Origin of the sequence: Halobacillus kuroshimensis DSM 18393 (assembly GCF_000425705.1) — a bacterium.
Lineage (GTDB): Bacteria > Bacillota > Bacilli > Bacillales > Halobacillaceae > Halobacillus > Halobacillus kuroshimensis.
In genome coordinates this window covers 507,497-563,506 of the sequence record NZ_AUDY01000008.1, presented here as the reverse complement: position 1 = coordinate 563,506, position 56,010 = coordinate 507,497, and the positions used below count along the sequence as shown (strand labels likewise).

Here is a 56,010-nt window from a genome sequence, read left to right as displayed (position 1 = left end):
ATCATACATCCCGCAGGTAACCATAAAGGTTTTACAGATACGGGCAAGATGCTTCGGAATGATCCGGCGACCCGAGGAAATGTCCCGTCCCTCATTGGCGAGCAGAGCCCCGATCCGTGCAAGCTGACAGACGTTGACTTCAATCGCACACTGTTTTGTATAAGCATCGAGCGTTTCCTCTACACTGCCGGTCACGATCTGGTGCTGCTTCATATAAAACAACAGGGAACGGTTCAAAAAGGCCGTTTCGAATTCTGAACTTGCCACTTCTTCGTTGTAGCGGATGCTGTGATCATCAGTTAAATCATGAACAAAGCTCAAAAGACGACCAACTTTTTCGTCAGGTGTCGCCCCGTGAATCATGTTGGTCACAGCAAGCGCCCCGGCATTGATCATCGGATTCAGCGGCTTGGATGGGATCTGCTCCAGTCTGTAAATGGAGTGGAACGGATCACCAGTCGGCTCCATCCCCACTCTGTCGAACACATACTCTTCCCCATTATCCATTAGAGCCAGGGCCAGGGAGATGACTTTCGATATGCTTTGAAGCGTAAAACGGACTTCCGTCTGTCCCGCTTCTACCGTGTCCCCATCCAAGTAATGGATGGCAACGGCCAGGTCTTCAGGATTTTGTCTGCCCAGTGCAGGTATATAATCGGCCACCTGGCCATCGTAGGCGTAGGGACGAACATTATCAAGCCATTCATTTAATACTTGTTCAGAAATATCTTTAATCAAAGAAAAGAGCCTCCTTTAATGAAATCGAATTCATTATCTGCTATGATTTTGGATGGATGATTCTTACTATTTTGAAAGGTGGCTTCAGCCATGATTGTTCAACTAACTGGAAAAGTAAAATTCCCGATTACTTTAGACCCCACCGTATGGATTTTTGATGACCGCAAATTAACATTTACTGAAGCATTTGAAGGGGAATCCCCGGAAGTGTCCCCTGAGGAGGAGGATGAACTGAAACGGAAATCCCTCCGCTTCGACAGAGAAGTTTACCAGCAGAAACTGAATCCACCTGTAAATAAAAGCATCAACCGGTACGAAAAGCAGAGAATTATAAACGGCACTTTCCTAATGCCCCTTCTACCTTTCCTGCAAACCAGTGAGCCTTCCGCGGATTCAGAAAAAGCGGCGCTCGTTTCCGATCAGGGAGAAGAAATCATCCATGCCGATGATTTGAAAGATGCCCTTCTTTTATTTGCAGAAAACGGAAAACCTTTACAGACTCAGGGGCCTGTTCATTTATATTTCGGAGATGGTTCGAACCGCGACACTCCTGTCAAAGGAATTAAAAAAATCGTATTTCAGTAAAGACGAAGGACGGCTGCCTCCAGCTGTCCTTTTTGTATATTATCTCTCCTCAGACACAGACTATAAGTAAAAAAAGTGGTGGTTTCCTTTGAAGAAGTTTCTATTGATAGCTGCTTTCCTACTCCTTAGTGCCTGTCAGCAGGGTGAAAATGAACAATCTCTCCTGGAAGAAAAGCAGAGCGATCCAAAGTACAAATACGTATCTGATTCTGATCCCATCGAGAAAAAGACGCTGACAAGCGAAGAAGCAGCCGAACATTTAGCAGAGCTCGCTGTACAAGTTCCGGATGTCCATGATGCCACAGCCGTCGTTCTCGGTGATTATGTAGCAGTCGGCATCGATGTAGACAAAAACCTGGACCGGTCCAGAGTCGGTGTTATTAAATATTCAGTTGCTGAGGCGCTGAAAAATGATCCTTACGGAAAGCAGGCCGCCGTATTTGCGGATGCTGATATCGTCGAACGCCTCAGAGGGATCGGGGACAAAGCCTCTCAGGGTCACCCGGTCCACGCCTTGACCGATGAACTAAGCCAGATTATTGCCCGATACATGCCGGAAGGCCCTATCAATGAAGAACCGGGATCCAATGACAACCAGGACTCCATTCCGGAAAAAGAACAGGAAAAACTGGATCAAGTAGAGAAGGAACAATCGCATTCCAATTAGTACAGAAAAACAGCTAAATCCTAAAAAGGATTTAGCTGTTGCTTTTTTCCAGAATTTCTCTTTCCTTTTCTGTCAGTTCATTATAGTACTGAACGCCAAACTGGGATCCCTCATTTACCATTTTAGAGTTTTCCAGATCAGCGGTTTCCGGTTTACCCGCTTCCTCAATCGGCATATCGTCACCTTTTTTCAGGCGGTTTTGAAGTGAACCTGCTTTATCCTTTACTTTCTGTCTGTTGTCACCGTCTTTTAGAAAATAGGCAGCTACCCCTCCGGCAACGGCGCCTGCTGCTGTAACCATCCAGCGTTTTCTCACTATCATCATCCTTTCCATGACTTCTGTAATTACAGTTCCCAAACCAAGTTCCGTTAAAACGTGGAAACTCCATCTATTTCTAAATTTTCACATGTGTTACACTAGAGGAAACCGTATTAAGAAAATAGAGGTGAGTATATGCGTGTCCAATGCGTGATTTGTGATCATATTGAAAAAATAGACAGCTACTGTCTTCAGGCGAAACGGTTAAGAAACCGGAGGATCAACACGTATATGTGTCAGCCATGTCATGAGCGTATAGCTGAGAATACGAAAAAAAGACTGGCCACCGGTGATTTCAAATTCCATCGCGAGCGTAAAAGAGAAAAACATTTAAGTTAATGATAAAAAACCCGGCTTCTCAATGAAGCCGGGTTTTCCCGTTTTACGATTCTCCCTGCTGCCTGGCCGAGCGCTCCCTGTGAAGCCTCACCCTGTAAATACCAAGGATCAATGCGGCTACAAGCAGACTTTCTGGTACAGGCAGATTCAGTCCCAGAATCAACGTCAACACGAACGTACCGATAATAAGAACGGCATAAACAACAATGGTCTTCAGCAAAGGGAGTTTCCTTGCAAATCCCAGTTTGAATGTAATAACTGCTAAAATGACAGTCGTTAAGTATAACAGCATAAATGAACGAAACAACATCGTTACTTCGCTTTCATCATTTAAATTCACTTCGCTTCCAAGCCCGCGGAAGAAGAAGTCGGCCACCGGCCATAAATCCGTCGGTACTGGAAGCGTCGATGTATCCTGCATGATGTTCCTCCTCATGAGATCCTGTCCTTTTTTCTATATTACTAGAAACGAGACAGAGTTGCTACCCGTGAAACCATTTTCATCCGCGTTAAAATCCGATATACTGGTATCGAATAGAGGTGATTTTAGACCATGATGAACAATGCACTGCTTGCTGTTCTTGTTATTTTATCTTTCGTTTTTGTCGGATTTGCCATCGGCCAGAAATTGTTCTGGCTGGCCGGACTCCTCTTCCTCTCCGGATTTGCTCTTATGAGCGTCGGTCTCCGCCGCAAAAGAAAACGGGATGAAATTCATGCTGATTAATTCATCCGCACACAAAACAAGCGACCTTTTCCCAAGGTCGCTTGTGTTCTATCTTTTCAGCTGTACATAATCGTTGATGATTTCTTCATGAATGTTGGACCGGCAGGCAAGCACGGTTGTTTTATTTAATAGATCCAGATCTTCTTTATCTGCACGGGTAACGATTCCACCTACTTCGCGGACGAGGATACTACCTGCTGCATAATCCCAGGGCATGAGGGTCATCGTTAAATATCCATCGAGAATACCTTCAGCGACGAATGCAAGTTCAAGAGCGGCAGACCCGTAAGAACGCGTGCTTCTAAGCGTCTTCACCAGTTCTTCCACCCCTTTATGTTCTATAAATGGGTTTTCAGGAATGAGCCAGGTTGTATTCAAAGCGAGAATCGACTGCTTTAATGGACGTTCTTTACTAAGCTGTGGAAGCTGCGCATCGTTTTTCCATGCCCCTTCCCCTCGTTTCGCTGTGTAAAGAGTCCCTTCCATGACGTTATAAATAAAGCCGATTTCCCCTATACCATCTACGTAAATGCCGATGGATATAGCAAAATTGCGTTTTTGGTGGACGAAGTTCATCGTGCCGTCAATAGGGTCCACAATCCAGACGGTCCCTCCGAGGTCTTCCAGTTCATCCCCAAAACCTTCTTCTCCAAGCAGATAATGATCCGGGTAGGCACTTTTAATTTTCTCTGCGAAAAATTGTTCCGTCTGCTGATCCATTTCTGTTACAAGGTCATTCGGATTGGATTTCGTTTCAATGGAACGGGGGGCATCAATGTTTGATTTGATCCGCTCGCCCGCTTCCAGTATCCATGCTTTAGCTTGATCGAACACTTCATTCTTTGTCTGTTGATCCATAGCATCGTACCCCTTTTATCAGTCTCACCTTTAATCGTACCAAATGCAGACAACAAATGCATGTTTGATCCTCTTCCAACACAAATCTTTCAAGCTGCCTCAATTGGTAGAGGGAGGCTTGCGGTACAGGATTCATCCCTTTACAGGGAACAAAAAAAACAGGCAACTTTATCGCTGCCTGGTTCTAGATCGACCATTCAATCAATTGTTTACGAAGTTCAATCAGGCGCCTTTTTGTCTTTGACATCTGCTCGGCGTCTCCTGCAATCATGGCATCATGCAGGGTGACCAGTTCATAATCAATCTCCATACGGATTACCGGGAGCTTCTCTTCAGCTTCTCTCTTACGCAACGCTTCCATAACATGTTTCATTGCCAATCCCTCCCTTTTAAATCCTTACCATATATATATGTGGCTTTAACGACAGAAGTTTCAATTAGATTACTTATATGTAACCCATTTTTCACAGCTTCAAACCAGTCAAACACATCCCTTAGTAACTTTGTCGAATTGTGTTAAACTATTATGGAAGAAATGGTAGGAGATGATAGTTTGACGACTTTTACAGGCTTTAAACAAGAAGACTTTGACGTATTTTCCATTCCCGGACTGGAAAATCGAATGGAAGCTCTGCGGGAAAGGATCTCCCCTAAGCTTGAAGCGGCAGCGCAAGAACTTTCAGCGGATGTTACAGCTATGACAGGCGATGAAATGTTTGTCCACGTCGCCAGGCATGCCCGTCGCAAAACCAATCCGCCAAACGATACGTGGGCCGCTCTCGCCTCCAGTAAACGCGGCTATAAAAAACTCCCCCACTTCCAGATCGGCTTGTGGGAAACTCACGTATTTGTATGGTTTGCCGTCATTTATGAAAGTCCAATCAAAGTAGACTTCGCTTCCAAGCTGGAAGAGAATAAAGAGGATATCCTTTCGCACATCCCTGAGGATTATGTGTGGTCTGTCGATCATACGAAGCCTGAAGCGGCCCCTCACAGTGATGTGGATGACGAAGCATTTTCCAAAATGACGGAACGGTTGAAAACAGTCAAGAAAGCCGAAATCCTATGTGGACGTCAGCTTCAGCGTGGAGATGACCGATTGAAGGATCCTGAGGCCTTCATTGAATTCTGCCGCGAGACATTCCAGACGCTGGAGCCTTTATATCGTTTTACGAAACAACTGGAAGAAAAGTAAGAGACACACGTCAGACGTGTGTCTCTTTTTTCTTCACATTTTCAATCGGGCACCCTCTGAGAGACTGCGTGCCTGCTTTACGGTACGGTAACAGGAATATCCGGATTCTTTCTCAAACTGCCCGCAGAGTGTTTTCTCTTCACTCTTCGATGGCACAATCTGTTTAAACCGCGTATAAGCCAGCAGCAGGTCGTCCCGCTTCACTCCCTGCTCATACGCTTGCTCAACGATGCTGTAGAAATTCACAACATCGATGATCTCTTCCTTTGACCAGTGGATTTCATCAATTGGATAAGTATAACTCATCTTTTTTCCTCCTTCATCAGGACCAGCGGGTGCGGATGTCCTCCGCTTCTTTGATCACCCGGGCAAAGAGCTCTTCTACCGTTGGAACATCATGGATGCGGGAGGCAATCTGTCCGGCCCATCCAAAGCCTTGACCGGCCTGTCCTTTATATATGAATGTTTTATTCGCATCCCCGCTGATATAGGAGCGGAGACCGTCATAGCCGGCATTTTCCTGCTCCAATTCTAAAATACGAGTTGTCCAGTCATTTTTCAAGGCCCGGGCCGGAGCTTTTAAACTTCTTTTGATGACGGTTGTTGACGTTTCATCTGCTTTAATCAAGGCGTCCTGGTAGGCGGGGTGCGCATGGGTGCACTCTTTTGTAGCAATGAAACGTGTGCCCATTTCCACTCCTTCCGCACCAAGGGACAACGCAGCCATTAATCCCCGGCCGTCGCCAATTCCCCCGGAAGCAATAACCGGAATATCGACGGCATCGACAACCTGTGGAGTAAGGACGAGCGTCCCCACATCATCACGCCCGAGGTGACCACCACCTTCATGACCGACCACCATCACAGCATCCGCCCCAAGCTCCTGAGCTTTAACCGCCTGCCTCCGCGCAGCAACAAGGACGAGCGTTTTAATGCCGGTTCCTTTAAGCGCTTCCAAAACACCCTGCGGGTTTCCTCCAGTAACAGAAACCACGGGCACATGCTCATCAACGGCTGTCTGCACCATTTTTTCAAAAGGGCGCCCGTGCTGGCCGATCGCAAAATTGACTCCGAACGGGCGGTTGGTTTTTTCCCGGACCATTTTAATTTCTCTTTTTAAGTGTTCGGGTCCATCCATGCTCATAGCTGTCAGCTGACCAAGCCCGCCTGCGTTCGAAACAGCGGCGGCCAGATTCGAATAGGCCAGATAGGCCAGCCCTCCCTGTATCACCGGGTATGTAATATCCAAAAGTTCCGTCACTCGTGTATTCCATTTCATTTGCTCCACCTCCATACTTCTATTTTAGCACGATTGGAAAAAGGAGACATAAAAGACTGGCGCAAGGTTCTGGACTCTGCTATAATTCATTTGCTTTTCTATTATAAAGAGGTGTTCCCATACATGAATCAACATGAAACCCCCCTGTTTACAGGGTTGAAAAAACACCGGGAGCGCAATCCCGTACAATTTCACATCCCCGGTCATAAAGGCGGACGTGGAATGGACGAGGAATTCCGTTCCTTTATCGGTGAAAATGCATTATCCATTGATTTAATTAATATACAGCCATTGGATGATCTCCATCATCCCCAAGGCATGATCAAAGAGGCACAGGAGCTTGCAGCAGAGGCTTTTGGCGCGGACTACACGTTCTTTTCTGTTCAGGGGACCTCAGGCGCCATTATGACGATGATTCTTAGTGTCTGCCAGCCGGGCGATAAAATCATTGTTCCAAGAAACGTCCACAAATCGGTAACCACTGCGATCATTTTCTCAGGGGCCAAGCCCGTTTTTATCCATCCGGAACTGGATGAACGATTCGGTATTTCCCACGGGATTACGACAGACGCCGTAAAGAAGGCCTGTGAAGCACATCCGGATGCTAAAGGCCTGCTTGTTATCAATCCGACGTATTTCGGTGTATCGGCTGATTTAAAAGGGATTGTGGATATTGCCCACAGCTTTGATATACCCGTCCTTGTGGATGAGGCACACGGTGTCCATATTCACTTCCATGAACGTCTGCCTATGTCTGCCATGGAGGCCGGGGCGGATATGGCTTCCACCAGCGTCCACAAGCTGGGCGGATCATTAACGCAGAGCTCTGTTTTGAATATCAGGGAAGGGCTTGTTTCTCATGAGCGTGTACAGGCTGTATTGTCGATGCTTCATACCACATCGACCTCCTATATTCTGCTGGCCTCCCTGGATACAGCAAGACGTCATCTTGCCATTCATGGACATCAACTGATGGAAAATGCTATTCTGCTGGCCGATCGAGCACGTGAAAAGCTCAATCAAATTCCAGCCATTTTCTGTCCAGGTGCCGATATTTTATCGTCCAGCGCAACGGTCGACTATGACCCGACCAAACTGATTATTTCAGTTAAAAATCTCGGCATGACCGGTTACGATGTTGAAGTGTGGCTGAGGGAGAATTACAGCATTGAGGTGGAACTTTCCGACCTTTACAATATTCTTTGTATCATCACTCCAGGCGACAGCCTGCAGGAAGTCGAAAAACTTGTACAGGCGCTGCATCATTTAACAGACCTTTGCCGGACCGAGGCAGAAGTGACACCCGTTTCTGTAAAAGTTCCCGACATCCCTGTTCTTGCGCTCTCTCCTAGAGAGGCATTCTACTCCACCACCGAGACCGTTCCTTTAAAAAAAGCCGCAGGCAGAATCAGTGCCGAATTTGTAATGGTCTACCCTCCGGGTATCCCTATTTTCATTCCGGGAGAAATCATTACCGCCGATAACATTGATTACATTTATGAAAACGTGGAGGCAGGACTCCCTGTCCAGGGACCTGTTGATGATACCTTAGAAACAATCCGGGTCATCCGTGAACAGAGAGCCTTCAAATAAACCTAAAAAAAGCCGGACGCTTCATAGCGTCCGGCTTTTTCATGTTTATTTCTCGGTATCCGTGCATGTCGGGCATGTGCTGTATAAAGTAGAAACCTTCTCGTTTTCGTAATGCTCAATCACCTTTTGACAGTCTTGACATACGATTGTTCCCATTCATATCCACCCCTTCATTTGTAATCGTTTTCAGTGTAGTTTTATTTTAATATGGCTTATTGTGAAAATCAACCCTTTTAGTATAACTTTTTAAAATATATGTCATACTAATAAGTCACCTACCTACCATTATATGATCCTGTTCTTTTAAAAAGAATAAAGAAACAGGAAGCCGCCCGGCTTCCTGTTTTAATCATGGTTAATGTCCTTATTTAAGGTGTTTGAATAAGCGCTGGATCAAGCAGGGTATACCCTTTATCCCTCAATCCATCTACAATATCCCCGAGAGCCTTATTCGTCCAGTCACGATCGTGCATCAGTAAGTTTGCGCCATTGGCCAGCAATGGTGTATCAACCATTATATCAGCGAGTGATGACGCATTTTGGTATTCCTGTTCCCAATCATAGCCATACGTCCAGTTCATCAACAGCATGCCCTCTTCCTTTACGAGCTCCTTGACAAAGTCTGTATTCGATCCAAATGGCGAACGGTAAAACACCGGCCGTTCCCCGGTAATTTCTTCAATCTGGTCACTTACAGTCAGGATTTCCTCACGCTGTTCTTCCTCGGACATTGTTTTTAGATCCTTATGAGAATAAGTATGGTTTCCAATCGGGAAGCCCATGTCATGAATGGCCTTCACCCATTGTTTTCTCTTTTCTGCCAGTTCTTCGTCAGGAGTGTCTAAAAAGTGTCCATTTACAAAGAAAATGGCGGGCGCGCCTTTCTCTTTCAATGTTTCGGCCATCTCCATGGCATGTGCATCAGGAATGTCATCAATCGTTAATAAGGCCACCTTCGGATCAGCATCTGCAATCGGCTGGAATGACCAGTTGTCTGTCATCTCATATTGTGCCTCTTTCTGCACGAAAGCTTCCTGCGCATCCTCTTCCTCTTCTGATGATTGTTCCGTTTCCTCTTTTTCCTTTTCCCCTTCTCCAGGGTTTTCCAACGACTCCGTACTGTCCTTTTCCTGCTGCTCAGCAGCCGGTTCATCTGACGCTGTCTGATCTTCTTCTGACCCTGAAGTACCTTCGTTACCGCCACAGGCAGCCAGGAATACAAGCAAAAGCAGGAACACACTAAACCATCGTTTCATTTTTGACCCTCCACTGTTATGTATTTCCACTTTTATCATTATAATAGATTATCCGACATTTTTTCTATCGTTTTTGGGTAATTTATTATATAATAGTAAACCGTGGTCAGAAGACACGACATATGGGTGATGGTTATGCTTCATACATTGAAAAATTTTAAGATTTTGGGAAGCCGAACGTTGAAAACGGGAATCTCTGTCTTTTTGACTGCATTAATATGCGGTTTTTTTAATTTGCCGATCATCTTTGCTGTTATTACAGCCATCGTGACAATCGAGCATACGGCAGCAGATTCCATTAAGAAGGCAGCGGTCCGGTTTCCTGCATCAGCAATCGGGGCTTTACTTGCAACCGCCTTTTATGGGTTGTTCGGTAAAGGTGCGCTGACGTTCGCGCTGGTCGCCATGGCTACGATTGCCGTCTGCCACAAATTAAAGCTTGATGATGGGATTTTGGTGGCAACGATCACAGCTACAGCTATGATTCCCGATTTTCAGGACCAATATTTTGTTTCGTTTTTCACAAGATTGGGTACTACATCCATTGGGATCATCATATCGACATTTGTGAATTTTTTCCTGCTTCCACCCAACTATTCCCCCACGATTTACAAAAACATCAATGGTCTGTATAATCAAGCTGGTCTGCTCTTAAGGCGTATAATCGAGAATGTAACGGCAGATTCTAAAGAGAAATCCCGTGGGATCCAGCGGTCATACCGACAACTCACAGCCCAGCTGGAAAAAACGAACCAGTTGTCCCGGTATCAGCGTGAAGAGTGGAAGTACCATCGTCATACCGATGAAGAGATGGTTTCTTTTCAGCTTTCACAGCGAAAGCTTGCTGCTTTTCAGCAGATTGCCTATCATTTGGGGAACCTGCAGTATGTCCAGACTAAAGCCTCTGATTTTACAGAAAGCGAAAAAGATCTGCTTCTCGAACTGACGGATGAATATGTCAATGTACTGCTTGACCCGGCTCATTCGATCAGGGAGAAACAATTCAATATGGTGCATCAATTGGATGAAGCATTTTGGAAATGGAAAGAAGAACATGTCGTGAAACAGACCGGGTACAGGCATCACTTACCCCCTCAAACCATTTTAATCTACGAAATGCTTTGTTTTCACGACGTCCTGGAAGAATTGCAAAATTTGTCAGAAAAACAGATGCATGTCGTGAAAAGGTGCTACTTTTAGACCTGATTTTTATGAGGGGAATCAAACATAATACTTATTAGGAGGGATTTTCTTCATGAATCAAGTGACGAAAGTGTTTTATATCTCAGTTGTCGCTGCAATATTATTCATTGGATGGGGTGTTATTCCTGAATCCACCCTTCCCACGTGGAACTTAAGCAACGTTACATCTACAATTCAGGGATTTCTAACCGATAAATTCGGATGGTTTTATCTATTATCTGCTACAGGCTTCTTAATCTTTGCCATCTTCCTCGTCTTTTCTAAATTCGGAAAGCTGAAGCTTGGTAAGCCTGACGACGAGCCGGAATACCCATACATTACATGGTTTGCGATGCTGTTTAGTGCAGGTATGGGGATTGGTCTTGTATTCTGGGGAGCTGCGGAACCACTTTCCCATTTCCACACGCCGCCACTTCCAGGACAGGATCCTATGAGTGAAGAAGCGGCCCAGGCTGCAATGAAATATGCCTTCTTCCACTGGGGGCTCCACCCTTGGGCCATTTATGCTGTACTTGCTCTTGCCCTTGCATACTTCAAGTTCAGAAAAGATGCTCCTGGTGTTATCAGTGCGGCTCTTACACCGGTTTTAGGTGAAAAGAGAGTAAAAGGTCCAATCGGTACAATCGTGGACTTTATCGCTGTATTTGCCACAATCTTTGGTGTCGCTACATCACTCGGTCTTGGTGCCCTGCAGATTTCAAGTGGTCTTGCTTTTGTCATCGATGGACTTGAGGACACCTTTACGCTGCAGCTGATCATCATTTGTGCTGTTACCGTATTGTTCATGGTTTCTGCTATGACAGGGTTGAACAAGGGTATTAAATACCTGAGTAATACGAACATCGTACTAGCAATTACATTAATGGTTTTCCTACTGTTTGCAGGTCCTACGAACTTTATCATGGATTATTTCACGACGACATTCGGTTCTTATGTCCGTGACCTTCCTTATATGAGTTTCCGTCTGACACCGTTTGCCGAGGATAATTCCTGGGTTCAAGGCTGGACGATCTTCTACTGGGCATGGTGGATTTCATGGGCACCATTCGTAGGTACATTCATTGCTCGTGTATCCCGCGGCCGTACCATCCGTGAATTCATTCTTGGTGTCCTGCTCGTTCCAACGATCTTCGGTGCCCTTTGGTTCTCCGTATTCGGCGGAACAGCGATCTCTCTGGAATTCTTTGACGGCGTTGATATCATCTCTGACGTTAATGAACTCGGTACAGAAGTTGCTCTATTCTCCATGCTTGAGCACATTCCGCTTGGAGCTGTTATGAGTGTCATCGGACTGCTGTTAATCAGCACCTTCTTTATCACTTCTGCCGACTCTGCAACCTTCGTTCTTGGTATGCAGACGACAAATGGAAGCCTGAACCCTAAAAACCAGGTGAAATTCACTTGGGGAATCATTCAGGCAGGAGCTGCTGCTGTACTGCTGTGGCAGGGTGGTCTGGGAGCCCTTCAAACAGCTGCGATTATCGCAGCCTTCCCGTTCACATTCATTTTAATTCTCATCTGTTTCTCCCTATTAAAAACGTTCCAGGAAGAAGCGAAGAAAGTCGACCTTAAGAAAAAACGATAAGTTCAACAAAAATGCCCGGGTAAACCACCCGGGCATTTTTATATCCAATATCTTTCTTTATGATTACCTCCCCTTTTTTAACATCTCTTTTCATTATAAAACACCAGGCTTTCATTCCTGTGACAAATCCATAACAACCCGGGTTCCAGCCTCTTCATCTGTTAAACTGAACATGAACTCAGATAAGGGAGAGAAGCTGCATGCAAACGAACAAACTAATGATCTTCACTGTCCTTCTCCTATTAATGGGCTGTATCGGTCAGTCTGAAGAAGTCCAGGTTCTTTCTACATCTCCTGATGATTATGATTTGTACCTCTATACGAATCCGGATCAGGAGGAAAAGGCTGAAAACTACATGACCGCCCTTTTAAATTGGAAATTAGAGCATCAGGATCACAACCGTCTGCAATTCAAACAAACGACCACGGATTCCCACAATGTCGAAGACATTGAAGGGGCTTCTCTCCCTATGCTCGTTGTCAAAAAGGAAGGCCGTACAATTACCCGGCTTTCCGGTATTGAAACCGAAAATCGAATTTCATCCACCCTGGAGGAGGCACTCGTGCTCTCAGGAACATAAACAAACAACATACATCCAAACGAAAAGAAGCAGCCGCTCTCGACGGGCTGCTTCTTTTCGTTTGGGGACGCTGACCCACCGTTTATGTGGAAATAAAAAAAACTGCCGGACAAGAGTCCGGCAGTTTTACTTTAATCATTACTTTGTAATGTGAATCGGTTGACCGATAGCAACTTCAGCAGCTTCCATCGTAATCTCACCAAGTGTAGGGTGAGCGTGGATTGTAAGAGCCAAGTCTTCAGCAGTCATTCCAGCTTCAATGGCAAGGCCAAGCTCAGCGATCATATCACTGGCATTCGGACCAGCAATTTGAGCACCGATAACAAGATCATCATCTTTACGTGTAACAAGTTTCAAGAAACCGTCACTGTCGTTAAGAGAAAGCGCACGACCATTAGCTGCAAACGGGAATTTAGAAGCTTTCACTTCGTAACCAGCGTCTTTAGCTTCCTGCTCTGTATAACCAACAGAAGCAAGCTCTGGATCAGAGAATACTACAGCAGGGATGCCGTGGTAATCGATCTGTGTTTTCTCACCAGCGATAGCTTCAGCAGCCACTTTCGCTTCGTAGGAAGCTTTGTGAGCAAGTGGAGGCCCTGCTACGATATCACCAATGGCATAAACGTTTTCTAGGTTTGTACGGCATTGGTTGTCGATTTCAATCAGACCTTTATCCGTCATGTTCAAGCCAAGATCTTCAAGACCGATTTCATCTGTGTTCGGACGGCGTCCAACAGTTACAAGAACGTAATCAGCGTCGACGGTTTTCGTTTCCCCTTTTACTTCATAGGTTACGGTTACACCGTTTTCTGTTTCTTCAACACCCTGAGCCATAGCGTTCGTTTCGATGGCAACGCCTTTTTTCTTCAGACGTTTCTTCACAATGGAAGACATTTGTTTTTCGAATCCGCCAAGGATATCTTTCATACCTTCAAGGATGGTTACTTCCGTATCGAAGTTTGCGTAAGCTGTACCAAGCTCCGTACCGATGTACCCTCCTCCGATGACGACAAGCTTCTTAGGAACTTCCTGAAGAGAGAGAGCTCCTGTAGAATCAAGCACGCGGTCAGAGAACTTGAAGTTTGGAAGTTCAATTGGACGGGATCCTGTTGCAATAATCACATTGTTGAACGTGTAGGTTTGAGAGTTTTTCTCATCCATCACGCGCACCGTGTTTTTATCGACAAAGTATACTTCGCCTTTTACGATGTCTACTTTATTTCCTTTAAGAAGGCCTTCAACACCGCCGGTAAGTTTGTTTACAACGCCGCTCTTCCATTCCTGGACCTTGGAGAAGTCAACCGTTGTATTTTCAGATTGGATACCCATGTCGTCGGCACCTTTAGCATGCTCATAACGGTGACCAGCCTGAATCAATGCTTTTGAAGGTACACAACCGACGTTCAAGCAGACACCGCCAAGGTTGCCCTTATCAACGATGGTTACTTTCTGACCCGTCTGGGCGGCGCGGATGGCAGCAACATAACCGCCTGGGCCCGCACCTACTACTAATGTGTCTAGTTCAATTGGGAAATCTCCTACTACCATACTTTACGCCTCCATCATAATTAGTTGTGGATCGTTCAGTAAACGCTTGATGTTGTTCATTGCGTGCTGAGCTGTTGCACCGTCAATAATACGGTGGTCAAAGCTTAGGGAAATAGCAAGAACTGGAGCCACTACGACTTCACCATCGCGTACGATCGGCTTATCAGCGATACGGCCGATTCCTAGAATAGCTACTTCAGGGTGGTTGATAACTGGTGTAAACCACTGACCACCGGCAGAACCGATATTCGTAATCGTTGTGGAAGCACCTTTCATCTCTTCACCAGAAAGTTTACCATCACGGGCTTTAACAGCCAGTTCATTGATTTCACTTGAGATAGAGAATACAGACTTACGATCCGCATCTTTAACAACAGGAACCATCAGACCTTTTTCTGTATCTGCAGCAATACCAATATTATAGTAGTGTTTCTGAATAATTTCATCTGTATTGTCGTCAATAGACGTATTTAGAACAGGGAATTTCTTCAGTGTAGAAACAAGGGACTTCACAACATATGGAAGGTAAGTCAGCTTGATATCCTGTTCTGCAGCTACGCTCTTGAATTTCTTACGGTGCGCAACAAGTTCAGAAACATCCACTTCGTCCATTAATGTTACGTGAGGAGCTGTATGCTTGGAGTTCACCATAGCTTTGGAGATCGCTTTACGGATTCCGCTCATCTTCTCACGAGTTTCTGGATAAGCTTCGCCTGCAGCTGGTGCTGCCGGTTTGCTGGATGCTGCTTCTTCCTGTTTCTCTTCCTGTGCCGGAGCTTCAGAAGAAGCTGATTCCGCTTGTCCACCGTTCATGAAGCTTTCAATATCTTCCTTAAGAACACGGCCATTTTTTCCAGAGCCTTGAACCTGACGGATTTCAACATCATTGTCGCGGGCAAACTTACGTACAGACGGCATAGCGATGACACGCTTGTCTTCGTCTACGTCTGCAGAAGCTGCAGCCGGCTGGTCAGTTTTTTCTTCTTTGCTTTCTTCTTTAGGAGCCTCTGCTTCTTCTTTACTCTCTTCTTGAGGAGCTTCAGAAGAACCAGTGTCTTCAGAACCGTCATCAATGGTAATGATCACTGTTCCAACTGTTGTAGTCTCGCCTTCGTCAACGTGAATTTCTTTTACAGTACCATCCACTTGTGAAGGAATTTCAACAACGGCTTTGTCGTTCTGTACTTCACAGAGTACATCGTCTTCTTTTACTTCGTCGCCCGGTTTGACGAACCACTTTGCAATTTCACCTTCGTGGATACCTTCACCGATATCAGGCAGTTTAAATTCAAATGCCACGGGTATTCCCTCCTAGTAATTAGAGATAATTAAAAGTTCATAACGTCGTTGACTTTTTCAACGATCGTGTTGTGGTTAGGAAGCCATACTTCTTCCGCTTGAGTAAATGCATAAACCGTGTCTGGTGCAGCTACACGCAGGACTGGTGCCTCAAGGTGAAGAATCGCTTTTTCCTGGATTTCAGCTACAATGTTGGAAGCAATTCCTGCCTGTTTTTGTGCTTCCTGCACAACAACGGCACGGTTTGTCTTCTTCACAGAAGCAAGGATTGTTTCGTAGTCCACTGGGGAAACCGTACGAAGGTCAAGAACCTCAGCGCTGATTCCATTTTTCTCAAGTTCTTCTGCCGCTTTAAGGGAAGAATGAACCATAGCACCGTAAGCGACAAGTGTTACGTCTGTACCTTCACGCTTAACTGCTGCTTTGTCCAGATCTACTGTGTACTCTTCTTCCGGTACTTCTTCACGGAAAGAACGGTAGAGCTTCATGTGCTCAAGGAAGATAACTGGATCATTATTACGGATGGAAGAGATCAAAAGACCTTTGGCATCGTAAGGGTTGGATGGAATAACTACACGCAGACCAGGCTGCTGTGCCATTAGACCTTCAAGGCTGTCGGCGTGAAGTTCAGGCGTGTGAACACCGCCGCCGAATGGAGAACGTACAGTGATCGGCATCGGACGTGTACCACCGGAACGGTAACGGTAACGAGCCATTTGGCCGCTGATCGCATCCATGACTTCATATACGAAGCCGAAGAATTGAATTTCTGGTACTGGACGGAAACCAGTGAGGGCAAGTCCGATGGACATACCGCCGATTCCGGATTCAGCTAGGGGTGTATCGAATACACGATCTTCGCCGAACTCTTTTTGAAGACCTTCAGTAGCACGGAATACTCCGCCGTTTTGACCAACGTCTTCACCATAGATCAGCACGTTTTCATCATTTTTAAGTTCTGTGCGCATCGCGTCTGTGATGGCTTGAATCATTGTCATTTGTGCCATGATTTACTTCGACTCCTTTTCCTTATATTCTTCCAGCTGCTCCTGTAGGTTGGATGGAAGTTCCTCGTGCATGATACCGATAAGATCGGCAACCGACTGCTTAGGAGTGTTGTCAGCTTCTTTAACCGCTGCTTTGATTTCTTCTTTTGTTTTTTCGATCAGTTCGTTTTCTTCCTCTTCAGACCAAAGCCCTTTAGCCTCGAGGAATTTACGGAAACGAACGATTGGATCTTTCTTCTCCCACTCGCTGTCTTCATCTTCCGTACGGTAGCGTGTAGGATCGTCACCAGCCATTGTATGAGGGCCGTAACGGTAAGTAAGAGTCTCAATCAATGTAGGGCCTTCACCGTTTACAGCGCGGTCACGGGCTTCTTTTGTAGCCGCGTAAACAGCAAGAACATCCATTCCATCAACCTGGATTCCTTCGATACCAGCAGCAACTGCTTTTTGAGCAATTGTCTGAGCTGCAGACTGCTTCTCTACAGGTACAGAGATCGCAAAACGGTTGTTCTGTACAACGAAGATCGCCTGGGCGGCGAAAGCTCCTGCAAAGTTGATACCTTCGTAGAAGTCACCCTGGGAGGCACCGCCGTCACCAGTATAAGTAATCGCTACAGCGTTTTGGCCGCGCTTTTTATAGCCAAGACCAACGCCGGCTGTTTGTGTAATTTGTGCACCAATAATAATCTGCGGACTTACTGCGTTCACGCCCTCAGGCATTTGATTTCCTTTGAAATGTCCACGGGAGAACAGGAATGCCTGGTGAAGTGGAAGACCGTGCCAGATCAACTGTGGTACATCACGGTATCCTGGTAGAATAAAGTCCTCTTTCTCCAACGCAAACTGGCTTCCAAGCTGAGAAGCTTCCTGCCCTGCTGTTGGAGCGTAGAAACCAAGACGTCCCTGGCGGTTAAGCGCAATAGAACGCTGGTCCAAAATACGCGTATATACCATACGGCGCATGATTTCTTTTAAATCTTCATCTGATAGGTCAGGCATGAAATCGTCGTTTACGATTTCGCCTTCTTCGTTAAGGATTTGAAACGTTTCGAACTGGTTTTCAATGTTCTCTAGAGTTCGTTTCAAGTCATTCACCCTTTCCTTTCGTATTTTAAAAATGGATGCTGTAAGTAGCTTTCCCAATTATGAAAAAAACTGTACCGATTTGCTCTTTACGTTTTACCCCTCACGTCCATGGATTAATCATGACGGGAAGATATCTAAAACTGTTACAATTGTTAACTAAGATTCAATGGTACAATGTCAATCCACTTTGTAGTTTAGCTCAATTCGTCATCATTCGTCAATCACTTCGGTGCAGATAATATCTATATGATGACAGAGCCGCTGCAAAGCAGTCGAAACCCGGCAGATCCTGCGATGAAAAAACCTCACACTGTATCACCCAAAATTTAAGCCTGTATTAATCTTACGTTTTTTCCCTTTAATAATCAAATGGGATGCTTTGATAGGCAGGCATCCCTGGGCGGTACGTGAAGCGTCCCTCTTCCCGGCATGGATGGCCGTAAGACTCCGGTCGCTCCACGCCCGTGTGCAGGTGTAAAAACGGGAAGGTATGGAGACCCATTGAAAAAAACAACAAAAGGCCCGCTCACATGTGCAAGCGGGCCTTTTGTTGTTATGAAGCTTCTTCCTCTGATGTGTCCTCTCCAGATTCTTCATAGGTCACATCGAGCTCCATTGTCTCATAAAGCTCTTTCTTCAAGGTGTTGTATTCATCTGTATACTGGTTAAACACTTCGTTCTTTTCTATGACCTTATTGTAGCTTTCATTAATCTTCTCGACCTGTGATTTCAAGTTCTCTTCCTTCAGGTCTTCCTTCTGCGTCATTTCATACAATTCCGCATCAAGCGTGAGTGCCTCGTCATAAGCACTGTATAACTCTTCATATGTACTGTATCGTTTCTCCATAACATCAATAAGCTCCTGCGCTTTTTCCTGAGCTTCCTGATTTTCTTCGCCAAGATCTTCTACAGGAGATTTAATCTCATCAAATTCAGCTTTAGCAGCATCGATGCTTTCTTTTTCGAGCTCCAGCTTGTTCCGGCGCTCCTCCACGATGCCTGCTGCTTCCTCTGATTTTTCTTTGATCTGATCAAACTGATCCATATCCAAGGCAATGATTTCGTCATAAAGCTGTTGTTCCTGCTCTTCCAGTTCAACCATCGGCTCCTGCTGTTCCCGGAAGGTTTCTTCCTGTGAAACGGCTTCTTCCAAATGCTCGTAAATTTGTTCTTCCGGAGCCTGATTGGAACAGCCTGTCATAACTAAGGCCGCTGCAGCAAGCGCTCCGATCATCGTATGTAATCGCACAACATTTCCCCCTCGTAATCCCTGACACATTATTGTAAACTAAGCATATCTACAATAGTATAATAATTGGCAGGAATTGAAAAGTACCGAATTGATTCACCTGCCCTGTCAATGGAAATACAGATGAAGATATAAGCTTGAAAGGATGTTGTTTCATGATCACAATGGACGATATTGTCCGCGAGGGTCACCCCGCTTTAAGGACAGTCACGGAAGAAGTACCCCTCCCTCCTTCCGAAGAAGATAAGAAAACATTGGAGGAAATGGTCCAATACTTAAAAAACAGCCAGGATGAACAGGTGTGCAGCCGCTACGGCCTGCGTCCCGGTGTCGGCCTCGCAGCACCACAGATTAATGTGAACAAGCGGATGCTGGCCGTACATTTTACAGATATGAAAGATAAACTATACAGTTACGGTCTGTTCAATCCCCGTATAGTCAGTCACTCGGTGGAGCGTACGTATCTATCCACTGGAGAAGGTTGTCTTTCTGTCGACCGTGAAGTGCCCGGGTATGTCCCAAGGTACCGGAGAATCACAGTAAAAGCGACAGATTTGGAAGGAAATGATGTGAAACTTCGGTTGAAGGATTACGCGGCCATTGTCTTTCAACACGAAATCGATCACCTTCACGGAGTGATGTTCTACGATCACATCGACCAGGAGCAGCCGTTTAAAGAACCTGAAAACGCCACACCCGCCGATCGTTAATAAAAGAGCGCCGTCTGATCACTCAGCGGCGCTCTTTTCATTATTTTAATAAACCAAGTTCATATATCGCGTGGGACAGGCCGTCCTCCCCGACATCAACCGTAACAAAATCGCTCACAGCCTTCGTTTCGGAAACGGCATTCCCCATAGCTACACCCGTTCCGACTTCCCGGATCATTTCAATATCATTCAATCCATCTCCAAAGGCAAAAGTGTCCTCCATCCGGAGGCCGGCAGCTTCTACGAGTTTCTTAATCCCCTCTGCCTTCGACCCTCCACGGGGAAGCACATCACAGGACACCGGGTGCCAGCGGATATAATCAAAGGCCGGAAAGGCTTCCCTGTACTCTTCAATTTCATCGCCTTCACAGAAAATAAGGGACTGATAAATGTTTCTTCCTTTATAAAAAGACGCATCTTCATCAGGATGATCAATGTATAATGTTCCGAGACTGGAAGAAATATCTTCATGATCCGGTGTGGAGGCCCTCATTTCCTCATGGTTCATGAACACCATCGGATGATCATTGGATTCTGCATGTGCATGCAGTTTTTCAAGATCAGTCCCTGAGAGGGGGTTCGTATAGACTTCCTCCCCTTCGAAAACAACATACTGGCCGTTGAAACTGATATAGGAATCGATTCCAAGTTCTTCTCTCAGCTCTTTGTACATAAAAGGAGCACGTCCTGTGGCAATGGCACAGTAAACGCCTTGATCCTTCAGGTCCTGAACCGCTTTTTTCGTCTTCTCCGGAAGCTTTTTATCATGGTCAAGCAGTGTTCCATCAATATCAAAAAAGGCAATTTTCTTATCCATAAGCGTTCCTCCTGCATATTCAAATTCTTTCATTTCTACGCTCTTATCATAGCATGTCCTGCTCTTTGGCTATACTGTAGCATGAGTGGATAGGTTTGAGAAGAAAAACACACCATAATGACAAAATATAAAATGTAAATGTTTCATTCTTTCACAAACCGTATTATACTAGAGATAACAGGGATTGGGCGGTTTAACGTTTTTGGCGTTTTCTTCATCAACATAAAGGGGATGGATGCAAATGATGAAGCGTCTGAGAAGAAAGCTTAGAAAACGTTGGAAAAATTTCATGAAGCGGAAGACATACGCGTAAATCATTGTTTCAGGTGTACGGCCACCTGCGCATACAAGAATCATTACCATACACGCTGGAATCGTGCTATGATGATGAGAGGACAAGAATGTGGAAATTATATCTAGTTAGGAGCGATAACGTAATGATATTCAAAGTATTGTATCAGGAGCTTGATACTGAAGTTCCTGTCCGCGAACGTACAGACAGCATGTACCTGGAAGCGGAAACCGAAAGACAAGTACGTGAAAAATTAAAAAATGCAGGATTTAATATTGAATATATCCAGGTGCTTGATGAGGATCACCTGGCATATGAGCAGCAATCCGAAGATTTCAGGCTGGAGCAGTTTTAACCGATGAAATTTGTGAAAAATGACCAGACCGCCGTGTTTGCCCTTGGAGGCCTCGGTGAAATCGGTAAAAACACATACGGCGTACAATTCCAAGACGAAATCATCCTCATTGATGCAGGGATTAAGTTCCCGGAAGACGAACTGCTCGGTATCGACTATGTCATTCCGGATTATACTTATCTCGTGCAGAATCAAGATAAAATCAAAGGTTTGTTCATCACGCACGGTCACGAAGATCACATCGGTGGTATTCCCTACCTTCTGCGTGAACTCAATATTCCAATCTATGCAGGGAAGCTTGCCATCGGCTTAATCCGTAATAAACTGGATGAGCACGGCCTGCTGCGCAGCGCGAAATTAAACACGATTCAGGAAGAAGACGTGATCAAATTCCGCAAAACGTCCGTATCCTTTTTCCGGACGACACACAGCATCCCTGATTCCTATGGAATCGTTGTAAAAACACCACCAGGCAACGTCGTTCACACAGGTGACTTCAAATTTGATTTCACTCCTGTAGGTGAACCGGCCAACCTTGCTAAAATGGCTGAAATCGGTAAAGAAGGCGTTCTTGCCCTCCTTTCTGACAGTACCAATAGTGAGGTTCCTGGTTTCACTAAATCCGAACGTGTTGTGGGCCAAAGCATCCATGACATCTTCACGCGTATGGACGGCCGTTTAATTTTTGCGACCTTCGCGTCGAACATCCACCGCCTTCAACAGGTCGTGGAAGCCGCTATTAAACATGGCCGTAAAGTTGCCGTATTCGGCCGTAGTATGGAATCTTCCATCCGCATCGGTCAGGAACTTGGATATATCCGTGCCCCTAAGGATACATTCATTGATGCCCAGCAGATCAATCGTCTGCCGGCAAACGAAGTTGTCATCCTTTGTACCGGATCCCAAGGTGAACCGATGGCCGCCCTGTCAAGAATCGCCAACGGTACCCACCGTCAGATTCAAATTCAACCAGGCGACACCGTTGTGTTCTCTTCTTCCCCAATCCCTGGAAACACAATTAGTGTCAGCCGTACCATTAACAAGTTGTACCGTGCAGGTGCCGATGTTATTCACGGACCACTGAATGATATCCACACATCCGGACACGGCAGTCAGGAAGAAATGAAGCTCATGCTCCGCCTTATGCAGCCGAAGTTCTTTATGCCGATTCACGGTGAATACCGCATGCTGAAAGAACATGTGAAATTGAGTCTGGACTGTGATGTTCAGGAAGAGAACTGCTTCGTTATGGATAACGGTGATGTGCTTGCCTTAGGCAAGGAAGAAGCCTCTGTGGCAGGAAAAATCCCGTCCGGCTCTGTTTATGTAGACGGAAGCGGCATCGGTGATATTGGAAATATCGTTCTCCGTGACCGCCGCATCCTTTCTGAAGAAGGGCTTGTCATCGTTGTGGTCAGTATCAACATGAAGGAATTTAAGATTGCTTCCGGTCCTGACATCATTTCCCGAGGTTTTGTCTACATGAGGGAATCCGAGGACTTGATCAAAGAGGCCCAGCAGCTCGTCAGTTCCCACGTTGAAAAAGTGATGGAACGCCGTACGACTCAATGGTCTGAAATTAAAAATGAAATTACAGATACCATCGCGCCGTTCCTGTTTGAAAAAACAAAACGTCGTCCGATGATTCTTCCAATCATTATGGAAGTGTAATAAAAAAGCCCGCTGTCGAGAGACAGCGGGCTTTTTTGATGTTGTATTAGAATAAACGTTGAATGGATTTCTTAAGGTCAGGGAGGTCCAGCGTCCCGGATTCAAAGAATTCCTTGACGATATACTTCGAATAATTCACAGCAGATGTGTAATCAATTTTCCCTGGAAGTGGAGCCTGGTCTTCAATGACTACATCAATCAGAACCGGTTTATCAGATAGGAATGCCTGTTTCATTTTGGTCCCAAGTTCTTCATAGGACTCAATACGGTAGCCTTCTGCTCCGCAGGCTTCAGCAAATTTGGCAAAATCCACTTCACCAAGGTTTGTTGCATAATTCAAGTGTCCCATCTGTTCCTGCTCATACTTGATCATCCCGATCTTACTGTTATTCAGAACAACCATTTTAATCGGCAGTTCGTATTTAACAGCGGTGACGAAATCATGCATGACCATGGAAAATCCACCGTCTCCCGATACTCCGACCACCTGCTTTTCCGGATGAGCTTTCTGCGCTGCTATGGCACCTGGGAGTCCACTCCCCATGGTTCCAAGCCAGCCGGAAATAAGGAATTTCTGGTTAACGAGATGAAGGAAGCGTGTGAGCCATACGGTAACGTTCCCAACATCTCCGGAAACGACTGCTCCCGGCTTCAAATGTTTTTCCAATTCATACATCACTTGTGGAGCGTGAAGAGGGTCCTCTTCCCTTCTCTTTTCCTCCTGTACAGCAATACGCCAATCCTTCATCTTTTCCTGATAGTAAGACAGGTAGCTGCGTTCTTCCACTGGTTCGATCACGTCTGTCAGCGCCTGCAGAGTTTCCCGGCTGTCTCCGGCAAGGCCGGTTGTAATCGGATAGTGCTTCCCAAGGTGAGCGGGCTCCCGATCAATCTGAATGGCATTCACTTGTTCCGGGAGAAAGTCACGATATGGAAACTGGGTACCGACCAAGATGAGAAGGTCGGTTTCCTTCATCGCATGATACGCTGGTTTGGTACCAATTTGCCCGTGCTGTCCGAGACAATACGGGTGATTATCGGGAATAATCCCTTTTCCGAGCAGGCTCATAATGATCGGCGCTTTGATGGTTTCAGCAAAGGCAATCAGTTCATTGGCTGAAGACTTTGTTCCCTGTCCTGCCAGAATCAACGGTTTTTCCGACTTCTCAATCAGTTTCCTTGCCTCGTTTAAATGTTTTTGACGAGGGAAAATTTCAGGTTTGAAGAACTCCCCTGATGTCCGTCTCGTGTTATCGCTCTGCTTTTTAGCGAATAAATCATCCGGGACAATCAATACAGAAACACCCTTATTGGCATAAGCTTCCTTCACTGCCTGGTCCAGCAGATCCGGGAGCTGCTCTTCTGTTTCCGCCCGTTGATTAAAAACCGATACATCATCAAACATACGCTCCAGATTAATTTCCTGAAATGCTCCCGTTCCAATTTCCTCGCTGTGTACCTGTCCCACGATAGCGAGGACCGGGGCCCCATCAGCCTTCGCATCATAAAGTCCATTTAATAGATGGATGGCTCCAGGACCGGCTATCCCCATTGTCACACCAAGTTTTCCGGTAAGCTTCGCATATGCGGCTGCCGACAGAGCACCAGTCTCCTCATGGCGGACTTGAAGAAATTCGATTTCGTCCTTTCTTTTTCTTAAATCATCAATCAATTCATTTATTGAATCACCAGGCATGCCGTATACATGATCCACACCCCAGTCGATCAACTGCTGTGTCAGTAATGCTCCTGTACGTTTTTCAAACATATGCTTCATCCTTTCAACTTGCTGAATTTCTCGTCTACCCTTTGTATTTCCTTATCGCATCTTCAGTAAACAAAAAAAGAACGGGGATTCCTCCCGTTCTCAAGATCCTTTCATTCCTCACTTTCCTTCCCCTCATCTAATAGGGCCACTATCTCTTCGAGCTGTACCAATACATCCCCCATCCACTGTTCCACCTCGTCCATAGGGGGGGACTTTTCCAACTCTCCCCTATGCTCCTGTTTTTGTATCAAGTATAGGAAAAGCAGCTTCAAGGAGTCTTCCTCCAGAAAAACAAAACTTTGGTCTTCTGTCCGCTTGGCACTCTTTTTCTGTTTTAGTTTATCAACAAGCCAGTGCTTTATAAACTTCTGGACATCTTCTTCCGCCATTAATCTCCCTCCCCTTTCACACCACTTGCACTCATCTGGTTCAAGGAAGGTACACCGGATTCCCATCCTTTTCCATACGCAAATCCCTGCATAATGGAAGCATAGGATTTCTCCGGTTTCCACCTCAGCTGAAAATTCGCGAAAGTCAGGGAGCCTCCAGGTTCAATCTCATTCTGATCCAGGGGTTTTAACCAGAATTCGTTCTTCGCCTGTTCTTCATCCATCCGAAGCCAGGCACCTGCTGCCTTCATTTTTGCGACTTGAGCTTTATGTACATATTTTCCCGAGAATTGACATGGGGAATCCTCTGACATCTTCAGGCAGATGTAAGGCTCATGCATCACCTGATGCCCCAGGTTACGCATATGAAAGCTTGCGATCATCATGCTTTCCTGATCGGAATCATGGGAAACGTGGATGGAATACGTAAAAAAGCAGATAACAGCCCTGTGCTGTCCTGCCTTCAGTGCGGTGACTTTTTTCCGGATGTCCTTGATGCGGTCCTCCTGCTGTTTTTTCAACTTCAACAACCGTTCCATACCATACCACCTCCAAAAAAAATACAAGAGAAGAAGGGTTTCCTCTCTTGTATTTATGCAGCTGGTTTACGCATTATCACCATCGTCAGCCGTTGGGAACAATACCGGACACTGTGGTGGCAGTGTTGGAGCCGGGCAAGGCGGGATTGGAAGCAAGTCACGCGGCTCACAGAACTCAGCGATAAGCTCAAGCGTTACTGGAAATGTGGATTGGATACTTTGGCAGAGACGGACGGATACCGTGATGTCATCAAGGGAATCTCCAGCTGTGCCATTTTCTTCACACGTGAAGTTACAAACAAAACAGTCAAGATCTGTATAAGTAACCTCGACGTCTGTTCCTTCCGGCGCACACAATAGTACCTGCTCACAGCGGACAAAGTCAGCTTCTCCTACTTCTACAACTGCCCCACCATTTTCTGCTGTCAATTCTACAGCAATGGTTACCGTAAAGTATTTACGGATGTTTACAAGCTGAAGCGTCAACAGCGTTCCGTCAACGACAAGCTCCTGATCTACGCGTCCGACGATTTCAATCGGATCGGTTTCACGCGGCTCTACTGTACAGATGACTTCTTCAATGTCCTCACACTCAAGCTGTTCTCCTGAAGGACCGACGGGAAGCTCAAAGTCTCCGATTGTTAAATCAAACGAAGCCTCATTGATTACCCAGTCATAAACTTTTGTTGTGTTGATACATAGGAGCTCCTGGCCCCCATTAAGATTTTTTGCTTGCATGGTTAGCAAACACCTCCGAATAAGATTTTTCTTTCATTCGTAGCATATGTCTGGAAAAAAGCTTGGGTCTAGTACATTCGCTGATGTTTGGTGGGATTTTACAATTTTGTGCGAACACCTATATTACATGCAGGAGACCTCATATGGTGTCTGTCCAGCCAAAAGGAAATGTTCCACACATAACAACAGCCGGGAGGGCATAGGCTGATATGTAAAAAGAGCCGTTTCACAACCTTAGGCAGGTGTCTTAAAAACACCTCACCGATGTGTCACGGATCAGGAACGAATCAATACTATAATACTGTGCTGGTAAGGGTGATGAATGATGGGACAGTACAGCCATACAGGCCCGGACCATGTGGAGCTCCTAAAATGGAACATCAACCTTTTTAAAGAGATGGTCCACTCTCTGGAAAATGGTGACTGGACGGTGGAGGATGGGTACAGGGGAAAAGAACCGCTTCATTATAAGTTATTGTTAGAAGGAGTTATCAACAAAATGGAAGAATTCAACCAGCAGCTTGAGCTGCGAACGAATCAGCTCACAGCTCAAGTTCAGCAACTGAGTGAACATGTTCATCTATTGAAGGACGATGTGGAAGATATTAAGGAAAAGCTTGACCGCCTGCAATTAAAAGATTTAATTCAAAAAATGAATGTGATTATTGAGCAGCAGGACGATCGTGAACAGGAACAAGTGCAGCAATCTGAGAATGACCGGTTAAAAAGTGAAATTGATCAGTTAAAAGCGGAGATGAAGGCGCAGAGGACTCAGGAATACGCCGAACAGGAGACTCCGGCTAAAGGGCAGGCAGGTCCTAAAGTTTCAGAGTATCGGAGACTGAAAACGATGCTGCATTCCTCCCCCATGTATCCAGCCCAGAGACAGGATTATTACCCTCCACAGCAGCCTTATCCTTATTCCAGCCCTGCCTCCTACTATCCACCACAACCGGGCCAGTACCAGCAAAACTACCCCGTCTCACACGAGTCGACTCGGAGAGGACAGAAACGGTCGTCCCGCCATCCGTTTATTGAACCTGTCAAAAATACCATCTTAAAGTCAACTTCAAAAAAAAACGATAAAGAACCCGCCCAGACCGTGAGTTCCTACACTCCACCGGCGGTAACCACGATTCAAAAGGAGCCCGAAAATAAAAAAGCGCTGGTGCAAACCATCGCTCATACCATCGCGTCCATTCCTGCAGAGGAATCCGTTCTCCCTGAACAACAGACTTCTAAGGGTATGAAACGCACCTCCCCTGTCTCGATCGAAAAGGCTAAAATTACCCAGAAGCAAAAGCCGGAAATCGTTTATCCTGAGTCAGAAACGTTAGTAGAGAAGGAGACACCCGCTAAAAAACGGGAATTCTCTTCGATCTTTTCCATTTTTCAGAAGTGGAACGGATAATGGTGAGGATTGATCAGAGGTTATATCAGCAAATGGTCGATCACGGATATACCTGCCTGCCGAATGAAGCCTGCGGACTGATCTCCGGTCACGATGAAAAAGTTGAACAAATCTGGCCGCTTGTAAACGAACGCCCTTCCCCCCACCGTTTTTTTGTCAGCAAGACCATCGTTTCTTCCACCCTTGATGCCATTGAACAATCAGGGCAGCAGGTGCTGGCCGTTTATCATACCCATCCGGGAACAGCACCCGTGCCCTCCTCTTATGATCTTCAAAGTCACCAGGACAGTACGGTGAAAATGGTGATCATCTCCTACAAATTCCATTCTCCCCGCTCTGCCTGCTACTCCATATTGGACGGCCGCTATGTAAAGCACCCATTTCATATCGGGGAGCGTTAAGCGCCCTTCCCTTTTTCCATAGTGTGCTTATACTACAGTATCAAGGTGTAAGGAGAGGTGGCTATGAAAGAAAAAAGAAGGAAAAGACTGGTTAAGGTCAACCGGACCATGAAACAAACCCCAACCCCAATCGTTATTGAAACGACGAAAAATAAAGTCGAACGTCCTGTTAAACGAGGGGGCTGCTGTTTAAAAAGGAAAAGCTGATTGAATCTCGCCTCCGAATGAGACCAATGAGCGGCAAGTCCTTATTACTATTTATAAATATTTATAATAAAGGCCCCGGCTTCCATATAGGAACCGGGGCTTCTGGTTTAGTCCTCAACAACAAGATTTTTTTCAAACCGGCTGATATCCTTGTCTGCGCCAATGACGATCAGGACATCACTTTCCCTGATTTCCTCCGTAGCCATCGGGGAGACAATGACATCTTTTTCCCGTTTAATTGCTACGACGTTACATCCGTATTCGGCTCGGATATCCAGGTCCACCAATGTTCTTCCACTCATTTTACTGCCAGCTTTGACCTCAACGACACTGTGGTCATCAGAAAGTTCAATGTAGTCCAGAATGTTGTTGGAAATGATGTTATGGGCAATCCTTTTCCCCATATCCCGTTCCGGGTGGACGACCTGATCGGCTCCGATTTTGTTCAGGATCTTTTCGTGGTAATCATTCTGGGCTTTGACCGTAATCATTTTGATGCCCATTTCTTTTAGAATCAAAGTAGTCAGCATGCTGGCCTGTATATTGTCACCAATGGCAACAATGACATGATCAATGTTGCGGAATCCAAGCTCTTTCAGGGCATTTTCATCCGTCGAATCCGCAATGACGGCATGGGACGCAATATCCCTGTACTCATTGACCTTATCCTCATCAAGATCAAGCGCCAGCACTTCCATTCCTTCACGGCTTAATTCGCGGCATATACTGCCCCCGAATCGTCCAAGACCAATGACGGCAAATTCTTTCTTCATCTCTCTCGACCCCCATCTATCACGTAAAAAATCTATGCTTATTCTATCACACAATTGTGATCATCACACAAAAAAGTAGAAACCACTTGTTCTTCCATTGCCTTCAGAAGCTCCGACCATTCAGCCGGGTCCGAGGGAAGGCTGGACCCTGCAAATTCTGTAAACGGCCGCCTGTGACGGCTGTTCTCAAACGTTTGGAATGATCCGGTGGAAATAAGGTGTGCAAGGACTACCGGGTGGATGATGCGTCCCGAGGCAGGCGTCTGAATAGGCTGTGTCAACCAAAGGATGCATAACGAATATGTTCATTTCCACTATGATCTTGAAGGACAAAAAGGGAAGAACCTCTGTTTCACAGAGGTTCTTCCCTTTTATTGATATCTATTTTGGTCAGGCTGGCATCCGCATAAGTGATACGTAATCTTACACGATGAAGTGCGGACAGCAAGTCGTTTTTCTTCAGTAAGAGTAAAGAAGAATCCCTGCTATTTTTCTCCCTTCACATAATCTGCATCGAACAAGAACATGCGCATGAGGAGAATCAGCGATGGAATCAGCAGGAGAAGACCTGCAATGAAGACAATGACAAGCGCCACAGCCATCGATTCATTCGTAACCGCATTGGAAATCGTCACGTACGGATAAAGCAGATAAGGTAGATGGGAAGCTCCATACCCAAAGAAGGCAACGAAGAACTGAAGCATCACGGCGATAAAGGCCCATCCGTAAAACTTTCCGGTATAGACGAGGAACAGCGCAGTTATAAAGAAACCAACAGAAATTCCGAACACCCACCACAAGTCCATCGCCCGTTGAAAATGCTCTGGATTCTGCTGACTCAAAGCAATGAATGTCGTCAAGCTGGCAATGATGGTCGGAGAGCTCCAGAACAGCGCATACTTCCTGACAATTTCAAGTGCCGGTCGGTCGCCCGCACGATGGGCATAATACGTTAAAAACATCGCGCTGATATAAAGAACGGAAACGATGGCGAGAAAAACGACACTCCATGAATAAGGGTTTGAGAACAGTTCCCCGTAAAGCAGCTGCACGTCATTTTCCGTCTCTTCAATAAAGCCCCCCTCTGAGATCGTCAGAGCGGTGGATAAAGAGGCCGGAATGAGCAGGCCTGTCGCTCCATAAAGGAACATGTAGAGAGAGTTATCTTTGGATCCATAGTTTTCAAACGCATAAAAGGAACCCCGTATAGCAATGAGGACAATCGCAATACTTCCCGGAATCAACAGGGACTGCCCAAAATAATACGCCATATCAGGGAAGAACCCGACAAGACCGACGAAGAAAAAGACGAAGAAAACATTCGTCACTTCCCATACCGGGGAGAGGTACCGGGAGATCAGCTGATTAATCAAGTGATCCTTTTTCGTCATTCTTGCATAATAAGCGAAAAAGCCAGCACCAAAATCCACAGATGCGACGATCAAATATCCGTAAAGGAAAAACCAGAGGACGGATATACCGATGATTTCATAGCTCATGACTGTCCCTCCCTGCTGGCTGCGGCTGTATTCGGAAAGCGGTGCTCCAGTTCAAGCTCGGCCGGTTTGCCTTTGAATATTTTGCGTAACGTAAGCAGACATCCAACAGCGAGCACAAGGTATACGGCAGCAAACAGCGCAAACATCCAGCCGATGTACGGGGATGTCGTCGAACCTTCAGCAACAGTCATAAAACCTCTCAAAATCCACGGCTGTCTCCCGACTTCGGCATAAATCCAGCCAAACTCAATCGCGAGCATCGTCAAAGGACCAGTCGCTGCCACTCCCCACAAGAGGATAGGATGGAACGGGTTTCCTTTCTTCCATTTCCAGAGCACAAGGAAGAGCAGGGAAATCCCCAGGGTGTAAAAACCGATCGATACCATCAGGTCGAACATATAGTGTATCCATAAGGGAGGCCGCTCGTTCTCAGGTGTTTCCTCGAGGCCTTCCACTTCTGCATTGAAATCGCCATGAGCAAGAAAACTCAAAGCATTGGGGATCCTGATGGCATTTTCGACTTCATTGTTCTCATTCAGCGTACCGAATACAACAAGGTCGGCGCCTTCTTCGGATTCAAAGTGCCATTCCCCGGCAGCGAGCTTCTCGGGTTGATGCTCAGCAAGAAACTTCGCAGATAAATCACCGGCGAGCGCTGTAAGCATGGCAAAGATAAAAGTGGCAGTCATCGTAAGTTTTAATGCTTTTTTGTGATAGAGGGATCCTTTTTTTATCAAAATGATGAAAGCAGCAATCCCTGCAAGCACCGCAGCAGCGGTTAAATAGGAGGAAGATATGACGTGAAAGACCTTCGTCGGTGTCGCAGGATTGAACATCGCAGCAAGTGGATCCACCGATGTAAAACGACCCTCTTCCAGCTCAAACCCCTGCGGCGTGTTCATAAACGAGTTCACCGTTGTAATAAAGAAGGCGGACATCGTTCCTCCAATGACTACAGGAATGGACAACAGCCAGTGGTAGATCGGCTTCTTGAACCGGTCCCACGTATATAAGTAAATCCCAAGGAATATCGCCTCAAAGAAGAAAGCGAAGGTTTCCATAAATAACGGCAGTGCAATCACGTTCCCCGCCAGCCTCATGAAGCTCGGCCAGATGAGGGACAACTGCAGACCGATCGCCGTCCCTGTCACAACTCCGACAGCGACCGTAATCGTATACCCTCTTGTCCACCGCCTGGCAAGCAGGGTGTAATGCGGATCTTTCCGCTTGATTCCGATGAATTCCGCAATGGACACAAGGACGGGGACCCCGACTCCCAGTGTTGCGAAAATGGCGTGAAATAATAGTGTCATCGCGGTGAGCGCACGACTCACTTCGACGGTTTCGAATCCAAACATCTTAATTCGTTCCCTCCTACCCAGGAATAATCTCAAAATCTCTTCTGGGATTAGTATAAAACGTAAAACACCGTTGTGGTATTCAAGATGATGACTATTTTGTGACAAACTTCACAAAGTCTTTTCGATTCTTATCGTACCGCAGACCATCCGTGATGTCGACCTATCTGCCTGTTCCCCTCCTCCGTTCTTTTCTAACGCTGTTCAAATAAAAAAACCCTGTAGAAATTTTCTACAGGGTAACTTGTTATATTGCATCCAGCATTTGGAACTGGGCTTTTACAAGTTCATAATATTCGCCGTGCTGATCCATAAGTTCATCATGAGATCCCTGCTCAAGAATCTTTCCATGCTCGAGCACGAAAATGTTGTCGGCTTCCCGGATCGTTGATAAGCGGTGGGCAATCATAATGGCTGTTCTACCTTTCAGGAGCTTCTTCAATGCCTGTTGAATCTTCAGTTCGGTTTCTGTATCTATACTCGCTGTTGCTTCATCGAGAATGAGAATCCTCGGATTGGCAAGCAGGGCCCTGGCAAAGGATAGAAGCTGCCGTTCTCCGGCTGAAAGGATATTCCCCCGCTCCTCTACTTCTGTTTCGTAGCCGTTGTTCAAGCGCTGGATAAAACCATCCGCTCCTACCACTTCTGCTGCTTCTTTCACCTCTTCATCCGTAGCATCCGGCCGCCCGAAGCGGATATTTTCCATGATCGTTCCCGAAAAAATGAACGTGTCCTGAAGAACGACACTGATCTGCTGTCTGATGCTATCAATGGAAGCATCCTTCAAATCCACCCCATCGATTTTGACGGCACCTTTGGTTGGGTCGTAAAAACGGCTGATCAAATTGGCAATCGTAGATTTCCCTGATCCCGTATGTCCCACGAGCGCCACCGTTTCTCCTTGTTTCATCTCAAGGTTGATATCATGAAGAGCTATCCGCTTGGAATCGTAGGCAAACTGAACATGATCGAATTCGATATGCCCTTTCATCTCTTTTAATTCCACAGCGTCTTTCTTCTCTTCTACATTCGGTTCTTCATCAAGGAATTCGAATATCCGCTCAGAAGCCGCCATCGCCATAAGAAGCTGGTTGTACATCATTCCCAGTCTGGAAATGGGTTCCCAGAACATCCCAAGGAAAAAGGCGAACGATACAAACGTTCCGACCTCGATATCTCCCTGTAGAATCAACCAGGCCCCAAATGAAACGAGAATCACCGTACCGATGGCATTGCTCATTTCGACAAACGGACGGAACATGGCGCTTTTTTTGGTCGCTTCCTTCCAGGCGAGAAAGTTATCCGTGTTCACCCCGTCAAAGTATTCGTTATTTTCCTTCTCCTGTGTAAAAGACTGGGTAATCCGAATGCCCTGAAGACTTTCATTCAGGTGGGAATTCAGCCTGGACTGCTGGATTCGTACCTGCTGCCAGGAGCGTCGGATATTCCGCCGCAGCTTCGTGGAGATATAAAACATCAGCGGCATGATCACGAGAATCGCCAGGGCAAGCTTCGGATCGAGCGCCAGCAGAATAGCGATGATCCCTGTTAAAAGAACAATATCCATCAGAAGATTGATAATCCCGTTTGTAAACAGTTCCTGAAGAGAGTTGATATCATTCATAATCCGCACAAGAATGGAACCGGCAGATCTCGAATCGAAAAACTTGTGAGACAGCCTTTGGACATGGGAAAACAGATGCTGTCGTAGATCATAAATCACGTTCTGCCCCAGAATGTTGACATACTTAATCCTCAGGGCATTGGCGATATAGCTGAGAACATACAAGCCTGCGATTCCCAGCACCAATTGGATCAATAAACCGTTGTCTCTTTCTGCAATCGCAGCATCTATAGCCACCTTACCAATTAAAATCGGTACAATAAGCCGGACCAGTGTGGAAACCAGCATGGAAATAATGGATACAGGCAGAAGATTTTTTGTATACGGCTTGATGTACGTAAGCAGACGCCACATTTGTGCCCAGTTAAAAGGCTTCTCAATGGCCTGATCCTGTGAATATTTGAAACGGTTTAAGTGTTTATTTTTTTCTGCCATAGAAAGTCCCTCCTTCCTTTCATCGATGGGAAGCTGTATTTAGAATCTTTTCTTTGTCCTGGTATTGAATATCGTAAATGCGTTGATACGGTCCTCCATTGCTCAACAGTTCCTCATGCACCCCGCGTTCTTTCACGCTTCCATCTTCGAGAACGATGATTTCATCGGCATGCTTCAAAGAGGAAATGCGGTGGGCAATGATGAAGGTCGTACGGCCTTTCATGACTTCCTGAAGAGCTTTTTGGATGTTGAACTCGGTTTCCATATCAACAGCTGACGTCGCATCATCCAAAATGAGGACAGCAGGGTCAATAAGAATCGCGCGGGCAATCGCAATCCGCTGCTTCTGTCCGCCGGATAATCCCATGCCCCTCTCTCCAAGGAGCGTGTCATAGCCTTCGGACAACTCCATGATAAACTCATGAGCCTGGGCTCTTTTAGCTGCATCAATCACATCATCCATGGTTGCATCTGGATTACCATAGGCGATATTTTCCTTGATCGATGTCGAGAATAAAAACGATTCCTGGAGCACGAAGCCTATATTCTTCCGGAGGGTTCTCAATCCATAATCTGAAACCGGCCGGCCGTCGACAAGCACTTCTCCTTTTTCCGGTTCATAAAAACGGGTAATCAGCTGGGTGATACTCGTTTTGCCTGATCCTGTAGCTCCTATCAACCCGATCGTTTTCCCAGGAGGGGCATCAAAGCTGATATCCTTTAGTGCTGAGTCATCATCTTCCACATAAGTCAGTGTGACATCCTTGAAGGTGACATGGCCTTTCAGCCGGTCCTGGTGGATGGCATCTTCCTTTTCCGTAATCTCTTCCGGAGCTTCTAATATCTCAAGCAGCCGCTCGCCGGATGCTTTAGCCTGTGAAAACTGGTTGATGACAAACCCCAGATTCATCAAAGGACCGAGGATATACCACACAAAGCTGAAAAAGGCCACCAGCTCTCCAAGCTGGAGCGAGCCATTGATGACAAGGTACCCGCCATAGGCCAGCAGGGCCACAACCGACACGTTTCCGATAAACTCCATCAGCGGAAAATAACGCGACCATATGTTGGAGGTGTCGATATACTTCGTCCTGTAATCATTGCTGCGGTTGGAGAAACGACCGATTTCAAAATCCTCTCTGGAAAGAGATTTTACCGTGTTCATTCCACTGATATTTTCCTGTACTCTTGTATTCAATTTACCGAATGATTTCCGGATTTTACGAAAGGCGGGGTGCACACGGCGGTCGAACCGGTAGACGACTATACCAAGAAACGGCATTGCAGCCATCGTGACCAGTGCCAGAGGAACGGAATAGTAAAACATGACACTCAAGCTGATCACAATCAACAGGACAATCCGGAGCAGTTCTGAAAAGCCAAAGGATAAAAAGAACCGGAAGCCTTCCACATCTGCTGTCAAACGGGACATTAGATCCCCCGTTTTCGCGTTGTCATAGTAACGGAAAGGCAGACGCTGCAGTTTCTTGTAAATTTCATCCCTGAGTGTGTAGACCGAACGTATGCCGAAATAATCTCCATAATACTGGTTGAAATATGTAGCGAATCCTTTAATAATCATCAGTCCGATAAAAGCAGCACATAAGTAGGGAATTAAGCTGTACTGCTCCCCTGTTACGGCATCGTCAATCGTTTTCTGCAGGACAATCGGATAAACCACGGTAATAGCTGTAACAAAAAGCAGGGCGAACATGGACCACAAAAAATAACTTTTGAACGGCCAGTAGAACTGTTTCAACTTTTTAAACGTATCCAAATCATGACCTCCTTCGCTGTCAACGTATTTATAAATATATCGGGTATCGAAATAAATTGCCACCCATTTGAAATAATTTTTAAAATTTTCTGTTAAGACCTTCCCCACTTTACAACGTTGTCCCATCAAACGCTTTTATGTTTCCTTCGCCGGCTTTTATATATACCAGCATGAACATCACACGCATACATATATCTTTCCATTACATGCACAATATAATGGTATTCCTATACGCCACTCGGCAAATAGAAAGAAATGTAAAAAACGTAAGCGAATATGCGAAGTTTTATGCGTATTTTCGACAAATCATTGAAATCATCCCTTACGTTCCGCTATTCTATTAGAGAGGTAAGTACAAGGACATAAAGAAAGGAGCTCTATGCAGCTATGAATTTATTTGAAGAAGGAATGCAATTTAACCTCTCAGAGCTGGTCGAACTTCTCATTCAAGTCGGCTTGAAAGTGCTCGTACTGCTGATCGGTTATGCTATTGCAAAACCACTGGGCCGTAAAGCCATCGAAACGGCCATCAACCGCTTAAGTACCCAGAGAAAACTCTCCGAAGGACGGAATAAAACGTTACAGAAGCTTTCTGTTAACCTCTTTTCCTATGCTCTTATTTTCATCCTCGTCATGATGCTCTTCAGTGCTGTCGGCATTGAAATCGGCCCTCTCCTTGCCGGTGCAGGAATCGTTGGTCTTGCGATTGGTTTCGGAGCCCAGGGGCTTGTGTCAGACATTGTCACCGGCTTTTTCATCCTGCTTGAACGTCAAGTGGAAGTGGATGATTACGTAACCGCCGGCGGTTATGACGGAATTGTCGAGGAAGTAGGCATCCGCACAACGCGCATCCGGAGCTTTGATGGAACGTTGAACTTCATTCCAAACCGCAATATTTCAGGTGTAGCTAACCATTCCCGCGGCAACATGCGTGCCCTTGTAGACATTGGAATCGGCTATGATGAGAACATTGACGAAGCAATGGCTGTCCTTCAGAAAGTGGCTCAGGATTTCCAAGCGGATGAACGCTTCAAAGAAGGTCCGGACGTCCTTGGTGTCCAAAGCCTCGGATCATCCGATGTCGTCATCCGTATTCTCGGTAAAACGGAAAACATGGAGCAGTGGGCCGTGGAACGCGACCTGAGAAAAGCGATGAAAGAAGCGCTTGATGCTGCAGGTATTGAAATTCCGTTCCCTCATCAAGTTTACGTTCATAAAAACGAAGAATAACAGAAAAACGCCCGGATGATTTGATCCGGGCGTTTTCTCATTCTTTCACTTTCCATATTTCCACTTTTTTTATCTGTCCCTTCACCATATCGACGACTTTAAAGGAATAGCCGCTGCTCACGACAACCGTTCCTTCTCCAGCCTCATAGTCCTGCGTATAGATCCAACCGGATATTGTATCTATATCCTCATGATGAAGGTTTACCTGAAAGTACTCATTAATATCCTGAACCGCTGTTTTCCCCTCGACGAGGTAGTGCCCGTTTTTCAAGCGTTTGATGTCCCGTTCCTCTTCTGCATCAAATTCATCCCTGATTTCCCCGACGATCTCTTCGAGGATATCCTCGACCGTCACGATACCGGCCGTTCCTCCATACTCATCAATCAGAACAGCCATATGGTTGTGCTCCTTCTGCATTTTCACCAGCAGATCATGAATGGGCACATTTTCAAAAACTTTCATCACCGGCCGCATGAAAGGGCGTAGTGATGTATGATGTTCTGCATCATCAAACAGCAGCTCTTTCATATGAATGATTCCAATCACTTCATCTTTATTCCCATCTATGACAGGATAACGGGTAAAACGGTTCTGCTTCACTTCACGTATGATGTTGGACACCGGCTGATGTACATTGATGACCGCCATTTCTGTCCGGGGGATCATAATTTCCTTGGCTGTGCGGTTATCAAATTCAAATATCCGGTCGACATACGTATATTCTGACCGATTGATTTCGCCTTTTTGGTAGCTTTGAGACAAAATATGGCGCAGTTCTTCTTCAGAATGAGCCTCTTCAGATTCATTCGCTGTATGGAATCCCATCATCCGTACAAAAATATTGGCAGCGCCGTTCAACAGCCAGATCAGCGGGTACATGACCTTGCTGTAGAGCATTAAAGGCCTGGATAAAACCAGAGTGAGTGCTTCTGCTTTTTGGATAGCTACCGTCTTCGGAGCGAGTTCCCCGAGGACGACATGAAGGAATGTAATGATGAAAAACGCAATCGCAAAGGAGAGCGTGTGGGTGACCCCTTCAGGAAGCGGAAAACGGTCAAACAAAGGGCGGAGAAGGACATCCAGTGTCGGTTCTCCCAGCCACCCTAAACCGAGGGCTGTGATCGTGATTCCGAGCTGACAGGCCGAAAGGTAGTAATCCAGGTCATTTAACACTTTCAAGGCGTTGCCCGCCCGTTTATTCCCATCGGAGGCAGCCGACTCAATCCGTGTTTTTCTCACTTTTACGATTGCAAACTCACTTGCTACAAAGAAAGCTGTCAAAATGATTAAAACCGCTACTGCAGATAACTTTAACACCGATTCCATTTCAGCCGATCCCCTCCACTATAGAAAAAGAGGAGCCGTCCCTCCTCTTTTTCCGTCATTGCTTATGTGAACTTCTACTACACATGTTTTACCAATAAGGACGTATTCTAAACACCTTTCTCTAGTGTTCACATAAGCGGGGAAGCTATACGCCGGCTCACAAAGAACGGAGCGTTTGTTCGACAGTATCGACGCCTACGACCAGGGCTTCTTCTTTCGGCATTAAAGAAGATTGATGCAGTCCTGCCTCCGAGTCAACCCCAAGCCAGAACATAAAGCCCGGAATTTCTTTCAACATGTATCCGAAATCTTCCCCTGTCATAGCCATCGGAGCTTCTTTGAACGTATAAGGAAGACGATTCATCACCTTTTGAAAAGCCTCCACCTGCTCCCTGTCATTATATACCTGATGATAAGTGGAGCCGTAATCTATGGAGATGCTGCAGTCGTGGGTAATTTCAAACCCGCGTGCGATTTTTTCGATTTCTTCTTTTACCAGCTTCATGGATTCCGGAGAAAGGGTGCGGATCGTTCCTTCAAGCCTTGCCGTTTCTGCGATGATATTCTGAACAGTACCGGCCTCGATTTTCCCTACGGTAATGACAGCACTGTCGAGCGGATCCATCCGGCGGGCCACAATCTGCTGGATGTGTGTAACAAACGTACTTGCCGCTAACCCCATATCATGCGTCAGATGAGGAAAGGCGGCATGCCCCCCTACTCCCTTGAAATCGATGAAAAGTTCACTTGTGTTGGCAAACAGCAGGCCCGGGCGCGAAGTCACTGTCCCGACAGGAAGCTCCGGAGCTACGTGCAGCGCAAAAATGATATCCGGCTTCATTCGTTTCATTGGCTCAGAGGCAAGCATCGGCTCCGCTCCGCCCGGGCCTTCTTCCGCCGGCTGGAAAAGAAACAGGATGTCGTCTTCTGGTGGTTGTTCGGCCAGCCGGGTCAATGCGCCAAGGGCAATGGTCATATGAAAATCATGCCCACAGGCGTGCATTCGCCCTTCAATGATCGATGAAAACGGATATCCGGTTGTTTCTGTCAAAGGCAGGCCGTCGATATCAGCACGGTACCCGATCGTCCGCTTCCCTTCCGTCCCTTTCACATGGACGAAAACACCGGTTCTCCACGTTTCTACCGTTAACCTTTCCTGAGGCAGTGTGTCAATATAGGAAAGTAAATAGGTCTGTGTTTTATATTCTTCAAATCCCAGTTCAGGGATTTGATGCAGTTCCCTGCGGATGTCTATCAGTTGATCCAGTTGCAAAGCATTCACTCCTTCTATAGAAAAACCCTGCAGAACGCAGGGTATCAGACAGGCGCAGCCCGCTTTGGACTGCGCCTGTATAAAGCTTATGAAGTGGAATTAGTTATCCAGCTTGCGCAGCTCCTGTTTGATTTCTGTTTTTGATTTTGTCTGGTCATCAATTTCCTTGATGACTTTAGCCGGGGTTCCCGCCACGAGCGTGTTTGCCGGTACATCTTCAGTTACAATCGCTCCAGCAGCAACAACGGCGCCTTCTCCGACTGTGACACCTTCAAGGACGACCGCATTGGCACCAATGACAACGCCGTCTTCTACAACCACCGGTTTGGCGGAAGGCGGCTCGATGACTCCCGCGAGGACTGCGCCTGCACCGATATGGCAGTTCTTACCGACCGTCGCACGGCCGCCCAGAACGACATTCATGTCAATCATCGTACCTTCACCGACGACAGATCCAATGTTGATCATCGCCCCCAGCATGATTACCGCTCCATCACCGATTTCCACTTGATCACGGATTACAGCACCCGGCTCGATCCGTGCATTGACCTTCTTCAAGTCAAGCAGAGGAATCGCAGAGTTGCGGCGGTCATTTTCAAGGACATAATCCTCAATATCATTTTCGTACTTTTCAAGAAGTGGCTGAATGACTTTCCATTCGCCGAAAATTACTCCGCTGTTACCAGTAATAAAGTCCTGGATCTGGTCACCAAAATCAAGGCTTTCCAGATTGTTACCTTTAAGATAAACCTTTACAGGTGTAGATTTTTCACTGTTTGAGATAAAAGAAATAATCTCGTTGGCATCCATTTGTTTCATCAGTCATCTCTTCCTCCTTTATGTATCTTTCATCCTTTACTTTATCAAAGGATGTCCGGGGTTATCAATCTTTTTTCGGAATTTGCAGAATCAGTAGAAAACTTACGGCTGCTAAAAGGACCAGACTGATGTATACGATATGGAGGCCGGAAGTCAGTCCATGCTGGAGCACGGCAAGAGCTTCTTCCCCCAAAGAGAGTCGTGTTTCTTCACGGAGCAGGGCGTTCGTATCGTCAATGCTCAGTTCGCTGCCCATGCCGGCCTCCTCAATCTCATCAGATACACGGCTGTTCAGCAGACCACCGAGAAGCGCTGCTCCAAGCGCACTTCCAATTGTCCTCATAAACATGTTGGAAGCCGTTGCTATCCCTCTTTTTTCCCAGGTCACACTATTTTGAATGGAGACGATAAAAGAAGTGGTCGTCAATCCCATCCCGATTCCAATGAACAAAGAACCAGCCGCCGCGAATAAGGGCCCTTTCTCAGGAGAAAGCAAGGAAAAGATAACACTCCCAACGATAAGAGAAACACCACCGGCTAGAGCTGTAGGTCTGAAACCGATCTTCAAAAACAACCGTCCGGCAGCTGCTGATGCTGCCGGCCATCCAATCGACATCGTGGTAAGTGTAAATCCTGCCACCGTAGCGGACTGCTCCATCACTCCCTGAACAAAAGCCGGGAGATAACTGCTCACTCCAATCAAAATCATACCCGTAACCAAAGATGTGGCATTGGAGTAACGAATGGACCGGATCTTCCACAAATCGAGCGGCATCATCGGGTCCTCCATCTTTCTTTCATGCATAATAAAAGCCAGGGCCCCTCCTGTGGAAATCACGGCCAGTGCAGCCATTCCCCACGAAAGCCAGGGGATGCTTGTCCCGCCCTCAACCAGAATGACAATCAAGGAACTGATCGTAATCATCACCCATACGGAACCGGGCAGATCTACGCTGCGCTTTTCTTTGGTTTTCTCTTCCTTGAAAAAGAATAAAATGCCAAGCAGAGCCAGAATACCGAGAGGCAGGTTCATCCAGAAGACATAAGGCCAGCTGAGCACATCGACGAACAATCCGCCGAGCAGCGGCCCTGCGACTGCAGATAATCCCCATACACTGGACAGCCATCCTTGGATCTGCGCCCGTTCTTCTTTTGTATAGATATCCCCGACGATGGTGGTTGCTATCGGCATCAAAGCACCTGCACCCAGTCCCTGTAACAGTCTTGCCCCAATCAGGACTTCCATTGAAGGCGCGAGCGCACATAAAACCGCTCCGGTTAAAAACAGACCGATGCCGGTCATAAATACTGGTTTTCGACCAAAAACATCAGAAAGGCGGCCGAATAGCAGAACGGTGGCCGCGTTCGTCAAAAGATAAGCGGAGAACACCCAGGAATACCATCGGAAACCGCCGAGGTCTGCTGCGATACTCGGCATGGCTGTTGAAACGATGGTGGCTTCAATAGCCGCCAGAAACATCGCCAGCATAATCGAAGCGAGGACCAGTCCTCTATTTTGTTGTGTATTCGACATATGTATCTCCACCTTTTTCGTTATAAAAAAAGATGACACCCGGTGGATGTCATCCATTTTACCATAGATGGAAGATTATGTTGTCTCCAGCATGGTATACTTCAACGTTTCATGATAGTGTTTGCTGAATTGTTTTAATATCGTTCTACGGGTCACAATACCGTCGAATTCGCCTTTGTCGTCTGTCACACAAACAAAAGGATGATCGATCAGCTTGTGCAGTGCATCAATCATCGTCTGCTCCTTGGTGAGACATGGAACTTGATCATCCATGACTTCCTTGACCATAATTTCCGAAAGACGGTTCATCTCGAATTCTTCTATACCAATCGTTTCCTCTAAAATTCTCGTTTTGCTGATCACACCTTGAAATGTATAAGACGGGTCCAGTACAGGAACAGCGGAATACCCGGATTTCACTAATACGAGCAGGGCATGCTCCAACGGGTTGCTGATTTGTACGTGGGCCACTTTCTCAGATGGAATCATCAGCTCCGATACTAATGGAATACGCAGTGTTTCTTTTTGTAAACTTACCATGTTCTACTTCACTCCTCTTTTTTTCACGACCATTGAAGGAGCAGAAAGAGACGTTCATTGGACCATAAACAGCTTATCATACATCATCCTAAAACTCGAACCGCAATTCCCGACAAATCTCTCTCTGACCAGGTTGACGATTATCTGATACCCTGTTCCACACGCTGTCAAAACCTGTAAAACACACTTGGTCTTTATAAATTTTTCTTAACGGCTTATAATGAGTACAACTGAACAATATTGGGGTTGAATCGATGCTGACACATACATTTACGAAAAAGGAAGAAATCGCAAATGCCGTAACTCACGGAATTGGAGCCGTCCTGAGTGTGGCTATGCTTGTCCTGCTGATTGTTTTCGCAAGTCTCGGAGGAAATGCGTGGCACATTACAAGTGTGACGATTTACGGGGTAACGATGCTCCTGCTCTACACTTCTTCGACTCTCGTCCATAGTTTTCCTCCCGGCCGCGCCAAAGATCTCTTTGAGATTTTCGACCATTCGGCCATCTATTTGTTTATTGCCGGTACGTATACACCAATTCTCCTTGTTCCACTGAGAAGTTCCCTCGGCTGGACGCTTTTCGGAATCGTGTGGGGAATTGCCATTCTGGGGATCGTTTTCAAAGTATTTTTCGTGAAAAAATACGTCTTTATGTCCACGGTCTTCTACCTGCTGATGGGCTGGCTCATCGTTCTCGCCTGGGAGCCTTTGACTGCACAAGTACCAGCTGCCGGCATCACCTATCTCGTCGTAGGAGGCGTCCTTTATTCCATCGGGTCCATCTTTTACGTATGGAGAAGCTTCACCTACCACCATATGGTATGGCACCTGTTCGTACTCGGAGGGTCGATTCTTCACTTCTTCACGATCTTCTTTTATATCATCGGATAATAAAAACGCTGCGCTTCATGCGCAGCGTTTAGCTTGTAGAGAAACCTTTTTCCAAAGGAGTGGTCATCAATACTTGGTCATGGATAGGATTTTTCCCACGCAGTCGGCAGTAACGCAGCTTGTCCTGTTCTTTTGAAACGGCGAAGGAGAGATGCTTAACGTTCTCTTTTATCTGAGGGTAAAGCTGTCTTCCCACAGGCATCGGCACGAGGAGCGTTCGGTGGTGACGCCTGCGGGAACAGCGCGAGCCGAAGATCCACTTGGTCAAAAGGGTTTTCTTGACCAAGTTAGCTGAGGCCGTGCCCGCGGCAAGCATCCACCGATAAGCGGAACGTGTCACCCTCAACACGACATGCGGACAACTCTAACTGGATAACACGGCTTTTTCTACAGCCTGAACGCTGCGCTTCATGCGCAGCGTTTTTTATTTAGACTACATCGTATCCCTGATCTTCGACCGCTTCTTTCAAAGCTTCATTGGAGACCGTATCGTTATGAGAAACACGGACTTTTCCCGATTCCAGGTTGACATCGGCTTGTTCCACCCCGGAAAGTCCGGTTAAAGCTCCTTCCACCGCCTTTTTGCAGTGGTCACATGTCATTCCTTCTACTTGCAGCATCGTTTCCATTATCGTTCCTCCTTTACAATTTAACCCGCTTCAGTCTGAGAGCATTGGTTACAACACTGACCGAGCTGAAGGCCATGGCTGCACCGGCCACCCAGGGCGCGAGCAGCCCAAGTGCAGCTACCGGAATTCCTGCACTGTTGTATGCCAGCGCCCAAAATAAATTCTGACGGATGTTGCGCATCGTCTTCCTGCTGAGGGAAACAGCCTGACTGAGATGGGCAAGGTCCCCCCCGACTAGAGTAATATCTGCGGTTTCAATCGCAACATCCGATCCAGTCCCGATCGCTACACCTATATCGGCCACAGCAAGCGAAGGTGCATCGTTGATTCCATCACCGACCATGGCCACTTTATGACCTTCCTGCTGCAGCTGCTTGACTTTTTCAGCTTTTTCTTCGGGAAGCACTTCTGCAAAGACGCCGTGAATGCCTACTTCCTTGGCAATCGCTTCAGCCGTCCGGCGGTTATCTCCTGTGACCATGTACACATCCAGACCGAGCTTCTTCAAATCGGCCACAGCTTCCCTTGATGATTCCTTCACCGTATCAGCCACAGCTATAATACCTGCAAGTGTGGCGTCGACAGCGATGAACATCGCTGTTTTCCCTTCCTGCTCAAAATCTGCCATTTTCGATTCATAAGCCTCATAATCCAGCTGTTCCCGTTCCATCAATTTTCTCGTACCGATCATAATGTGGTGTCCTTCTATATCTGCAATGACCCCATAACCAGGAACGGCTTCAAATCGCTCAGGTTCTGCCAGCGCTGTCTTCTGCTTTCCCGCATAGTCGACAACCGCTTCAGCAAGCGGATGCTCAGATGCCGATTCCGCAGAAGCAGTGAGACGCAGCAGATCAAGGCGATCATCAAATGATTCAAAGTTCGTGACTTCCGGTTTTCCTTTCGTAATTGTCCCCGTTTTATCCAACAGAATAGTCGTCAGGTTATGTGTCCCCTCCAAATATTCTCCGCCTTTATATAAAATGCCGTGTTCTGCTCCCTTACCAGTCCCAACCATGATCGAGGTCGGTGTAGCAAGGCCGAGGGCACAAGGGCAGGCAATAACAAGGACAGCAATCCCAGCCTCCAAAGCAGGCCCCCATTCTCCTGGAGATACAAAGATCATCCATACTAAGAAAGTCACCAAAGCGATTCCGACGACAATCGGCACGAAAATTCCAGAAATCCGATCCGCTGTGCGCTGGATTGGAGCTTTGGACCCCTGGGCCTCCTCGACGATTTTCACAATGCCGGAAAGAGCGGTATCCTTTCCTACCCTTTCCGCTGTCATTCGGATCGTACCATGCTTGTTGATGGTGGACCCGATGACCGCTTCTCCTTCCATTTTCTCGACCGGAATCGATTCACCGGTGATCATTGATTCGTCGATAGAAGTCATCCCGGAACGGACCGTCCCGTCAACGGGTATTTTTTCTCCGGGTTTAACGATGAGCTCATCGCCGACCTGAACCTGTTGAACAGGAATTTTCTCTTCTTTTCCGTCTCTAACGACGACAGCTTCCTTTGCCTGCAGATTCAGCAGGTGGGAAAGGGCTGCTGTTGTTCTTCCCTTAGCCAGGGCTTCAATCAACTTCCCAACGAGGATCAGCGTAATAAGTACGGCACTCGTTTCAAAATAAAGATCCGGCATCCTGTCTGATGCGCTCATCCAGCGGATCATTTCTACAACACTGTAAAAATAAGCCGCCGACGTACCCAGCGCAACGAGTACATCCATGTTGGCACTCTTATTGGATAATGCCCGCCAGGCCCCTTTGTAAAACGGCGCCCCGATGTAAAACTGGACGGGAGTTGCCAGAAGAAATTGAAACCACGGATTCATCAGCAGTTCAGGGACGTAAAAAGCAAGACCAAAAGGAAGATGACCAGCCATCGTATAAAGCAGAGGAAGTGAAAGGAGAGCCGAAATCCATAAACGGCGCTTCTTCAGTTGGATTTCCTCTTCTTTCTTTTCCTTCTGCTCCTCCCTGTCACGTTTCACTACGGCACCGTATCCGAGCTTTTTCACGCGGGCAATGATATCATCCACCGTAACTTCAGATGGGTCATATTCCACGACTCCCGCTTCTGTGGCGAGATTAATGGCTGCTTCATTGACACCATCCGTCCGGCTCAGCACTTTTTGGATGCGGGAGGAGCAGGCAGAGCATGTCATCCCTTCAATATCAAGCTCCAGCTTTTCCATACGGAGACCATAGCCGAGTTTTTCCACCCGTTCTTTAATCTGATTGGCATCGACTTCATCATTACGGTAGGAAACAGACGCTTTTTCCATGGCAAGATTGACGTCTGCCTGTTCCACACCATCCATTCTATTTAACACGTTTTTAATTCTGGAAGCACAGGCGGAACAAGTCATCCCTGTTACACCAAATTGTATTTCTTTTGTATCGGACATGTACTGATCCCTCCTTATTTGGAGAACTGCTGAACGACTTTCATTAACTCATCAATAGCTTCGTCTCCGTCTCCCTTTTGAATGGCATCTTTCACGCAATGGTGTGTATGGCGCTCAAGAAGGGAATAGCCGACGCGTTTCAGGGCTTTATCGATGGCTGATATCTGTACGAGAATATCGACACAGTAACGATCATCCTCGACCATTTTCTGGATACCACGGACTTGACCTTCAATTCTCCGGAGCCTGTTTACGACGGCCTGCTTTTCATCATCTGTTCTTGGAGTCACCGGGTCTTTCCCGCTGTTTTCAGGTAATGGGTGCTCACACATGTTCTCCGCCTCCTTTAATAACCTTAATATACCCGGTATAGGTATGCATAGTCAAAAGAAACGATCGAAATTCTATGTATTTTTCATCTTTTCATAATTACATACCGGGGGTATACAAAAATAACATTTTATATAAGGGACCGATTGAATGGCTTACCACCCTCTCATGGGCATCCATACTCACAGGTCTTGTCTGTTCTCTTATTTTAATCATTGAGGTCATCCGTCATCCTCAGATGATGAAAGTCATGAATGTTGCAGGGCCGATCAACGGCTGGTTTTTATGATGATTCAGACCGCCAGGATTCTCGTCAAAAAAGGAATCAAAGAAGCAGTGTAGTCTAAATACAAAGACTCCTTTTTCAGGCACAGCAGGCATAAGAACCTTTGAAACAAAAAAACTGCCGGGGATTTTCCCCGGCAGTTTCAGCTTTTAGACGTTGGCCTTCATGGACACAGGACATACCCGCTCCCTTGAGAACCGATTGAGTCTGGTTCCTCCCGGCTTTTGTACTCAAACGGATGATGAACGGTTAAAAAGGAAACTTATTCAACCATTGACCACCATCCAAGGTGATGCATTCGCCGTTCATATAAGCCGCTTCCTCAGAAAGAATAAACGTTGCCAGGCCGGCAATCTCTTCCGGAGTTCCGACACGTCCGAGCGGCACCGATTGAATGGTACGCTGGGCAGCCTTTTCGGATTGAAATAACTTATCGGCCCCTCCTGTACGTTCAATCGGCCCCGGGGCTATGGCGTTGGCCCGGATTCCATACTTACTCCCCCACTCCACCGCAAGGGTCCGGGTCATAGTGAGAACGCCTGCTTTCGCTGAGGCAGAATGAATGACGCCGGCCCCTGCATTCCAGGCATATGTAGCCACCATGTTCAGGATCGACCCTTTGATATGGTTTTCAATCCAGTACTTGCCTACGGCCTGACTACAGTAGAATGTACCATTGAGGACGATATTAATAACCGAATTCCAGCCGTTTGGTGAAAGTTCTTCAGCTGGAGCTATAAAGTTACCGGCCGCATTATTGACGAGGTGGTCGATGGTACCGAATGTATCTACTGTTTCCTTTACCATCCGTTGTACATCCTCCACTTCCCTGACATCCATTTGAATAGTCAATACGGCAGACTCATCTCCACCTGCTATTTCCTGTTTAGCGGCCGCCAGACGTTCTTCATTCCTTCCAGTAATAGCTACACGGGCTCCTTCGGAAACGAAACGTTTCGCCATATGGAGCCCCATACCGCTTGACCCACCAGTAACGATGATTACTTGATCCTTCATCATGTACCTCCATCTTTTTGACTTCATAAATTACATTCCACAAAAGGAAAATGAATTCCTGTTCATTTTCGAAATTTAATCGATCATTCGACTTCTCCTTACAGTAATTCGTGATATAATGACGAAAGAATTTCAGAGGAGAATCGCTATGAACTTAACACGCCGCCAGTTTATCAAGCGGATGACCGCCGGAATAGCCGGATTTGTGGGGATCGGTGCCCTCGGTTATTCTTATGCCTGGTATATAGAGCCGCGTCTGCTTTCCAGACAAACCTATGTCATCGAGCATCCAAAGGTATCGCGCGCCTTTCATAACTTTAAAATTTTACAGTTTTCCGATACCCACCTCGGGTTTCATTATGATTTGGAACAACTTGAAAAACTTGTCCGGAAAATCAATGAAGAAAAGCCAGATCTGCTTTTGTTCACGGGTGACCTGGTGGATGAACCGCAGACGTACCCTTTTTCACCGAGACTTGTGGATGAGCTCAAGAAACTCCACGCCTCCAATGGTAAATATTGGATTTATGGCAACCATGACCATGGCGGTTATGGGACCGAGAAAATTCAGCAGGTGATGGATTCTTCCGGTTTTCAACTGCTCCAAAATGAGCATAGAACCATAAAAAACGGGGACTCTTCCTTCACTCTGGCAGGACTGGATGATGTGATGCTCGGAAAACCAGACATTGCCAGAGCGTTATCCGGGGCGGATGAAGAGCTTTTTACGCTGTTGATGGTTCATGAGCCGGATGTAGCCGACCGCTTCACAGACAGAGCTGTCGATATTCAGCTTTCTGGTCACAGTCACGGCGGTCAGGTGCAGCTCCCTTTGATCGGTCACCTGGTTACGCCGCCTTATGCCGATAAGTATGTGGAAGGGCATTATTCAATCACAGAAACCTTCGACTTATATGTAAGCCGGGGGATTGGTACGACGAGACTCCCTTACCGTTTTCTCTGCAGGCCGGAATATTCCGTCTTCCAGCTCAAGCATAAGGATATCTGACTCGTACAGTTTTGTGACAAATGACAGAACCAGCGTCTCTCTTCTCCCCTGAATGTTACACTAGACTCATCTAAAGACATGGAGGCAGGATCATGAAAGCAAAACTTTGGTTTGGACTACTATGTACCGTTCTCTTTATAACGGGGTGCGGATCGCAGGATGTCAATACCCTCCACGCTGTCAATCAGAACGGAAAAGAACGAACCCTCCCCCAGTCCTATGAAGGGGACTACTGGATCGTTGATTTCATTTTCACTAATTGTGAAACCGTCTGCCCTCCAATGACCGGACATATGTCCAGACTCCAGCAGCAGTTAGAATCGGAAAACCTGGACGCCCGGCTCGTATCTGTAAGTGTGGATCCGGAGAATGATACGAAGGAAGTGCTGAAAAGCTTTGCGGATCCCTATCAGCCCGACTACGACAATTGGGACTTCCTGACAGGCTATTCTTACGAGGATGTCAAAGAATGGTCGATCAAATCATTTCAATCCCCTGTCAAGAAGATGGAAGATTCTGATCAGATGGCCCACGGGACGAGCTTCTTCCTTGTCGGTCCTGACGGGGACAGATTAGAGACTTACAGCGGGACGAGCGCCGAGAGCATCGACAAGATCATCAAAGATTTAAAAGAATATAAAAAGTGACCGATGTAAAATGTTGTCAATTGATAGAGGGAACGCTATACTTGGATGGAAAGGAGATCTTAGATGAACAGAAAGCAGCTATCCGACCGTGAGATTGCCGAATCATTATTCATCGTAAACCGCCACGCAAAAACGGCTCCTGAGCCGAAGCATTTATATGACATAAAAAAACACACCATCGACCTCCTGCTGAAGGAGAAACGGGCCAGGAAAGTTGGTCTTCATTACTCTGATCATCCTCGTTTAAGTCAGCAGCATTCCACTCTTCTGATTGAAATTGGCGGGTATTATTTTCACGTACCAGCAGCAAAGGAGGACTTCCAGCAGCTGGAACACCTGGGCCGGGTCGACCAGTCCTACCGCAATCCAAAACCGAAGCTGTCTTTATCCCGTGCGAAACGGACCTTATACCAATACTTAAACTGGAAGCAGCCGGAAAAAAGCTCCCCCCGCGCCTTTCATTCCACTCCGCAGCCATCCCTGCTCGGTCAAAGGACGGAAACTCCGTGGAATCAGCGTCCGAGAAGAAGAATGTAATTCTCTTCCTTTTTGATGTTTCGTTCTTTCAGGAAGAAGGAATGAAAGTACCAGAGGAGGAGGATCACTATGACGATGAATCCAATGGACGATTTTTTATGGCACTTGAAAAAGTATATGGAGTATACGACAGAAATGAGAGCTTCTTATGAGCATCTATCCGATCATGAAAAAAGCCTGATTGTAGAGTCATCCCCTACAAAACAAGGACCGGAAACCCTTTCCAAACAGGCTTACGCCTGGCATGACGAACTATTCGAACGACTCAAGAAATAAAGAAAAATCCGCTGATTCCAGCGGATTTTTCTTTATGTTACAAGATATTTTGATCGATGATTTTGACAAGCTCCACGATTTCCGGTTTGGAGACCTGGGCATCTGCCCCTACTCGTTCTCCTTTATGTCTGAGATCCTCCGTTATAAGGGAGGAAAAAATGACGACAGGAAGTACCTGCAGCTGCTCATGGTCTTTCAACAGCTTCGTAAAATGATGGCCGTCCATCATAGGCATTTCGATATCTGTAATGATCAGCTGGTATTCATCGGTCATCGTTTTCCCTTCTTCAATCATTTCTGCGAGGTGATCCCACGCCTCCCTGCCGTTTTCAAAACTGACGGTCTGATCATACCCTGCTTCACTCAACGTTTCCTGAAGCATCGCACGGAGCATGGCAGAGTCTTCAGCTATAAGGATCTTTTTTGAAGAACGCTCCCGCTGTCCCAGCTCCCGGAGCTGTTCTTTTTTCATACTCGTTTCCGGATTGATATCAGCGACCACTTTTTCGAAATCAAGCAGAAGCAGCATATCTTCTTCTCTTTTGATGACCCCGGTGATCTGCGTGTCCAGTCCTTGATACATTTGATTCGGTTTTTCGATCTGTTCCCAGGAAATCCGGTGAATCTGCGTAACCGTATGTACGTGAAAAACGATTTTCGTCTGGTTGAATTCCGAGAGAATAAACTTATCCTTTTCCGGATGATCGGAGGCTGGAAATCCCAGCGCGTGAGCAACATCGACAACGGGCACGACTTCGCCCCGTATATCGATAATTCCCTCTACAGAGGGGTGGGAGTGAGGCACTTTTGTAATCGGCTGCGGGTTTATAATCTCTTTTACTTTTATCACATTCATACCGAAGCGGTTTTCACCAATTCCAAACTCTACGATTTCGAGTTCATTGGTACCACTCTCCAGTAAAATTCCCTGGTCCTGTCTCATGAACATCGCCCTTTCTTCTAAGCGTCCTCCTATAGTATCGGCAGGACTCGTCCGGTGGTGAAGGAAAAATAAAAACTCTCTTCATTTAAAAGAGAGTTCAAGCAGCCTTCCTTCTTTTCCGCTTCGCGAATCTGAGGTACGCCTGTTTTACCGTCAGCCACCCGGCAAGGGCGAGACCGTAACCACTGATAGCGGAAAGGCAGATGAACCAGTAGTATTCCGGCAGTGTGGATGTTGTTCCAGACATGGCATACCTGTCCACCATCTGCAGGAAAACGAGAGCGATCAATACAGAGGCCCCGCCGCTTAAAAAGAGGAGCCAGTTTCGCAGCATCAGCCACTCGACCACCGGCTTCACCACCCACATCAATGCCCCCATGAAAGCAAACACCAGTAGAAACTGGATGTATTCCGGCTCCATACCGAATATCTGAAGGATATCTTCATCCAGCCATTGGATTGGTTCTTCTAAAAAGTGAGGATCCAGCCATCCACCTATATTCATCCTGTATGTCTCCTTTATCCTTGTTCTCCTATCCATTATGAACAGGAGCTTTAAGGAATAAACCTAGAGGCGATCCAGAAGGTGAGGCTGTTTGTTCTTCAGCCACTTCAACCCCTCCCGGCGGCTTAGAGGGCGGCATTCATGCGTCGACAAAAAATCGATAACAGCATCATGATCGGTTTTGCTGTATTCCCTGAGCGCCCATCCGATGGCTTTTTCTATGAAAAATTCCTTCTCGTCTTTTAAACAGAGGATGGTTTCAAATAAAAGGGCTTGGTCTGTCTCTCCTTTGTACTTCAGTTGAAAAAGCAGCGCAGCACGCCGCAGCCACATAAAGTCCGAATCGCGGAATTGTTCTGTATATGGACGCAGCTGTTGTGGGTAAAGCTTAAAATATTCACCGCACAGGTGGGAAGCGATCATATCAACGGTATCCCACCACGGTTTCGTCAAAAGAAGCTCTCTGTAAAACTCCACCGCCTCCGGAGAAACGGCCTTTTTCCCTTTTTCCAATACAGCAAGGGCTGCATAATGACATTCTCTTTCAGGCATCTGAAAAAGTTGAAACGCCACTTCGAATCGTTCTTTCTCCCTGAAGGTTTTACTGTCGTTTACAAAGGGGGCCAGGATTTTTTTCCTCTCGGGCGTTTTGATTCCGTAGAATGGAAAGTGGTTTTTCATATAGGTTTCCATCGGCTGCCGTTGTTGGTCATCCCGGTGTTCCGCCAATGCAGCATTGATTTCAGAAACGATTCGTTCAGTGCTCATGGACGTCCCGCCTTAGATAACTGGAGGAAATCTGTCAGCTGTTCTCCAAGATCCTCTGCTTCTTGATAGCCCTGCGTATAGAGGTTATGCAGCCGGTCACGGTTCCTCTCAATTCGGCTGACCACAAGCGGCTGGCGGGGACGGATGACGAGAGCCCTGCCCTCTTCTTCCAATTTTCTTACGTGTTCCAACTGAGCGTTGTAGTGAATATGGCGGTCTGTCATCGTTTTGGCGAAGTTCGGAAACTTTTTATACCGATGGTTCAAGTACCAGCCCGCTTTGGACTTTTCTTTCGTATACCCGTCATTTCTTGTCAGGACGATGACATGCTTTTGATTGCCGTCATCAATCGAACGTTGCAATGGGATCGGATCGGCAATGCCGCCGTCCATGAGTTGAAATCCACCGAAGTCAATGCTGGGGGCAATCATCGGAAGCGAGCTGGAAGCCCGGATGACTTTCAGTAGACTTTCCCTGTCATGGAAGGAATCAAAAAAGACCGGCCTGCCGGAATCCATGTCTGTTGTCGCTACGACGAACTTCGTCGTTTGTTTCATAAATGAATCATAATCGAAAGGGACCAGTTCATTTGGAAGCTTATCGAAAAGGAAGTCCATGCCAAACAACTGCCGCTTCGTAAGCATTCGCTTATAGGATATGTATTCGGGATGATCTCCGTATTCAACAATGACCCGGTAATTCCTGCCCCGCTGCCTCGCTACATAGGAACTGCCATTACAAGCGCCGGCAGAGGCTCCGACAACATAGGGGAAATGCAGACCCTGATCAAGAAAATAATCCAGGACTCCTGCGGTATAAGCTCCCCGCATCCCGCCGCCTTCCAACACTAAACCAACATCGTTCATATGGATCACCTGCCTGAAAATAGTTATGGTTTATGCTTTACATTCTGCCACGTTCCTATGAAAATGTAAAAAGCAGCCCCTTGGAGGCGGCTGCTTTTTATAGTCCAGTAATCAATTAACAAAAAGGTCAGGACGAAGTTTATTTGTATGTTTTTCATCTATTTGTCTTTCAATTTCTTCAATCGCTTCTTCGTCTTGCAGCAGCTGCTGCTTGTTACGATCAACGAGTTCTTCAAAAGATAAACGGTGAATCGATCTCATTCTACACTTCCTTTCCTTGTCTCAGTTTAAATTATAACAAAATTCAACAAATTAAATACTTGAATTGTTTGAACATTTTGTTAACTTTATGTAAAAGAGGAGAGATACAATGGAACACTTGATCAACCCTGCGGTTAAAAATATTGAAATATCCGGGATCCGCCGTTTTTTCAATATGGTAAGTCATTACGAAGACGTCGTTTCGTTGACCATCGGCCAGCCGGACTTTCCTACGCCTGAAGCCGTTAAACAGGCAGGCATCCAGGCGATTGAAAATAACCAGACAAGCTACACACATAATGCCGGTCTCATCGAGCTGCGCCGGGCGGTCCAGCATCATGCGGCCGCATCCTATGGTCTTTCCTATGACGCCGAACAGGAAATCATTATTACCGTCGGAGCATCCGAAGCGCTGGATCTTTCCCTGCGTACTATCCTCCATCCTGGAGATGAAGTTATTCTCCCCGGCCCTGTATATCCGGGATATGAACCATTGATCCGACTCGCTGGCGGCATACCGGTATTTGCAGATACGAGTGCTGAAGGATTTAAGCTGACCGGGGATATCATTCAGTCACATGTCACTGAGAAAACAAAAGCGGTTATTCTTCCTTACCCTTCCAACCCGACTGGTGTTTCTCTAACAGAAGATGAGCTGAAGGATATTGCCGATGTCATTAAGAAAAAGGAAATCTTCCTTATTGCCGATGAAATATACAGTGAACTCGTCTATGAACGTCCTCATACATCCATTGCTTCTATTCCGGATGTCCGCGACAACGTTATCGTCGTAAACGGAGTATCCAAGTCCCACAGCATGACAGGTTGGCGGATCGGCTATCTGCTTGCACCGGAATGGTTGTCCCGGCATTTATTGAAAGTTCATCAATATAACGTGTCCTGCGCTACCTCGATCAGCCAATATGCCGCTCTGGAAGCTTTGTCCAATCAAAAGCAGGAAGCAGAGAACATGCGTGATGCCTATAAAGAACGACGCGATTATGCAGCCGGACGCCTCAAACAAATGGGATTATCATTCGCTCAGCCGGACGGCGCCTTTTATTTGTTTATCCAATTCCCCCTGGATGGTAAAACGACCACAGATAAAGCCGTCGAGCTGGTAGAGGAGGCTGGTCTTGCTCTCGTGCCGGGGGATGCTTTTTCCACCTATGGAGAAGGATATATGCGTCTTTCCTACGCTTACAGCATGGAGACACTGAAAAAAGGACTCGATAGACTTGAGAAATACTTGAAATAACAGAAAACACGTGTGACTATTTGCAGATGTAAAGAAGTCATGTGGAGGTGGTCACATACCGCTTACCGGTGGATGCCTGCCAAAAGCACGTCCTCAGCTAACTTGGTCAGGAAAACTGGGGGCCTGGAATTTTTCAAATCGTTTTAAAGACACATCCGTGACGGGTGTGTTTTTTTATTGGAAATGCCTGATTTTAAAAACTTTCAATCCTCTAGTACATGAACCTATGCAGCTTCTTCTTTTTTTCATAGGCTGTACTATATCGATTGAAGGAGGAAAATGAATGGCGAATTGTTGTTGTCCCGACCGCGGTGGTCAATTTGCTATGGATGAGTTCTGCGGAAACTTCACCATTGATTGTTTAACAGATACGACAGCCCCGGCCTTTGATCTAGCTGAAACGGTCTGGTCGTCAAGTTTCACCATTGATGCAGGTACAGTCAGCGTCTTTTATGATACCGGCTGTGCCAACCCCCTAACCGTCTATGTAGCAAATGGAGGCGTAGTTGTTGACACCTTCACTGTCCCTCTAGCCAGCCTTGGAAGTAACGGGAATACAAGATCGGTAACGGTGCAGACTTTTGACGAAGTCCGGATTATATGTAATACAGATGCGGCAGCAGGAAACTCATGCCGTGGAAAATACTGCATCAGCGCGAATTATCGATTATAAACAGCGGGGCAGGATTCCTTATACTTTCCTGCCTTTTTATTTTACGATTAGAGGCTGGTCCATTTTGAAAGGTGGTGTGCCTATATGGCCAC

Annotated in this window: 62 protein-coding genes (2 of these 62 only partly in view); 24 read left to right on the top strand and 38 right to left on the bottom strand. The window is 46.4% G+C overall.

Features of this window, described 5'->3' with window-relative positions; all coding sequences use genetic code 11:
- Positions 1-738 carry the 5' portion of a glutaminase A gene (gene glsA, locus H615_RS0104805; protein WP_027954071.1) on the bottom strand. It extends 192 nt beyond the left edge of the window, so the window shows 738 of its 930 coding nt (coding positions 1-738); the start codon lies at positions 736-738; its stop codon lies beyond the left edge, outside the window.
- Positions 739-828: 90 nt separating this feature from the next.
- Here glsA and H615_RS0104800 point away from each other — a divergent pair, with 90 nt between their 5' ends.
- Both H615_RS0104800 and H615_RS0104795 read left to right on the top strand, forming a co-directional pair.
- On the top strand, positions 829-1,323 hold the full coding sequence (locus tag H615_RS0104800; protein ID WP_027954070.1) for a hypothetical protein: 495 nt from the start codon (positions 829-831) through the stop codon (positions 1,321-1,323).
- A gap of 88 nt (positions 1,324-1,411) precedes the next feature.
- Complete coding sequence (locus tag H615_RS0104795) at positions 1,412-1,990, top strand: YhcN/YlaJ family sporulation lipoprotein (RefSeq protein WP_027954069.1); 579 nt, start codon at positions 1,412-1,414, stop codon at positions 1,988-1,990.
- 31 nt (positions 1,991-2,021) lie between these two features.
- Here the strand turns inward: H615_RS0104795 and H615_RS0104790 are convergent, their stop codons facing one another.
- Positions 2,022-2,312: a hypothetical protein gene (locus H615_RS0104790; protein ID WP_242520247.1), complete on the bottom strand. Its 291-nt coding sequence runs from the start codon at positions 2,310-2,312 to the stop codon at positions 2,022-2,024.
- A 132-nt stretch (positions 2,313-2,444) separates the two neighbouring features.
- On the opposite strand from H615_RS0104790, the gene H615_RS21990 reads away from it, so the two are divergent.
- Complete coding sequence (locus tag H615_RS21990; protein ID WP_084162991.1) at positions 2,445-2,648, top strand: YlaI family protein; 204 nt, start codon at positions 2,445-2,447, stop codon at positions 2,646-2,648.
- 43 nt (positions 2,649-2,691) lie between these two features.
- Here H615_RS21990 and H615_RS0104785 read toward each other — a convergent pair whose 3' ends face one another.
- A complete protein-coding gene (locus H615_RS0104785) occupies positions 2,692-3,069 on the bottom strand; it encodes a YlaH-like family protein (RefSeq protein WP_027954067.1) in 378 nt (125 codons plus the stop codon).
- Positions 3,070-3,201: 132 nt separating this feature from the next.
- Between H615_RS0104785 and H615_RS22520 the strand changes: the two genes are divergently transcribed.
- Positions 3,202-3,375, top strand: a complete 174-nt coding sequence (locus H615_RS22520; protein WP_169516183.1) for a hypothetical protein — start codon at positions 3,202-3,204, stop codon at positions 3,373-3,375.
- A 48-nt stretch (positions 3,376-3,423) separates the two neighbouring features.
- Here the strand turns inward: H615_RS22520 and H615_RS0104775 are convergent, their stop codons facing one another.
- Positions 3,424-4,233: an inositol monophosphatase family protein gene (locus tag H615_RS0104775; RefSeq protein WP_027954066.1), complete on the bottom strand. Its 810-nt coding sequence runs from the start codon at positions 4,231-4,233 to the stop codon at positions 3,424-3,426.
- Between the two features lie 184 nt (positions 4,234-4,417).
- Entirely contained in the window at positions 4,418-4,606 is a 189-nt protein-coding gene (locus H615_RS0104770) for a hypothetical protein (protein ID WP_027954065.1), read from the bottom strand.
- Positions 4,607-4,786: 180 nt separating this feature from the next.
- On the opposite strand from H615_RS0104770, the gene H615_RS0104765 reads away from it, so the two are divergent.
- Positions 4,787-5,428, top strand: a complete 642-nt coding sequence (locus H615_RS0104765) for a YktB family protein (protein ID WP_027954064.1) — start codon at positions 4,787-4,789, stop codon at positions 5,426-5,428.
- A gap of 33 nt (positions 5,429-5,461) precedes the next feature.
- Here H615_RS0104765 and H615_RS0104760 read toward each other — a convergent pair whose 3' ends face one another.
- Together H615_RS0104760 and H615_RS0104755 are read right to left on the bottom strand one after the other, a co-directional pair.
- On the bottom strand, positions 5,462-5,734 hold the full coding sequence (locus tag H615_RS0104760; RefSeq protein ID WP_027954063.1) for a UPF0223 family protein: 273 nt from the start codon (positions 5,732-5,734) through the stop codon (positions 5,462-5,464).
- Positions 5,735-5,750: 16 nt separating this feature from the next.
- Positions 5,751-6,722, bottom strand: coding sequence for an NAD(P)H-dependent flavin oxidoreductase (locus H615_RS0104755; protein ID WP_340689445.1), 972 nt, complete (start codon positions 6,720-6,722; stop codon positions 5,751-5,753).
- Between the two features lie 108 nt (positions 6,723-6,830).
- On the opposite strand from H615_RS0104755, the gene H615_RS0104750 reads away from it, so the two are divergent.
- Positions 6,831-8,300: an aminotransferase class I/II-fold pyridoxal phosphate-dependent enzyme gene (locus H615_RS0104750; protein ID WP_027954061.1), complete on the top strand. Its 1,470-nt coding sequence runs from the start codon at positions 6,831-6,833 to the stop codon at positions 8,298-8,300.
- A 45-nt stretch (positions 8,301-8,345) separates the two neighbouring features.
- Here the strand turns inward: H615_RS0104750 and H615_RS21985 are convergent, their stop codons facing one another.
- Together H615_RS21985 and H615_RS0104745 are read right to left on the bottom strand one after the other, a co-directional pair.
- Positions 8,346-8,456, bottom strand: a complete 111-nt coding sequence (locus tag H615_RS21985; protein WP_084162990.1) for a GapA-binding peptide SR1P — start codon at positions 8,454-8,456, stop codon at positions 8,346-8,348.
- Positions 8,457-8,668: 212 nt separating this feature from the next.
- Entirely contained in the window at positions 8,669-9,556 is an 888-nt protein-coding gene (locus H615_RS0104745; RefSeq protein ID WP_027954060.1) for a polysaccharide deacetylase family protein, read from the bottom strand.
- A 129-nt stretch (positions 9,557-9,685) separates the two neighbouring features.
- Here H615_RS0104745 and H615_RS0104740 point away from each other — a divergent pair, with 129 nt between their 5' ends.
- The 3 genes from H615_RS0104740 to H615_RS0104725 all read left to right on the top strand — a co-directional run bounded on the left by H615_RS0104740 (position 9,686) and on the right by H615_RS0104725 (position 12,925).
- Positions 9,686-10,756, top strand: a complete 1,071-nt coding sequence (locus H615_RS0104740; protein WP_277988074.1) for an FUSC family protein — start codon at positions 9,686-9,688, stop codon at positions 10,754-10,756.
- A gap of 55 nt (positions 10,757-10,811) precedes the next feature.
- Complete coding sequence (locus H615_RS0104735) at positions 10,812-12,344, top strand: glycine betaine uptake BCCT transporter (RefSeq protein ID WP_027954058.1); 1,533 nt, start codon at positions 10,812-10,814, stop codon at positions 12,342-12,344.
- A gap of 200 nt (positions 12,345-12,544) precedes the next feature.
- Complete coding sequence (locus tag H615_RS0104725; RefSeq protein ID WP_027954057.1) at positions 12,545-12,925, top strand: hypothetical protein; 381 nt, start codon at positions 12,545-12,547, stop codon at positions 12,923-12,925.
- Between the two features lie 138 nt (positions 12,926-13,063).
- Here H615_RS0104725 and lpdA read toward each other — a convergent pair whose 3' ends face one another.
- From lpdA to H615_RS0104700, 5 genes are all read right to left on the bottom strand, one after another.
- Complete coding sequence (gene lpdA, locus H615_RS0104720) at positions 13,064-14,473, bottom strand: dihydrolipoyl dehydrogenase (RefSeq protein ID WP_027954056.1); 1,410 nt, start codon at positions 14,471-14,473, stop codon at positions 13,064-13,066.
- A gap of 3 nt (positions 14,474-14,476) precedes the next feature.
- Positions 14,477-15,772, bottom strand: a complete 1,296-nt coding sequence (locus H615_RS0104715; RefSeq protein ID WP_027954055.1) for a dihydrolipoamide acetyltransferase family protein — start codon at positions 15,770-15,772, stop codon at positions 14,477-14,479.
- 29 nt (positions 15,773-15,801) lie between these two features.
- A complete protein-coding gene (locus tag H615_RS0104710; protein WP_027954054.1) occupies positions 15,802-16,779 on the bottom strand; it encodes an alpha-ketoacid dehydrogenase subunit beta in 978 nt (325 codons plus the stop codon).
- A gap of 3 nt (positions 16,780-16,782) precedes the next feature.
- Positions 16,783-17,865: a pyruvate dehydrogenase (acetyl-transferring) E1 component subunit alpha gene (gene pdhA / locus H615_RS0104705; protein WP_027954053.1), complete on the bottom strand. Its 1,083-nt coding sequence runs from the start codon at positions 17,863-17,865 to the stop codon at positions 16,783-16,785.
- Positions 17,866-18,418: 553 nt separating this feature from the next.
- Positions 18,419-19,114 (bottom strand): YkyA family protein, encoded by a 696-nt coding sequence (locus tag H615_RS0104700; RefSeq protein WP_244877719.1) that lies wholly within the window; start codon positions 19,112-19,114, stop codon positions 18,419-18,421.
- Positions 19,115-19,269: 155 nt separating this feature from the next.
- Here H615_RS0104700 and def point away from each other — a divergent pair, with 155 nt between their 5' ends.
- A complete protein-coding gene (def, locus tag H615_RS0104695) occupies positions 19,270-19,824 on the top strand; it encodes a peptide deformylase (RefSeq protein ID WP_027954051.1) in 555 nt (184 codons plus the stop codon).
- Between the two features lie 40 nt (positions 19,825-19,864).
- Here the strand turns inward: def and H615_RS0104690 are convergent, their stop codons facing one another.
- Positions 19,865-20,641 (bottom strand): Cof-type HAD-IIB family hydrolase, encoded by a 777-nt coding sequence (locus tag H615_RS0104690; RefSeq protein ID WP_027954050.1) that lies wholly within the window; start codon positions 20,639-20,641, stop codon positions 19,865-19,867.
- A gap of 437 nt (positions 20,642-21,078) precedes the next feature.
- Between H615_RS0104690 and H615_RS0104685 the strand changes: the two genes are divergently transcribed.
- Entirely contained in the window at positions 21,079-21,288 is a 210-nt protein-coding gene (locus H615_RS0104685) for a DNA-dependent RNA polymerase subunit epsilon (RefSeq protein ID WP_027954049.1), read from the top strand.
- A 3-nt stretch (positions 21,289-21,291) separates the two neighbouring features.
- On the top strand, positions 21,292-22,959 hold the full coding sequence (rnjA, locus tag H615_RS0104680; RefSeq protein ID WP_027954048.1) for a ribonuclease J1: 1,668 nt from the start codon (positions 21,292-21,294) through the stop codon (positions 22,957-22,959).
- 46 nt (positions 22,960-23,005) lie between these two features.
- Here the strand turns inward: rnjA and H615_RS0104675 are convergent, their stop codons facing one another.
- The 4 genes from H615_RS0104675 to H615_RS0104660 form a co-directional block, all read right to left on the bottom strand.
- Entirely contained in the window at positions 23,006-24,727 is a 1,722-nt protein-coding gene (locus H615_RS0104675; RefSeq protein WP_027954047.1) for a pyruvate oxidase, read from the bottom strand.
- A gap of 110 nt (positions 24,728-24,837) precedes the next feature.
- Positions 24,838-25,116: a hypothetical protein gene (locus H615_RS0104670; protein ID WP_027954046.1), complete on the bottom strand. Its 279-nt coding sequence runs from the start codon at positions 25,114-25,116 to the stop codon at positions 24,838-24,840.
- Positions 25,116-25,655 carry a hypothetical protein gene (locus tag H615_RS0104665; protein WP_027954045.1) on the bottom strand — a complete coding sequence of 180 codons (540 nt, stop codon included), beginning with the start codon at positions 25,653-25,655 and terminating at the stop codon, positions 25,116-25,118. The genes H615_RS0104670 and H615_RS0104665 overlap by 1 nt, the downstream gene beginning before the upstream one ends.
- A 66-nt stretch (positions 25,656-25,721) precedes the next feature.
- A complete protein-coding gene (locus H615_RS0104660) occupies positions 25,722-26,393 on the bottom strand; it encodes a BMQ_0737 family morphogenetic spore coat protein (protein WP_027954044.1) in 672 nt (223 codons plus the stop codon).
- Between the two features lie 325 nt (positions 26,394-26,718).
- On the opposite strand from H615_RS0104660, the gene H615_RS0104655 reads away from it, so the two are divergent.
- The 3 genes from H615_RS0104655 to H615_RS22280 all read left to right on the top strand — a co-directional run bounded on the left by H615_RS0104655 (position 26,719) and on the right by H615_RS22280 (position 28,412).
- Positions 26,719-27,804 (top strand): hypothetical protein, encoded by a 1,086-nt coding sequence (locus H615_RS0104655; RefSeq protein WP_027954043.1) that lies wholly within the window; start codon positions 26,719-26,721, stop codon positions 27,802-27,804.
- Positions 27,804-28,205 (top strand): M67 family metallopeptidase, encoded by a 402-nt coding sequence (locus H615_RS20895; RefSeq protein WP_051254593.1) that lies wholly within the window; start codon positions 27,804-27,806, stop codon positions 28,203-28,205. Before H615_RS0104655 ends, H615_RS20895 begins: the two co-directional genes overlap by 1 nt.
- Positions 28,206-28,268: 63 nt before the next feature.
- The gene (locus H615_RS22280; RefSeq protein ID WP_156896443.1) at positions 28,269-28,412 is read left to right on the top strand and encodes a hypothetical protein; all 144 of its coding nucleotides are present in this window, start codon (positions 28,269-28,271) and stop codon (positions 28,410-28,412) included.
- A 107-nt stretch (positions 28,413-28,519) separates the two neighbouring features.
- Here the strand turns inward: H615_RS22280 and H615_RS0104640 are convergent, their stop codons facing one another.
- The 5 genes from H615_RS0104640 to H615_RS0104615 form a co-directional block, all read right to left on the bottom strand.
- Entirely contained in the window at positions 28,520-29,185 is a 666-nt protein-coding gene (locus H615_RS0104640) for a potassium channel family protein (RefSeq protein ID WP_027954042.1), read from the bottom strand.
- A 485-nt stretch (positions 29,186-29,670) separates the two neighbouring features.
- Complete coding sequence (locus H615_RS0104630) at positions 29,671-30,684, bottom strand: cytochrome d ubiquinol oxidase subunit II (RefSeq protein WP_027954041.1); 1,014 nt, start codon at positions 30,682-30,684, stop codon at positions 29,671-29,673.
- Entirely contained in the window at positions 30,681-32,042 is a 1,362-nt protein-coding gene (locus tag H615_RS0104625) for a cytochrome ubiquinol oxidase subunit I (protein WP_027954040.1), read from the bottom strand. The genes H615_RS0104630 and H615_RS0104625 overlap by 4 nt, the downstream gene beginning before the upstream one ends.
- A 247-nt stretch (positions 32,043-32,289) precedes the next feature.
- Positions 32,290-34,101, bottom strand: a complete 1,812-nt coding sequence (locus H615_RS0104620; protein ID WP_027954039.1) for an ABC transporter ATP-binding protein — start codon at positions 34,099-34,101, stop codon at positions 32,290-32,292.
- 19 nt (positions 34,102-34,120) lie between these two features.
- Entirely contained in the window at positions 34,121-35,878 is a 1,758-nt protein-coding gene (locus tag H615_RS0104615) for an ABC transporter ATP-binding protein (protein ID WP_027954038.1), read from the bottom strand.
- A gap of 387 nt (positions 35,879-36,265) precedes the next feature.
- Here H615_RS0104615 and H615_RS0104610 point away from each other — a divergent pair, with 387 nt between their 5' ends.
- Positions 36,266-37,108, top strand: a complete 843-nt coding sequence (locus H615_RS0104610) for a mechanosensitive ion channel family protein (protein WP_027954037.1) — start codon at positions 36,266-36,268, stop codon at positions 37,106-37,108.
- Positions 37,109-37,145: 37 nt separating this feature from the next.
- On the opposite strand, the gene H615_RS0104605 is transcribed toward H615_RS0104610, so the two are convergent.
- The 5 genes from H615_RS0104605 to cbpB all read right to left on the bottom strand — a co-directional run bounded on the left by H615_RS0104605 (position 37,146) and on the right by cbpB (position 42,601).
- Positions 37,146-38,435: a hemolysin family protein gene (locus H615_RS0104605; RefSeq protein WP_027954036.1), complete on the bottom strand. Its 1,290-nt coding sequence runs from the start codon at positions 38,433-38,435 to the stop codon at positions 37,146-37,148.
- 157 nt (positions 38,436-38,592) lie between these two features.
- A complete protein-coding gene (locus H615_RS0104600) occupies positions 38,593-39,708 on the bottom strand; it encodes an N-acetyldiaminopimelate deacetylase (RefSeq protein WP_027954035.1) in 1,116 nt (371 codons plus the stop codon).
- 99 nt (positions 39,709-39,807) lie between these two features.
- Positions 39,808-40,527, bottom strand: a complete 720-nt coding sequence (gene dapD / locus H615_RS0104595) for a 2,3,4,5-tetrahydropyridine-2,6-dicarboxylate N-acetyltransferase (protein WP_027954034.1) — start codon at positions 40,525-40,527, stop codon at positions 39,808-39,810.
- A 64-nt stretch (positions 40,528-40,591) separates the two neighbouring features.
- On the bottom strand, positions 40,592-42,061 hold the full coding sequence (locus tag H615_RS0104590; protein ID WP_027954033.1) for an MDR family MFS transporter: 1,470 nt from the start codon (positions 42,059-42,061) through the stop codon (positions 40,592-40,594).
- A gap of 75 nt (positions 42,062-42,136) precedes the next feature.
- Positions 42,137-42,601 carry a cyclic-di-AMP-binding protein CbpB gene (gene cbpB / locus H615_RS0104585; RefSeq protein ID WP_027954032.1) on the bottom strand — a complete coding sequence of 155 codons (465 nt, stop codon included), beginning with the start codon at positions 42,599-42,601 and terminating at the stop codon, positions 42,137-42,139.
- A gap of 254 nt (positions 42,602-42,855) precedes the next feature.
- Here cbpB and trhA point away from each other — a divergent pair, with 254 nt between their 5' ends.
- Positions 42,856-43,494 carry a PAQR family membrane homeostasis protein TrhA gene (gene trhA / locus H615_RS0104580; protein WP_027954031.1) on the top strand — a complete coding sequence of 213 codons (639 nt, stop codon included), beginning with the start codon at positions 42,856-42,858 and terminating at the stop codon, positions 43,492-43,494.
- A gap of 428 nt (positions 43,495-43,922) precedes the next feature.
- Here trhA and copZ read toward each other — a convergent pair whose 3' ends face one another.
- The 4 genes from copZ to fadH all read right to left on the bottom strand — a co-directional run bounded on the left by copZ (position 43,923) and on the right by fadH (position 48,175).
- Positions 43,923-44,123, bottom strand: a complete 201-nt coding sequence (gene copZ, locus H615_RS0104575) for a copper chaperone CopZ (RefSeq protein ID WP_027954030.1) — start codon at positions 44,121-44,123, stop codon at positions 43,923-43,925.
- Positions 44,124-44,136: 13 nt separating this feature from the next.
- On the bottom strand, positions 44,137-46,542 hold the full coding sequence (locus H615_RS0104570; protein ID WP_027954029.1) for a heavy metal translocating P-type ATPase: 2,406 nt from the start codon (positions 46,540-46,542) through the stop codon (positions 44,137-44,139).
- Positions 46,543-46,556: 14 nt separating this feature from the next.
- Entirely contained in the window at positions 46,557-46,874 is a 318-nt protein-coding gene (locus tag H615_RS0104565; protein WP_027954028.1) for a metal-sensing transcriptional repressor, read from the bottom strand.
- A gap of 533 nt (positions 46,875-47,407) precedes the next feature.
- Complete coding sequence (fadH, locus tag H615_RS0104555) at positions 47,408-48,175, bottom strand: 2,4-dienoyl-CoA reductase (protein WP_027954026.1); 768 nt, start codon at positions 48,173-48,175, stop codon at positions 47,408-47,410.
- A 148-nt stretch (positions 48,176-48,323) separates the two neighbouring features.
- Between fadH and H615_RS0104550 the strand changes: the two genes are divergently transcribed.
- The 4 genes from H615_RS0104550 to H615_RS0104535 all read left to right on the top strand — a co-directional run bounded on the left by H615_RS0104550 (position 48,324) and on the right by H615_RS0104535 (position 50,644).
- A complete protein-coding gene (locus tag H615_RS0104550) occupies positions 48,324-49,184 on the top strand; it encodes a metallophosphoesterase (protein WP_027954025.1) in 861 nt (286 codons plus the stop codon).
- Positions 49,185-49,276: 92 nt separating this feature from the next.
- Positions 49,277-49,831, top strand: a complete 555-nt coding sequence (locus H615_RS20890) for an SCO family protein (RefSeq protein ID WP_035531273.1) — start codon at positions 49,277-49,279, stop codon at positions 49,829-49,831.
- Between the two features lie 63 nt (positions 49,832-49,894).
- Positions 49,895-50,368, top strand: a complete 474-nt coding sequence (locus H615_RS0104540) for a YkyB family protein (RefSeq protein ID WP_027954024.1) — start codon at positions 49,895-49,897, stop codon at positions 50,366-50,368.
- A 69-nt stretch (positions 50,369-50,437) separates the two neighbouring features.
- Positions 50,438-50,644, top strand: a complete 207-nt coding sequence (locus H615_RS0104535) for a hypothetical protein (RefSeq protein WP_035531270.1) — start codon at positions 50,438-50,440, stop codon at positions 50,642-50,644.
- Between the two features lie 37 nt (positions 50,645-50,681).
- On the opposite strand, the gene H615_RS0104530 is transcribed toward H615_RS0104535, so the two are convergent.
- From H615_RS0104530 to H615_RS21980, 5 genes are all read right to left on the bottom strand, one after another.
- Positions 50,682-51,587, bottom strand: coding sequence for a chemotaxis protein (locus tag H615_RS0104530; RefSeq protein ID WP_027954022.1), 906 nt, complete (start codon positions 51,585-51,587; stop codon positions 50,682-50,684).
- Between the two features lie 97 nt (positions 51,588-51,684).
- Positions 51,685-52,092 (bottom strand): hypothetical protein, encoded by a 408-nt coding sequence (locus H615_RS0104525; protein WP_027954021.1) that lies wholly within the window; start codon positions 52,090-52,092, stop codon positions 51,685-51,687.
- Between the two features lie 63 nt (positions 52,093-52,155).
- Complete coding sequence (locus H615_RS0104520) at positions 52,156-52,860, bottom strand: DNA alkylation repair protein (RefSeq protein WP_051254592.1); 705 nt, start codon at positions 52,858-52,860, stop codon at positions 52,156-52,158.
- Entirely contained in the window at positions 52,857-53,726 is an 870-nt protein-coding gene (locus H615_RS0104515) for a patatin-like phospholipase family protein (RefSeq protein ID WP_027954019.1), read from the bottom strand. The genes H615_RS0104520 and H615_RS0104515 overlap by 4 nt, the downstream gene beginning before the upstream one ends.
- 111 nt (positions 53,727-53,837) lie before the next feature.
- Positions 53,838-53,987, bottom strand: coding sequence for an FbpB family small basic protein (locus H615_RS21980; protein WP_084162988.1), 150 nt, complete (start codon positions 53,985-53,987; stop codon positions 53,838-53,840).
- A gap of 109 nt (positions 53,988-54,096) precedes the next feature.
- Here H615_RS21980 and H615_RS0104505 point away from each other — a divergent pair, with 109 nt between their 5' ends.
- The 3 genes from H615_RS0104505 to H615_RS0104495 form a co-directional block, all read left to right on the top strand.
- Complete coding sequence (locus H615_RS0104505) at positions 54,097-55,245, top strand: aminotransferase A (RefSeq protein ID WP_027954018.1); 1,149 nt, start codon at positions 54,097-54,099, stop codon at positions 55,243-55,245.
- A gap of 283 nt (positions 55,246-55,528) precedes the next feature.
- Positions 55,529-55,918, top strand: coding sequence for an S-Ena type endospore appendage (locus H615_RS0104500; RefSeq protein ID WP_027954017.1), 390 nt, complete (start codon positions 55,529-55,531; stop codon positions 55,916-55,918).
- An 84-nt stretch (positions 55,919-56,002) separates the two neighbouring features.
- On the top strand, positions 56,003-56,010 hold the beginning of the coding sequence (locus H615_RS0104495; RefSeq protein WP_027954016.1) for a choice-of-anchor L domain-containing protein. 733 nt of this gene lie beyond the right edge of the window; the window shows 8 of its 741 coding nt (coding positions 1-8); it begins with the start codon at positions 56,003-56,005; its stop codon lies beyond the right edge, outside the window.

What these genes read in the sequence shown, in the direction of transcription:
- H615_RS0104800 (WP_027954070.1), top strand. Translation starts at nt 829, where the DNA reads ATGATTGTTCAACTAACTGGAAAAGTAAAATTCCCGATTACTTTAGAC.
- H615_RS0104540 (WP_027954024.1), top strand. Translation starts at nt 49,895, where the DNA reads ATGAACAGAAAGCAGCTATCCGACCGTGAGATTGCCGAATCATTATTC.
- lpdA (WP_027954056.1), bottom strand. Translation starts at nt 14,473, where the DNA reads ATGGTAGTAGGAGATTTCCCAATTGAACTAGACACATTAGTAGTAGGT.
- H615_RS0104735 (WP_027954058.1), top strand. Translation starts at nt 10,812, where the DNA reads ATGAATCAAGTGACGAAAGTGTTTTATATCTCAGTTGTCGCTGCAATA.
- H615_RS21980 (WP_084162988.1), bottom strand. Translation starts at nt 53,987, where the DNA reads ATGAGATCGATTCACCGTTTATCTTTTGAAGAACTCGTTGATCGTAAC.
- H615_RS0104550 (WP_027954025.1), top strand. Translation starts at nt 48,324, where the DNA reads ATGAACTTAACACGCCGCCAGTTTATCAAGCGGATGACCGCCGGAATA.
- H615_RS0104500 (WP_027954017.1), top strand. Translation starts at nt 55,529, where the DNA reads ATGGCGAATTGTTGTTGTCCCGACCGCGGTGGTCAATTTGCTATGGAT.
- cbpB (WP_027954032.1), bottom strand. Translation starts at nt 42,601, where the DNA reads ATGGTAAGTTTACAAAAAGAAACACTGCGTATTCCATTAGTATCGGAG.
- trhA (WP_027954031.1), top strand. Translation starts at nt 42,856, where the DNA reads ATGCTGACACATACATTTACGAAAAAGGAAGAAATCGCAAATGCCGTA.
- H615_RS0104665 (WP_027954045.1), bottom strand. Translation starts at nt 25,655, where the DNA reads ATGGAACGGTTGTTGAAGTTGAAAAAACAGCAGGAGGACCGCATCAAG.
- H615_RS0104655 (WP_027954043.1), top strand. Translation starts at nt 26,719, where the DNA reads ATGGGACAGTACAGCCATACAGGCCCGGACCATGTGGAGCTCCTAAAA.
- H615_RS0104625 (WP_027954040.1), bottom strand. Translation starts at nt 32,042, where the DNA reads ATGTTTGGATTCGAAACCGTCGAAGTGAGTCGTGCGCTCACCGCGATG.
- H615_RS0104520 (WP_051254592.1), bottom strand. Translation starts at nt 52,860, where the DNA reads ATGAGCACTGAACGAATCGTTTCTGAAATCAATGCTGCATTGGCGGAA.
- H615_RS20890 (WP_035531273.1), top strand. Translation starts at nt 49,277, where the DNA reads ATGAAAGCAAAACTTTGGTTTGGACTACTATGTACCGTTCTCTTTATA.
- rnjA (WP_027954048.1), top strand. Translation starts at nt 21,292, where the DNA reads ATGAAATTTGTGAAAAATGACCAGACCGCCGTGTTTGCCCTTGGAGGC.
- H615_RS0104570 (WP_027954029.1), bottom strand. Translation starts at nt 46,542, where the DNA reads ATGTCCGATACAAAAGAAATACAATTTGGTGTAACAGGGATGACTTGT.
- H615_RS0104760 (WP_027954063.1), bottom strand. Translation starts at nt 5,734, where the DNA reads ATGAGTTATACTTATCCAATTGATGAAATCCACTGGTCAAAGGAAGAG.
- H615_RS0104640 (WP_027954042.1), bottom strand. Translation starts at nt 29,185, where the DNA reads ATGAAGAAAGAATTTGCCGTCATTGGTCTTGGACGATTCGGGGGCAGT.
- fadH (WP_027954026.1), bottom strand. Translation starts at nt 48,175, where the DNA reads ATGAAGGATCAAGTAATCATCGTTACTGGTGGGTCAAGCGGTATGGGG.
- H615_RS0104755 (WP_340689445.1), bottom strand. Translation starts at nt 6,722, where the DNA reads ATGGAGGTGGAGCAAATGAAATGGAATACACGAGTGACGGAACTTTTG.
- dapD (WP_027954034.1), bottom strand. Translation starts at nt 40,527, where the DNA reads ATGAAACAAATGGATGCCAACGAGATTATTTCTTTTATCTCAAACAGT.
- H615_RS21985 (WP_084162990.1), bottom strand. Translation starts at nt 8,456, where the DNA reads ATGGGAACAATCGTATGTCAAGACTGTCAAAAGGTGATTGAGCATTAC.
- H615_RS0104710 (WP_027954054.1), bottom strand. Translation starts at nt 16,779, where the DNA reads ATGGCACAAATGACAATGATTCAAGCCATCACAGACGCGATGCGCACA.
- H615_RS0104535 (WP_035531270.1), top strand. Translation starts at nt 50,438, where the DNA reads ATGACGATGAATCCAATGGACGATTTTTTATGGCACTTGAAAAAGTAT.
- H615_RS0104745 (WP_027954060.1), bottom strand. Translation starts at nt 9,556, where the DNA reads ATGAAACGATGGTTTAGTGTGTTCCTGCTTTTGCTTGTATTCCTGGCT.
- H615_RS21990 (WP_084162991.1), top strand. Translation starts at nt 2,445, where the DNA reads ATGCGTGTCCAATGCGTGATTTGTGATCATATTGAAAAAATAGACAGC.
- H615_RS22520 (WP_169516183.1), top strand. Translation starts at nt 3,202, where the DNA reads ATGATGAACAATGCACTGCTTGCTGTTCTTGTTATTTTATCTTTCGTT.
- H615_RS0104725 (WP_027954057.1), top strand. Translation starts at nt 12,545, where the DNA reads ATGCAAACGAACAAACTAATGATCTTCACTGTCCTTCTCCTATTAATG.
- H615_RS0104525 (WP_027954021.1), bottom strand. Translation starts at nt 52,092, where the DNA reads ATGAATATAGGTGGATGGCTGGATCCTCACTTTTTAGAAGAACCAATC.
- H615_RS0104620 (WP_027954039.1), bottom strand. Translation starts at nt 34,101, where the DNA reads ATGGCAGAAAAAAATAAACACTTAAACCGTTTCAAATATTCACAGGAT.
- H615_RS0104670 (WP_027954046.1), bottom strand. Translation starts at nt 25,116, where the DNA reads ATGGCGGAAGAAGATGTCCAGAAGTTTATAAAGCACTGGCTTGTTGAT.
- H615_RS20895 (WP_051254593.1), top strand. Translation starts at nt 27,804, where the DNA reads ATGGTGAGGATTGATCAGAGGTTATATCAGCAAATGGTCGATCACGGA.
- H615_RS0104515 (WP_027954019.1), bottom strand. Translation starts at nt 53,726, where the DNA reads ATGAACGATGTTGGTTTAGTGTTGGAAGGCGGCGGGATGCGGGGAGCT.
- H615_RS0104675 (WP_027954047.1), bottom strand. Translation starts at nt 24,727, where the DNA reads ATGTTTGAAAAACGTACAGGAGCATTACTGACACAGCAGTTGATCGAC.
- H615_RS22280 (WP_156896443.1), top strand. Translation starts at nt 28,269, where the DNA reads ATGAAAGAAAAAAGAAGGAAAAGACTGGTTAAGGTCAACCGGACCATG.
- H615_RS0104785 (WP_027954067.1), bottom strand. Translation starts at nt 3,069, where the DNA reads ATGCAGGATACATCGACGCTTCCAGTACCGACGGATTTATGGCCGGTG.
- H615_RS0104790 (WP_242520247.1), bottom strand. Translation starts at nt 2,312, where the DNA reads ATGATAGTGAGAAAACGCTGGATGGTTACAGCAGCAGGCGCCGTTGCC.
- H615_RS0104750 (WP_027954061.1), top strand. Translation starts at nt 6,831, where the DNA reads ATGAATCAACATGAAACCCCCCTGTTTACAGGGTTGAAAAAACACCGG.
- H615_RS0104740 (WP_277988074.1), top strand. Translation starts at nt 9,686, where the DNA reads ATGGTTATGCTTCATACATTGAAAAATTTTAAGATTTTGGGAAGCCGA.
- H615_RS0104505 (WP_027954018.1), top strand. Translation starts at nt 54,097, where the DNA reads ATGGAACACTTGATCAACCCTGCGGTTAAAAATATTGAAATATCCGGG.
- H615_RS0104565 (WP_027954028.1), bottom strand. Translation starts at nt 46,874, where the DNA reads ATGTGTGAGCACCCATTACCTGAAAACAGCGGGAAAGACCCGGTGACT.
- H615_RS0104685 (WP_027954049.1), top strand. Translation starts at nt 21,079, where the DNA reads ATGATATTCAAAGTATTGTATCAGGAGCTTGATACTGAAGTTCCTGTC.
- H615_RS0104775 (WP_027954066.1), bottom strand. Translation starts at nt 4,233, where the DNA reads ATGGATCAACAGACAAAGAATGAAGTGTTCGATCAAGCTAAAGCATGG.
- H615_RS0104690 (WP_027954050.1), bottom strand. Translation starts at nt 20,641, where the DNA reads ATGGATAAGAAAATTGCCTTTTTTGATATTGATGGAACACTGCTTGAC.
- H615_RS0104770 (WP_027954065.1), bottom strand. Translation starts at nt 4,606, where the DNA reads ATGAAACATGTTATGGAAGCGTTGCGTAAGAGAGAAGCTGAAGAGAAG.
- H615_RS0104530 (WP_027954022.1), bottom strand. Translation starts at nt 51,587, where the DNA reads ATGAGACAGGACCAGGGAATTTTACTGGAGAGTGGTACCAATGAACTC.
- H615_RS0104610 (WP_027954037.1), top strand. Translation starts at nt 36,266, where the DNA reads ATGAATTTATTTGAAGAAGGAATGCAATTTAACCTCTCAGAGCTGGTC.
- copZ (WP_027954030.1), bottom strand. Translation starts at nt 44,123, where the DNA reads ATGGAAACGATGCTGCAAGTAGAAGGAATGACATGTGACCACTGCAAA.
- H615_RS0104590 (WP_027954033.1), bottom strand. Translation starts at nt 42,061, where the DNA reads ATGTCGAATACACAACAAAATAGAGGACTGGTCCTCGCTTCGATTATG.
- H615_RS0104605 (WP_027954036.1), bottom strand. Translation starts at nt 38,435, where the DNA reads ATGGAATCGGTGTTAAAGTTATCTGCAGTAGCGGTTTTAATCATTTTG.
- H615_RS0104660 (WP_027954044.1), bottom strand. Translation starts at nt 26,393, where the DNA reads ATGCAAGCAAAAAATCTTAATGGGGGCCAGGAGCTCCTATGTATCAAC.
- H615_RS0104630 (WP_027954041.1), bottom strand. Translation starts at nt 30,684, where the DNA reads ATGAGCTATGAAATCATCGGTATATCCGTCCTCTGGTTTTTCCTTTAC.
- def (WP_027954051.1), top strand. Translation starts at nt 19,270, where the DNA reads ATGATCACAATGGACGATATTGTCCGCGAGGGTCACCCCGCTTTAAGG.